Source organism: Shivajiella indica, from assembly GCF_042683085.1.
GTDB classification, from domain to species: domain Bacteria; phylum Bacteroidota; class Bacteroidia; order Cytophagales; family Cyclobacteriaceae; genus Shivajiella; species Shivajiella indica.
On the sequence record NZ_JBHUIV010000020.1, the window covers coordinates 57672 to 115342 of the forward strand.

At 39.4% G+C, this 57671-nt stretch carries 42 protein-coding genes (2 of these 42 cut by a window edge); 20 read left to right on the forward strand and 22 right to left on the reverse strand.

From position 1 onward, the window contains the following. The 3 genes in view from ACFSKV_RS14415 to ACFSKV_RS14425 are tightly spaced (at most 42 nt apart) and all read left to right on the forward strand, a layout consistent with a single transcriptional unit that may run on beyond the window. Positions 1-857: the 3' portion of an NAD(P)/FAD-dependent oxidoreductase gene (locus tag ACFSKV_RS14415; RefSeq protein ID WP_380804169.1), read on the forward strand. The gene continues 193 nt to the left of window position 1, outside the view; only the last 857 of its 1050 coding nucleotides appear in the window; its start codon lies beyond the left edge, outside the window; it ends in the stop codon at positions 855-857. A gap of 42 nt (positions 858-899) precedes the next feature. Beyond that, positions 900-4355 carry a biopolymer transporter Tol gene (locus ACFSKV_RS14420; RefSeq protein ID WP_380804171.1) on the forward strand — a complete coding sequence of 1152 codons (3456 nt, stop codon included), beginning with the start codon at positions 900-902 and terminating at the stop codon, positions 4353-4355. An 18-nt stretch (positions 4356-4373) separates the two neighbouring features. Then, entirely contained in the window at positions 4374-5252 is an 879-nt protein-coding gene (locus tag ACFSKV_RS14425) for a YicC/YloC family endoribonuclease (RefSeq protein WP_380804174.1), read from the forward strand. 30 nt (positions 5253-5282) lie between these two features. Here ACFSKV_RS14425 and cdaA read toward each other — a convergent pair whose 3' ends face one another. Both cdaA and folP read right to left on the reverse strand, forming a co-directional pair. Then, a complete protein-coding gene (gene cdaA, locus ACFSKV_RS14430; RefSeq protein ID WP_380804176.1) occupies positions 5283-6152 on the reverse strand; it encodes a diadenylate cyclase CdaA in 870 nt (289 codons plus the stop codon). Then, positions 6149-7033, reverse strand: a complete 885-nt coding sequence (gene folP, locus ACFSKV_RS14435) for a dihydropteroate synthase (protein ID WP_380804178.1) — start codon at positions 7031-7033, stop codon at positions 6149-6151. Before folP ends, cdaA begins: the two co-directional genes overlap by 4 nt. Positions 7034-7047: 14 nt before the next feature. On the opposite strand from folP, the gene ACFSKV_RS14440 reads away from it, so the two are divergent. The 3 genes from ACFSKV_RS14440 to ACFSKV_RS14450 are packed head-to-tail and all read left to right on the forward strand — an operon-like array spanning position 7048 to position 9213. Next, positions 7048-7593, forward strand: coding sequence for a DUF1599 domain-containing protein (locus ACFSKV_RS14440; protein ID WP_380804180.1), 546 nt, complete (start codon positions 7048-7050; stop codon positions 7591-7593). Beyond that, complete coding sequence (locus ACFSKV_RS14445; protein ID WP_380804183.1) at positions 7586-8683, forward strand: BT_3928 family protein; 1098 nt, start codon at positions 7586-7588, stop codon at positions 8681-8683. The genes ACFSKV_RS14440 and ACFSKV_RS14445 overlap by 8 nt, the downstream gene beginning before the upstream one ends. Continuing rightward, positions 8683-9213 carry a shikimate kinase gene (locus tag ACFSKV_RS14450; protein WP_380804185.1) on the forward strand — a complete coding sequence of 177 codons (531 nt, stop codon included), beginning with the start codon at positions 8683-8685 and terminating at the stop codon, positions 9211-9213. The genes ACFSKV_RS14445 and ACFSKV_RS14450 overlap by 1 nt, the downstream gene beginning before the upstream one ends. On the opposite strand, the gene ACFSKV_RS14455 is transcribed toward ACFSKV_RS14450, so the two are convergent. Further along, positions 9203-10723 carry an OmpP1/FadL family transporter gene (locus tag ACFSKV_RS14455; protein WP_380804188.1) on the reverse strand — a complete coding sequence of 507 codons (1521 nt, stop codon included), beginning with the start codon at positions 10721-10723 and terminating at the stop codon, positions 9203-9205. The genes ACFSKV_RS14450 and ACFSKV_RS14455 overlap by 11 nt on opposite strands. Positions 10724-10806: 83 nt before the next feature. Further along, positions 10807-12195 carry a hypothetical protein gene (locus ACFSKV_RS14460; protein ID WP_380804191.1) on the reverse strand — a complete coding sequence of 463 codons (1389 nt, stop codon included), beginning with the start codon at positions 12193-12195 and terminating at the stop codon, positions 10807-10809. A 125-nt stretch (positions 12196-12320) separates the two neighbouring features. Here ACFSKV_RS14460 and proS point away from each other — a divergent pair, with 125 nt between their 5' ends. The 3 genes from proS (at position 12321) to floA (ending at position 15495) form a co-directional block, all read left to right on the forward strand. Then, the gene (gene proS / locus ACFSKV_RS14465) at positions 12321-13802 is read left to right on the forward strand and encodes a proline--tRNA ligase (protein ID WP_380804194.1); all 1482 of its coding nucleotides are present in this window, start codon (positions 12321-12323) and stop codon (positions 13800-13802) included. 205 nt (positions 13803-14007) lie between these two features. Then, the gene (locus ACFSKV_RS14470; RefSeq protein ID WP_380804197.1) at positions 14008-14469 is read left to right on the forward strand and encodes an NfeD family protein; all 462 of its coding nucleotides are present in this window, start codon (positions 14008-14010) and stop codon (positions 14467-14469) included. A 3-nt stretch (positions 14470-14472) separates the two neighbouring features. Then, the gene (gene floA, locus ACFSKV_RS14475) at positions 14473-15495 is read left to right on the forward strand and encodes a flotillin-like protein FloA (RefSeq protein ID WP_380804199.1); all 1023 of its coding nucleotides are present in this window, start codon (positions 14473-14475) and stop codon (positions 15493-15495) included. Between the two features lie 154 nt (positions 15496-15649). On the opposite strand, the gene ACFSKV_RS14480 is transcribed toward floA, so the two are convergent. Then, positions 15650-16984, reverse strand: a complete 1335-nt coding sequence (locus tag ACFSKV_RS14480; RefSeq protein WP_380804202.1) for a TIGR00341 family protein — start codon at positions 16982-16984, stop codon at positions 15650-15652. Between the two features lie 531 nt (positions 16985-17515). On the opposite strand from ACFSKV_RS14480, the gene ACFSKV_RS14485 reads away from it, so the two are divergent. The 8 genes from ACFSKV_RS14485 (at position 17516) to ACFSKV_RS14520 (ending at position 27610) form a co-directional block, all read left to right on the forward strand. Next, complete coding sequence (locus ACFSKV_RS14485) at positions 17516-17884, forward strand: response regulator (protein WP_380804204.1); 369 nt, start codon at positions 17516-17518, stop codon at positions 17882-17884. A gap of 56 nt (positions 17885-17940) precedes the next feature. Further along, positions 17941-18726 (forward strand): MlaE family ABC transporter permease, encoded by a 786-nt coding sequence (locus ACFSKV_RS14490; RefSeq protein WP_380804206.1) that lies wholly within the window; start codon positions 17941-17943, stop codon positions 18724-18726. Between the two features lie 3 nt (positions 18727-18729). Beyond that, positions 18730-19479, forward strand: a complete 750-nt coding sequence (locus ACFSKV_RS14495; protein WP_380804209.1) for an ABC transporter ATP-binding protein — start codon at positions 18730-18732, stop codon at positions 19477-19479. After that, the gene (locus ACFSKV_RS14500) at positions 19479-20456 is read left to right on the forward strand and encodes an MlaD family protein (protein ID WP_380804212.1); all 978 of its coding nucleotides are present in this window, start codon (positions 19479-19481) and stop codon (positions 20454-20456) included. Before ACFSKV_RS14495 ends, ACFSKV_RS14500 begins: the two co-directional genes overlap by 1 nt. A gap of 442 nt (positions 20457-20898) precedes the next feature. Beyond that, complete coding sequence (gene acnA / locus ACFSKV_RS14505; RefSeq protein WP_380804215.1) at positions 20899-23673, forward strand: aconitate hydratase; 2775 nt, start codon at positions 20899-20901, stop codon at positions 23671-23673. Between the two features lie 206 nt (positions 23674-23879). Continuing rightward, on the forward strand, positions 23880-24269 hold the full coding sequence (locus tag ACFSKV_RS14510) for a DUF2116 family Zn-ribbon domain-containing protein (RefSeq protein WP_380804218.1): 390 nt from the start codon (positions 23880-23882) through the stop codon (positions 24267-24269). A gap of 69 nt (positions 24270-24338) precedes the next feature. Continuing rightward, positions 24339-25076: an EcsC family protein gene (locus ACFSKV_RS14515; protein WP_380804221.1), complete on the forward strand. Its 738-nt coding sequence runs from the start codon at positions 24339-24341 to the stop codon at positions 25074-25076. A 356-nt stretch (positions 25077-25432) separates the two neighbouring features. Further along, positions 25433-27610 carry a DUF5916 domain-containing protein gene (locus ACFSKV_RS14520; RefSeq protein WP_380804222.1) on the forward strand — a complete coding sequence of 726 codons (2178 nt, stop codon included), beginning with the start codon at positions 25433-25435 and terminating at the stop codon, positions 27608-27610. Positions 27611-27997: 387 nt separating this feature from the next. Here the strand turns inward: ACFSKV_RS14520 and ACFSKV_RS14525 are convergent, their stop codons facing one another. After that, on the reverse strand, positions 27998-28405 hold the full coding sequence (locus tag ACFSKV_RS14525) for a VOC family protein (protein WP_380804225.1): 408 nt from the start codon (positions 28403-28405) through the stop codon (positions 27998-28000). A gap of 378 nt (positions 28406-28783) precedes the next feature. On the opposite strand from ACFSKV_RS14525, the gene ACFSKV_RS14530 reads away from it, so the two are divergent. Together ACFSKV_RS14530 and ACFSKV_RS14535 are read left to right on the forward strand one after the other, a co-directional pair. Further along, on the forward strand, positions 28784-30898 hold the full coding sequence (locus tag ACFSKV_RS14530; protein WP_380804228.1) for a pyrroloquinoline quinone-dependent dehydrogenase: 2115 nt from the start codon (positions 28784-28786) through the stop codon (positions 30896-30898). Between the two features lie 352 nt (positions 30899-31250). Next, positions 31251-32306 (forward strand): TolB family protein, encoded by a 1056-nt coding sequence (locus ACFSKV_RS14535; RefSeq protein ID WP_380804231.1) that lies wholly within the window; start codon positions 31251-31253, stop codon positions 32304-32306. A gap of 227 nt (positions 32307-32533) precedes the next feature. Here ACFSKV_RS14535 and ACFSKV_RS14540 read toward each other — a convergent pair whose 3' ends face one another. The 5 genes from ACFSKV_RS14540 to ACFSKV_RS14560 all read right to left on the reverse strand — a co-directional run bounded on the left by ACFSKV_RS14540 (position 32534) and on the right by ACFSKV_RS14560 (position 39069). Further along, complete coding sequence (locus tag ACFSKV_RS14540) at positions 32534-33883, reverse strand: Gfo/Idh/MocA family protein (protein ID WP_380804233.1); 1350 nt, start codon at positions 33881-33883, stop codon at positions 32534-32536. A gap of 10 nt (positions 33884-33893) precedes the next feature. Next, positions 33894-34562 carry a 3-keto-disaccharide hydrolase gene (locus ACFSKV_RS14545; protein WP_380804236.1) on the reverse strand — a complete coding sequence of 223 codons (669 nt, stop codon included), beginning with the start codon at positions 34560-34562 and terminating at the stop codon, positions 33894-33896. A gap of 863 nt (positions 34563-35425) precedes the next feature. Next, positions 35426-35914, reverse strand: a complete 489-nt coding sequence (locus ACFSKV_RS14550; RefSeq protein WP_380804238.1) for a DUF2165 family protein — start codon at positions 35912-35914, stop codon at positions 35426-35428. Positions 35915-35979: 65 nt separating this feature from the next. Then, entirely contained in the window at positions 35980-37419 is a 1440-nt protein-coding gene (locus ACFSKV_RS14555; protein ID WP_380804241.1) for a protein adenylyltransferase SelO, read from the reverse strand. A gap of 513 nt (positions 37420-37932) precedes the next feature. Next, positions 37933-39069, reverse strand: a complete 1137-nt coding sequence (locus ACFSKV_RS14560) for a YncE family protein (RefSeq protein WP_380804244.1) — start codon at positions 39067-39069, stop codon at positions 37933-37935. A 315-nt stretch (positions 39070-39384) separates the two neighbouring features. Here ACFSKV_RS14560 and ACFSKV_RS14565 point away from each other — a divergent pair, with 315 nt between their 5' ends. Further along, entirely contained in the window at positions 39385-40491 is a 1107-nt protein-coding gene (locus ACFSKV_RS14565; RefSeq protein WP_417774592.1) for a Fic family protein, read from the forward strand. A gap of 306 nt (positions 40492-40797) precedes the next feature. Here ACFSKV_RS14565 and ACFSKV_RS14570 read toward each other — a convergent pair whose 3' ends face one another. The 11 genes from ACFSKV_RS14570 to ACFSKV_RS14620 form a co-directional block, all read right to left on the reverse strand. Beyond that, positions 40798-41448, reverse strand: a complete 651-nt coding sequence (locus tag ACFSKV_RS14570; RefSeq protein ID WP_380804248.1) for a hypothetical protein — start codon at positions 41446-41448, stop codon at positions 40798-40800. A gap of 282 nt (positions 41449-41730) precedes the next feature. Further along, positions 41731-43320, reverse strand: a complete 1590-nt coding sequence (locus tag ACFSKV_RS14575; RefSeq protein WP_380804250.1) for an ATP-binding protein — start codon at positions 43318-43320, stop codon at positions 41731-41733. A gap of 11 nt (positions 43321-43331) precedes the next feature. After that, positions 43332-45320, reverse strand: a complete 1989-nt coding sequence (locus tag ACFSKV_RS14580) for an AAA family ATPase (RefSeq protein ID WP_380804252.1) — start codon at positions 45318-45320, stop codon at positions 43332-43334. Between the two features lie 2 nt (positions 45321-45322). Then, positions 45323-45541 carry a DNA modification system-associated small protein gene (locus tag ACFSKV_RS14585; protein ID WP_380804254.1) on the reverse strand — a complete coding sequence of 73 codons (219 nt, stop codon included), beginning with the start codon at positions 45539-45541 and terminating at the stop codon, positions 45323-45325. Next, positions 45538-47841, reverse strand: a complete 2304-nt coding sequence (locus ACFSKV_RS14590) for a DEAD/DEAH box helicase (protein WP_380804257.1) — start codon at positions 47839-47841, stop codon at positions 45538-45540. Before ACFSKV_RS14590 ends, ACFSKV_RS14585 begins: the two co-directional genes overlap by 4 nt. Next, complete coding sequence (locus ACFSKV_RS14595; protein ID WP_380804259.1) at positions 47838-48737, reverse strand: Abi family protein; 900 nt, start codon at positions 48735-48737, stop codon at positions 47838-47840. Before ACFSKV_RS14595 ends, ACFSKV_RS14590 begins: the two co-directional genes overlap by 4 nt. A gap of 155 nt (positions 48738-48892) precedes the next feature. Next, complete coding sequence (locus ACFSKV_RS14600; RefSeq protein ID WP_380804262.1) at positions 48893-50809, reverse strand: site-specific DNA-methyltransferase; 1917 nt, start codon at positions 50807-50809, stop codon at positions 48893-48895. Positions 50810-50813: 4 nt separating this feature from the next. After that, positions 50814-52664: a DUF262 domain-containing protein gene (locus tag ACFSKV_RS14605; RefSeq protein WP_380804264.1), complete on the reverse strand. Its 1851-nt coding sequence runs from the start codon at positions 52662-52664 to the stop codon at positions 50814-50816. Between the two features lie 467 nt (positions 52665-53131). Next, the gene (locus ACFSKV_RS14610; protein WP_380804266.1) at positions 53132-54820 is read right to left on the reverse strand and encodes a vWA domain-containing protein; all 1689 of its coding nucleotides are present in this window, start codon (positions 54818-54820) and stop codon (positions 53132-53134) included. Then, a complete protein-coding gene (locus tag ACFSKV_RS14615) occupies positions 54810-56603 on the reverse strand; it encodes an AAA family ATPase (protein WP_380804269.1) in 1794 nt (597 codons plus the stop codon). Before ACFSKV_RS14615 ends, ACFSKV_RS14610 begins: the two co-directional genes overlap by 11 nt. Next, positions 56604-57671, reverse strand: the 3' portion of a protein-coding gene (locus ACFSKV_RS14620; RefSeq protein WP_380804271.1) for a hypothetical protein. It continues 474 nt past the right edge of the window; 1068 of the gene's 1542 nt are visible here — the last part of the coding sequence; the start codon falls outside the window, past its right edge — the gene reads right to left on this strand; its stop codon occupies positions 56604-56606.

Genomic DNA, 57671 nt, shown 5'->3' on the forward strand with positions numbered 1-57671 from the left:
TCCCTGAGATAGAACCTTTTTACGAGAAATTAGAAGAGTTTTTGGGTAAAAATTTTTTGATAAAGAAAAATATCTACAGGCCATTTTTGTCTGTTGAAGAACAAAATGAATGGATGGGCCATAGCAGTGATCCACTGTTACAACCTTATTTTGAAAAAATCCATACCCAAGCATTGTATAATGAGGTCAACAATCCCTATGGGGGGATCATGTTGAAAAATTCTGGTTATCTGGATATTAACACCTTGTTGGATGCCTATGCTTCCTATCTGATTGAAAAGGAGATGCTGATGCAGGAGGAATACCAGGAAGATTTCCTTGAAGTTACAGATCTTGGAATAAGATATAAAGAAATTAAAGCGAAAGGAATTATTTATTGTAACGGCCTTGGGGCAATGAACAGCAAGTATTTTTCAAATTTGCCATTTGCGCCTGTCAAAGGTGAAATCTTAGATATTCATCAGGATTTTTGTCCTAATGTAATTATCAATAGGGGTGTTTTCAGGATAAGTTTACCCAATGGATTACAAAGGGTAGGTTCCACTTACAGCTGGCACGATTTGGATACAGGACCCACAGAAAGGGGTAAAAGAGAGCTTTTGGAAAAATTGGAAAAATTGATTTTTATTGAAAATAAGAAAATAATCCATCATAAATCCGGAATTAGACCTGCAACAAAAGACAGAAGACCTTTTTTAGGTAAACATCCGGGCTTGGAAAGCGTTTATATTTTTAATGGGTTTGGGGCAAAGGGAGTATCTTTAGTGCCTTACTTTAGCAAAATCATGGTAGAATTCTTGTTAAATGGGATAGAAATACAAAAAGAAGTAAACATTAGTCGATGGAATCAAACATAAAATCTATTTTTAAGTATATTTAAGTCCTAGTGTAAAAGATAAATGAAAGTTAAAGTCTTAGGAATTTTCTTTTCTTTGTTCTTGCTGTTGGCAAACGTGGAGTCTTTTGCTCAGTTTGACAGGGAGAGATTTGGCAAGAATAGGGTTCAGCATAATTATATAGAATGGTACCATTATACCTCAAACAACTTTGAAGTTTATTATTATGATGGGGGTATGAATAATGCCCGAATGGCTATTGAATACCTCGAAGGTGAGTTTGACAGGTTGATTCAGCAAATCGGTTATGTTGCCTATACAAAGCCTAAAATTTTTATTTATAACTCCCCCGAAGAAAGACTACAGAGTAATCTTAATTTAAACAAGGATGTTTATGCTGTTGACGGCCAAAAGTTTTTTAGCCGTCTGATGGGAGAAGTAGCTTTTAATGGTACCTGGGAGCAATTTAAAAAAGATCTTGTATATACCACTGCAAAGGTGATTATTGAGGAAATGCTTTACGGCTCTACAATAGCCGATGCTTTTCAGGCCAATCTGATCAACAACTTTCCCGAATGGTATATTGAAGGAGCTGCAATGTATCTTGCTTATGGCTGGAGTAGGGAAATGGATGATTATGTAAGGCATTTTTTTAGGGAAAACAAGACAGTGAAGCTTCATAAATTCCAGGAAAAAGAAGCCCAATTGATCGGGCAGTCAGTTTGGAATTTTATCGTTGAGCGATATGGAAGAAGGTATATTTCCAGTATTTTGAACCTAAGCAGGATCAACAGGAATGAAGAAAACAGTATAGCCAACACCATTGGGCTTAACTTTGCCTCATTTTTGGAACAATGGAGGCAGTTCTATGAAGGAACCAACAAGCAGGTATTTGCAACTTTTAAAGATATAAAAACTGAAAATGAAATCAATTCCACTTCATCTTCACATGAAGGGATAATCAATGATATAAAGTTCAGCCCTGATGCCAAGCATTTGGCATATGTAGTCAATAACGGCGGCAGATATAAGGTCCAATTAAGAGAATTGTCATCTGGTAGAGAAAGAACCATTTACTCCGGAGGATCAGTTTCTAACGATTTGCCTGTCAATAAAACTTCTCCAATTATCGCTTGGAGAGATACGCTCAATCTTGCCATTGCCACTTTCAGAAGGGGGACTACCACGTTGAGAATGAGAGCGATAGATGGTTCTGCACAGGATAAAATCTTCCTTAGAAATATTACCCAAATTCTGAGTCTGGATTTTAACTCCACAGGTAGGAATATGGTGCTTTCTGCAATTTCAAATGGAAGAACAGACGTTTTTTCGTTAAATGCAAGGGGGGTAGGAAAGAGATTGACCAATGATGCTTTTGATAATATCACCCCGGTTTTTTTGAATGATTCTACGGTGATTTATTCCTCCAATTTTACAGAGATAGCTGATTCACTTTTAACCAGAACACCGGATGTCAAGTTGTTGCCGGAGTACTTCAACTTATACAAATATGATTTAAGGGATTCTTTGCCAACTGAAAAACTTACAAACCTCAACAATAGGAATTTCCAGCCAAGGGTCCTTAATTCCAACAATATTCTGATGATCAGTGACCAAAGCGGCATCAATAACCTGATGCGGTTGACCATTTCAAATGGAATTGCAAGTCAGGTTTCTGCGTTCAATAAGAGTATTGAGGCTTTTGATTATTCTTCCAGGATCAACAGAGTAGCCTATTCCTATCGGGATGGAAACCAAAGTAGAATTGTACTGGAATCATTTTCCAACATTGATCAGTTTACCCCAAGTACCCCTAGAGTCCAGCTTCTTCAGGCAAAATCCCTCACTGAAAGAATTTCGACTTCAAGAAGAACTGAAGAAACGCCTACGGTTGTTGCGCCAATAAACACCGAGCAAATCAGAGAAAGAAGGGCCATGGTTCAGGCGTCAGAGCGTCGGGCTTTGGATTCTGTTATGGTCAAAAGAGATACAACACTCAATATAAGACTTGAAGATTTGATGTTGGGTATTCCTCCAGCAGAAACTCCAAAACCTATAACCCAAACCGATACTACCCAACGGGTTCAGCCAATGGTTGCTGATACCATTCCTGCCCCAAAAAGCCTGACATCTTCTATAAGTCTTGATAGATTAAGATTTGAAAGAAAAGCCGGGATAGATACGGATAATTATGTCTTTGATACCATCCCTCAGCCCCAACAGGATATCAGAGATAGAATACAGACTGCTGTAGGAGGCCAAAGAAGTAATTTGTTGGAAAATTTCAGACGGCAAAGCGCCCAAAAGAGGGTCACAGGCCCTCAGAAAATGACACCGCAATTTATCACCAATAACCTTTCCACAGACTGGGTGGTAGATCCATTACGAGGGTTTGGAATAGGGCTTTCAGGAAAGATGACTGATTTATTGGATAATCATGTATTCCAGGGAGGGATTATGTTTCCTTTAGATTTCAGATCAGGTAGCGATATTTTCTTTGAATATGAATACCTGAAACAAAGAATAGATGCCAGGTTAAGGTTTGACCGCAAAGCCATACAGGTTTCGGAAGGGGAACTTACCTTCCAAAAATATGTCCTGAATCAGGTTGAATTAGGTTTTTCATACCCGTTCAATACCCATTCCAGGTTTACAGCCTCCCCTTTGATTGCTAAAACCCAATATTTCAATCTAAATCCCGACTCTATCATTTATGGTCAAATACCTGAACAAAACAGATTTGATGTTCAATATGCAGGGGGTAGGGCAGAATTTGTGATTGACAAAACTGAAACTCTCGGTCTATTCATGCAGCAGGGTTTTAAAGGTAAAGTTGGGATTATCCATTATCAGGGATTAAATCATGGAAGTCGTTCCTTCTCCAATTTCTATCTGGATTTCAGGAACTATCAAAAAATCCATAAAAATATTATCCTAGCAACGAGATTTTACACAGGATCCTTTTTTGGGAACAATCCCCAAAATTATTTACTCGGGGGTATGAATAACTGGCTTTTCAATGAATTTTATTCTCCGCCAACCAATAGACCTGAAGAATCACCGGTCAGGAATCCCGAGGGAGTTGAAAATTCAAACATATTATTTGCAGAGTTTGTTGACCTGAGAGGGTATCTGTTTGATGAAATCAGAGGGAGAAACATGATGACGATTACGAATGAACTTCGGATACCGCTGTTTTCTTATATGTCAAGAGGAAATATCACCTCCAATTTTGTAAAAAACTTCCAGATGGTAGCCTTTTATGATATTGGGTCGGCTTGGAACAATTCTGCTCCATGGGAAAGGGTAAATGATCAGAATACAGAAGTTATCACAACACCTGGGTCTCCTTTTAAAATCACCATCAATAATTTCAACAACCCTTGGTTGCAAAGTTATGGCGCAGGTATCAGGACAGTCCTTCTTAATTATTATTTCAAATTTGATTTAGCAAGGCCGGTTAGAAATTATCAAAGGGATGATTTAAGATTTTATGTTACCTTAGGGTATAATTTCTAATACATTTCAATTTTGTTTATGGTAAAATCAATGACAGGCTATGGTCTAGCCGGTATTGAAAATGATGCTTTTATTATCAGCGTTGAAGTCAAGACTTTGAATTCCAAGTTTTTGGATTTATCTATCAGGAGCCCAAAACAGTTTTCAGACAAGGAGCATGAAATAAGGAATCTGGTTTCCAAAATATTGGATAGAGGTAAAGTCAATCTGACCATTGAATTTAGCAATAAGGCAGGTACTGAAATACCCATTGGAATTAATGATGAATTGTTTCAATCTTATTTCAGGAAATATCGTGAACTGGCGCAATTTGTAGGATCCCAATCTGAAGATATCTTTAAATTGGCCTTACAGTCACCGGGAGTAATTTCAAATTTAGTGGAAAAGGCATCTGATTCTGAAGAATGGGAAGTTTTAAAACCTGTAATTGAAGAAGCGCTATTAAAATGTGACCAATTTAGAATTGATGAAGGAAATGTACTTCAGTCCAAATTTTTAGAAAACCTAAGTGTTATCAAAGAAGGATTGTCCCAAATAAAAATTTCAGACCCCATCAGAAAGGAAAGAATAAGACTTAGGATCCGAAGTAATTTCAAAGACTGGTTGGAAGAGAATGATTTTGACAAAAACAGATTTGAACAGGAATTGATCTATTATTTTGAAAAAATAGATATTACGGAAGAAATAGTAAGGTTGGAAACCCATTTGAATTATTTTGAAAAAAATCTGATAGAAGAAAATAATCAGGGTAAAAAATTAGGATTTATATCCCAGGAAATCGGAAGAGAGATCAATACCATAGGTTCAAAAGCGAATGACGCAGAAATACAGAAGTTTGTGGTGATTATGAAGGATGAACTTGAAAAAATCAAAGAACAGACCCTGAACATTCTTTAAAAGGGCTGTGGATTTTTGGCTTCAAAGAAATCAAACGTTGCTTGCAGTCGTCTTTTTGAAACGTTGGCGTTCAAATGAAGAAATAGGTTCAAACTTGTCATCAATGTCCACCCCTGTCAGGTAATCATTGATAAATTCCCTGACTTCCTGAAAAGACAGATTGTGCAGAATTTTCCCATTTTTTGCTAGGGATACCTGTCCTGTTTCTTCAGAAATTACCAAAATGAGGGTATCAGTGGCTTCAGACATTCCTATAGCTGCCCTATGGCGTAATCCAAATTGCGCCGGAACTTCTCTTTCGGTTACTGGAAGTATACATCTTGCAGCTTTTACCTTTCCATTGTAAATGATAGCCGCTCCATCGTGAAGAGGGCTGAATTTATTGAAGATGGATATCAACAATCTTTTGGACACCTGGGCATCAAGTATATCTCCGCTTTCGGCATAGAATTTAAGTTCAGAATTACTGGATATGACCATCAGGGCACCTGTGTTGGTGCCTGAAAGGCTTTTGGAAGCCTCAATGATGGGGTTGATATTAAAAGCCTGTGACTCTCTTTTTTTCCAAAAAAGGAGTTCCTGTAAGAAGTTCTCATTGGAAAGAAAGGAAGATCTTCCTATGATGAGTAAGAATTTCCGGATTTCAGGAGCAAATATGATAATGGCAGCAATCACACCCACTCCCATAAATTGGCCCAAAATGATGGAAAGCAATTCCATCCTCAGGGCATTGACTAATAAGTAGATTAGGTAAATAGAAAGGAATCCCAGGAAAATTTTGATAGCCACGCTTCCTCTCAATAGTTTGTACACTTGATAGATAAGAATACTTACCAAGGTGATATCTATGAGATTCACGATCGAAATTTCTAAAAAACCTATTTTGAAAAGTAAATTCAAGAGTATAGTTGGTTATATAATATTACGGTCTGTTTAGCTTCTTTAACATCATGTACCCTAAGTATATTTGCCCCATTGATAAGTGCAGCCATATGTAGGGCAGTGGTAGCATTCAGCGATTCCTCAGGGGTCAAGTCCAGTTTTTTGTAAATCATAGACTTTCTTGAAACCCCAACTAAAATTGGCGCTTGAATTATCTTAAAATAAGATAAATTTTTCAGAATCCAATAGTTTTGCTCTAATGTTTTTGCAAATCCAAACCCCGGATCTAATATCACATCTTTTATGCCAGCTTTATTAAAATCTTCCAGTTTTTTTGCAAAATATTTAGCGATTTCCAATAATATATCCCCATAGTCTGTCATTTGTTGCATATTCTTCGGAGTTCCTCTCATATGCATGGCTATATATGGAATTTCGAGCCCGGCTACAGTCCTGATCATGTCCTTATCAAGCTCTCCTGCGGATATATCATTGACCATATCTGCCCCTGCTGAAATGGCTTCTTCGGCTACCTTTGCCCTAAAGGTGTCAATTGAAATCAAAATTCCGGGATTGTTTTTTTTTATGGCTATTATAGCGGGAATAACTCTGGATAATTCCTCTTCTAAGCTGACTTCCTTAGCACCAGGTCTGGAACTGTAGCCACCAATATCCAACATGTCTGCGCCTTCAACTATCATTTTATCGGCTCTTTGTAAAAGGAATGCTTCATCTCCCAAGAACCTGCTTCCCGAATAGAAGGAATCAGGAGTTAGGTTCAGTATCCCCATTACCCAAGGTCTATCCAACAATAATAGCTTTCCTTTGATTCTAAGTGTTATTTTTGGAGGAAATAATTTATCTTCGAAATCCGAAGGAGAGGGGAATAATTTATCCATTAAACAAATCAGCTTTGAAAACGCAAACTGTCAGCGAATATAATCAAGTTATACACCTTTGTAAAGAACTATTCAAAAAGAAAACGAAAGATTATGGGACTGCTTGGAGGATTTTAAGACTTCCTTCCATCACAGATCAGATTTTTATTAAAGCCCAAAGAATCCGCTCTATACAGGAAAAAGGAAACCAAAAAGTGAATGATCCGATAGTAGATGAGTTTGTAGGTATCATCAATTATTGCTTGATTGCTTTGATGCAGATCAGTCTAAGGGAAGAGCCGGAAATGGAATTGACTTTTGAACAACTGGAACCAATTTACGATCAATGGGTCAACGATACCCGTGGCCTTTTGGAAAATAAAAACCATGATTACGGAGAAGCCTGGAGAGATATGCGCGTTTCCTCGATGACAGATATCATTTTGATGAAACTTTATAGAGTGAAACAGATTGAAGATAATCAGGGAGTTACTTTGGTATCAGAAGGTATAGAAGCCAATTACCAAGATATGATCAACTATGCAGTTTTCTGTCTCATTAAATTACAATACCATGTTTAAACAAATAAGTTTATTAATTATCCGTTTTATTGTTGGAGGCTTATTTATTTTCTCAGGGATGATTAAGGTCAATGATCCAGTAGGAACTGCGATCAAGCTTGAGGAATATTTTGATGTTTTTTCGAATGATATTGCCTCATTTTTTCATCTATTCAAAGACATTGCCTTGCCTTTGGCCGTTTTTTTGGTAGTGGCGGAAGTGGTTTTAGGGGTAATGCTCATACTTGGGGTCAGGCTTAGGTTTACAGTTTGGGCATTGTCGTTGATGATTTTGTTTTTCACTTTTCTGACATTTTATTCGGCATATTTCAATAAAGTGACAGATTGCGGCTGTTTTGGAGATGCCATCAAATTGACTCCATGGGAATCTTTTACCAAGGATGTCATTTTATTGGTATTGATCGCTGTGCTGTTCTTTTTTAGGAAGGATTTGTCAAATGATGGACCATCTTGGGCAAAGTGGTCGGTAAGAATAAGTTTGGTGCTTTCTGTATTTTTGGCGGTAACTGCCATCAGAAACCTTCCGTTCATTGATTTTAGAGCCTATAAAGAAGGGGTGAATATTCCACAGGCGATGCAGCCATCTGCTCCATTACAATATAATTATATAATGAGGAAGGGAGGGGATGAGTTTGTTTTTGACCAATATCCTGCTGACGATTCATATGAATTTGTGGAGATGAAACTGGTTAATGAAGAGGCTTTGCCCAAAATTTCAGATTTTGCTGTCTGGAATGAAGAGGGAGATTATACAGAGGAAATACTTCAAGGAAAAAAAGCCGTAGTCCTGATTACCAATATCTCAAAAATGAACCGGGATCATCTTGATAAAATCGATGAGCTACTGATTGGGATAAAAGGTTCTGAAGTCAAACCTGTTTTAGTCGCTGCTTCTTCGGAAGATGAAATTCAGGGGCTTTTGGAATCAAGGGGATGGGAGATGGAAGGTTTTCAGGGAGATGCTACTGTTATCAAAACTATTATGAGATCCAATCCGGGTCTGATGCTTTTAAACGATGGAGTGGTCATTAAAAAATATCATTTTAGAAATACTCCTCCTTCATCAGAAGTAATCAGCTTATTGAAGTGATGAGAGCTCCACTGAAAATTGTTCTGGTGGGCCTTCCCGGTTCCGGGAAATCAACCTTTGGAAAACAGGTAGCCTCCTTATTGAATTTTGTGTTCATTGATCTTGATCAATTGATTGAAGAGGGTACAGGTAAGAAAATCAGCAGAATTTTTTCAGAAGAAGGAGAGGGGAAATTCAGGGAACTGGAAAGCATTTATCTGAAAAAAGTACTGGATGGACTGGAAGGGTTCGTGCTATCCACCGGTGGTGGGACTCCCTGTTTTAATGACAACATGGAGTTGATCAACGAAAAGGCGGTTTCAGTTTATTTAGAAGTTTCTTTGGAAGAAATATTAAAAAGACTTTCAAAAGACAAATCCGGAAAAAGACCGATGTTTGCAGGTTTGGGTGAAGGTGAGATGATCTTAAAATTGAAAAATTTACTTGCCTCAAGAGAGTCTTATTATTTACAGTCAAAAATAAAACTCAGCGGAGATGATATTTCCGCTGAGTTGTTGTTTTCTGAGCTGATGGCATTTTTTAAAAGTTGAATCCAAAAGTCATCATGCCTGTGCTGATTCGGTTCCTGATCTGAATTACCGGGCCAATATTTACCCCATTTTCAATTAAAGTATAGGAACTATAAAGCTGGTCTGATAGGGTGTACATATAGGCAAAGTCCACATAGAACTTTTTAAGCCTTGCTCCAAACCCTCCAGTATATTGTTGCGCATTTCGATTGATCGCACTTGCTTGTTGGAAAGGGTCTCCATAATAGCCATATCCACCCCGAATTCTCCAAATATCAAACCTGTATTCCCCACCTATCCTATAATTGAAGGTTTGTCCGTAAAGTAACCTGATTTCCTGATTGTCTGCATTGGGATTAAAGTCCCTGGAATTGATCCTACTTTGGCTGTAATCCAGGTAATCAATATCTGCTGAGATAAAACCGTTTTTCCCAAGAAAGAAAGTTGCCCCTCCACTAAGCCTCAGAGGCGTATTTAAATTATAATTTCCCAAAACTATAGGAGTAGAAGCTTCTTCTCTTCCTAATACAATATCTTCAGGTTCAAAATAGAAATTATCAAAGAAATTGACCATGGTTGCACCATATTCCTCATTCATATTATACCAGGTAGGGGACTGGAAATTAAATCCGAGGTTGACCTGATCTACTGGTTTATAAATTACACCCAGGTTGATATTTGCTCCAAAACCTGAAATATACAACTCTTCCACTATCCTGGAATCTATCAAAGGTTCGTCAAAAAATTCTTCTCCATAGTTTTTGTTTGAGCTGTAAATCAATGAACTAAGTCCCAATCCTGCACCGACAAAAAGTTTATTGTCAAAATTAGCACCATAAGAGAAGGTGGTCTGACTGATCCTACCCTCCTGTATTACCCTTTCATCCTGAAAAGGAAATCCTAGTACGAAAGAGTCGTATTGAGTTGGATTGTTAATTGGGTTTCCCTGCTCATCCTGAGTTATAGGATTGATAAGGAAGGTTTGGTAAGCAAGGCCTGTCAAACCAAAGTTTTCAATCTGACTTTCAGGTATTCCATTAGCCTGATCGAGAAAATAATCAATAATGGAAGTATTACCCTGTATATCAGAAAAATAACCGAATCGGGTGTTGAAATGGCTCATTCTATTAAAACTGATACCGAAAGATCCCCCTCTAAATTTACCCGGACTCAATGGCCCTTTGGGTCTGCTTATGACCAAACTGAAATTGGGTAAACTAATATTGTTTGTTCTGTCCTCCTGGAATTGTCCTAAATAATTACTTTCTGTAGTCCAAGTACTGATAGAAGGCGAGAAGCTGAATTCCGATCTTCTAAAAAATCCCAACCCTGCCGGGTTAGTATGTATGTTTGAAATATCTCCACCCAATGACATCTGAGCCCCACCAATCCCCATTATCCTTGCTGAGCCGGTGGACTGAAACCTACTGAATCTTAGCGCATCTTCATAATATCCAAACTGGGCATTGGATATTCCCACAAAAACTACACTCAAAAGAGCGCCAAAGAATAATTTTTTCAATGAAACCATATAAAATCTGAATTGAAAATCCGATCAAATATAAATCAAATAATATGCCTTTCTCTTTATCCTGGGGTAAAAAAAAGGGGGAATTAATTCCCCCTTCCTCCTCTTGAACCTCCGGAGCTCATTCCTCCGCCACCACGGCTACCTCCACTCATTCCTCCTGAGCTGAATCCACCGCCACTGCTTCTGCTAGGTGCTCCAAATGAGCCCCCACTACTTCTGCTTGGTGTGGACATTCCGCCTCTTGAAGGAGTTGAGTAAGAATTCCTTGATGGTGCTGTTCTAGTATTGTTAAATGTTCCTCCGGTATTTCCTCTGTTGTAGGACGGACTGGAACCTCTTGTTGTTCCGGTGCTTCTATTGATGGTGCCAGGAGCAGTAGTTCCTCTTGAAGGAGCAGTTCCGTAAGCACTTCTTGTATTAGTACCGGTATTATAGCTAGGTCTTGTATTGGCTACTCCAGTCCTTGAACTTGGTCTTGTAGCAGCCGCTGAACCTGTATTTCTATAGCCTGGATTTGCAGAAGCTGAAGTATTGGCTACGCGGCTTCTTGCACTATTGTATTCATTTTGGGATGCGGAAAAGTCTCTACTGGAACCTCTTGTTCCTTCAGATATTCCTCTATTTCCAGAAGTAGCTTCTCTTCTTGCAGCTCTTGTAGTAGCCGCATAACTATCAGTTCCGCCTCTTGGTCCGCTAACTGCTGTACCTGCACCTCTTCCAGGTCTTCCACCTCTGACAATATCTCTACCACCTTCTCCACCTGGAGGAATAATTACAACTGGTGGTCCCCAGCCCCAGCCTGGTCTCATTCCCCATCCCCACATTCCTCCGCCCATCCAGGGATTCATCCAAGGGTTGCCCCACATAGGCATTCCCCAGCCCATACCAAAGCCAAAGCTCATGTTCCATCCCCACATAGAATTCCAGCCAAAGCCCATTCCCCATCCTGGACGCATTCCCCACATGGGCATACCCCAGAAAGGATCCCACATTCCCATTCCCCACATAGGCATGCCCCATCCCATACCCCACATTGGAGCACCGAAGCCAAAACCTAAACTTAAATTGAAATTACTTTGAGGAAAGCCATTGGGATTAACACTGGATCCATAGAAGTTATTATAGACATTGACATTTGGAGTACTTTCTTGGGTTGCATTATCGTCAAAATATACCGTACCAGTATCTTCTGTATTTGCCTGAGATTGGTATTTGGCGATATACTCCGGATTAACATTTCTTGCTGAAAAACTTTCCTGCTCAAATTCGTTTGGTCTTACAGAATTCAATGACTGGAAATTTTGAGGATTGTTGTTCTCTACAGCAAATTGAGTGGCAACTCTATTGTCAGAGGCCATAAAGTATAAATCGTCGGATTCACCGCTTTTCATTGCATTGTAGCTGGTGCTGCAGGAGGATAACATAAGTACCGCTCCAGCTCCAATTGTCAATATTTTGTTGAGGTTCATCATTGTGTTTGGTTTTTACTAATTACTTATACGTGAGTACATCAATAGGGTTATAAATTTTTGGATTATATTTGCCACCCACAGTATTGAGCGAAGATAAATAGATTTTTGAAATCAACAAAGACACTATGAGTAAAGGATTGCCAAAAAGAAGTGAAGACTACTCTTTGTGGTACAATGAATTAGTTAAAAGGGCTGACCTTGCAGAAAATTCCCCAGTAAGAGGATGTATGGTGATTAAGCCCTATGGGTATTCGATCTGGGAGAAAATGCAGGCCCAATTGGATAAAATGTTTAAAGATACAGGACATGTAAACGCCTATTTTCCCCTTTTTATTCCTAAATCTTACCTTTCGAAAGAAGCCAGCCATGTGGAGGGCTTTGCCAAAGAGTGTGCCGTAGTTACCCATTACAGGTTAAAGAATGCCGATGATGGCAGTGGGGTAATCGTGGATCCGGAGGCCAAACTGGAGGAAGAACTGATCGTCAGACCAACTTCAGAAACGGTTATTTGGAGCACCTATAAAAATTGGATCCAATCTTATAGAGATTTACCACTTTTGGTCAATCAATGGGCCAATGTGGTCAGGTGGGAAATGAGGACACGTCTATTTTTAAGAACATCCGAATTTTTGTGGCAGGAAGGACATACTGCCCATGCATCCAAACAAGAGGCCATCGATGAAACAGTGCTGATGATGAATGTGTATGCAGAGTTTGCAGAGACCTACATGGCAGTGCCTGTGGTGAGAGGGGTAAAGAGCGCCAATGAGAGATTTGCAGGTGCCGAGGATACTTACTGCATTGAAGCCATGATGCAGGATGGAAAAGCCCTGCAGGCAGGAACATCCCATTTCCTTGGACAAAATTTTGCAAAAGCTTTTGATGTGAAATTTGCTACCAAAGAAGGTGGTCTTGATTATGTTTGGGGGACGTCATGGGGAGTAAGTACCCGTTTGATGGGTGCTTTGATCATGGCACATTCAGATGACAATGGTCTGGTTTTACCACCAAAATTAGCCCCAATCCATGTGGTCATCGTGCCCATTTATAAGGGAGAGGAAGAATTGGCCAGGATTTCTGAAAAAGCCAATGAAATATTGTCCAAGCTCCGGGCAAAGGGACTTTCTGTGAAATATGACAATAGAGATACCCATAAGCCAGGTTGGAAATTTGCCGAATATGAATTGAAAGGTGTTCCGTTAAGGATTGCTATGGGACCTAGGGATCTTGAAAACAATACCGTTGAACTGGCCAGAAGGGATACCTTGACCAAGGAAACCGTCAACCTTGGTGAAGTAGCCATAGAAGACTATGTAAGTAATCTTCTTGATACCATTCAGGACACTATTTATCAAAAAGCTTTTGATTTCAGGGAGCAGATGACCACCGAAGTCAATACTTGGGAGGAGTTTGAAAGCGTGCTGGAAGAAAAAGGCGGGTTCCTTTCGGCCCATTGGGACGGAACTTCAGAAACTGAAGAAAAGATCAAAGAACTGAGCAAAGCTACCATCAGGTGCATTCCTTTAAACAGCAAGACAGAAGAAGGAAAATGTATCCTTACCGGAAAACCATCTAGACAGAGAGTGCTTTTTGCCAGAGCTTACTAATCTGAAAAATGCCTGCCATTGAGGGAAGAATGATTCTCTTACCAATAAAGAGGAGATAAATGACCCAACTTGGTTAAGTTAAAAATCTGATGGGAACCTTTTTGTATTCAATGTTATCAAAGCCTCCAATTAATTTGGAGGCTTTTATTTTGATCAGGGTTTTTAAGAATGTAGAAAAAAGGCTAATTTCAGGAAAAAAACTTTTATGACCTGGTTTATCCTTGTATCATTGCTTCTGATAGGGCTCGTTTTGGTACTGACCGAAATCCTATTTGTTCCGGGAACCACACTGGTGGGTCTATTGGGATTAATCGTGACTTTAGGAGGAATTTATTATGCTTTTATCAAATTCGATAATAACCTGGCGTGGATTATAGTGGGGGCAGCATTGTTGTTGAATTTTTCCGCTTTGGTTTATGGCTTTAGATCCGGTGTATGGAATAAATTTGCCTTAAAAGAAGCCATCACCAGCAGGTCATTTGATGATAGGTTGGCTGGATTGGAGATAGGAATGGAAGGAAAGGCCATATCAGATATTAAACCCATTGGCAAAGCAGAGTTTGGGGAAAGGATTTATGAGGTAAAATCTGATTCCGGATTTATTATGGTAGGTACTAAGGTGTTTATTGCGAGATTAGAAGACAACAAAATAATTATTAAATCATAAACTATGGAAATTACTGATTCGGCGTTCATTTTATTTGCGGCTTTTGCCGGCCTGATTTTACTCTTTATTTTCTTGTATTTTGTTCCTGTCAATTTATGGATTACAGCCATTTTTGCCAATGTAAGGGTTAGCATAGGGGAATTGATCGGAATGCGTATCCGGAAAGTACCCCCCAGCGTCATTGTCAATTCACTGATTACAGCAACCAAAGCAGGTTTGGACCTTACCACCAATGAGCTCGAAACCCATTATCTGGCAGGCGGAAATGTCCCCAATGTTATCCGTGCTTTGATTTCAGCGGATAAGGCCAATATTAAACTTAGTTTCAAGCAAGCCACAGCGATTGACCTGGCTGGCAGGGATGTATTTGAAGCAGTCCAGATTTCAGTAAATCCCAAAGTGATCAATACCCCTAATGTGGCTGCAGTGGCAGCTGATGGGATTCAGCTGATCGCAAAAGCACGGGTGACTGTCCGTGCAAACATTGCCCAATTGGTAGGTGGAGCTGGAGAAGACACTATTTTAGCAAGGGTAGGGGAAGGTATCGTCACATCTATTGGTTCCGCACAGAACCATAAAAGTGTTCTTGAAAATCCGGACAAGATATCCAAACTGGTTTTGGAAAGAGGATTGGATGCAGGAACAGCTTTCGAGATTCTTTCAATTGATATAGCGGATATTGATGTAGGAACCAATATTGGCGCTAAACTCCAGATTGACCAAGCATCCGCAGACTTGAAAGTGGCTGAGGCCAAAGCAGAAGAGAGAAGGGCGATGGCAGTTGCTTTGGAACAGGAAATGAAGGCCAAAGCTGTTGAAATGCGGGCAAAAGTAATAGAGGCTGAAGCGGAAGTGCCCAAAGCAATTTCTGATGCATTTAGAGCTGGGAAATTGGGAGTGATGGATTACTACCGTATGGAAAACATCAAATCTGATACCGACATGCGCTCATCCATTGCAGGAACTGATACCGGAAGTAGTAGCACTGAAAGTGGAAAATCCACCAAGGGAGGGGAGAAGAAGTAAAATTTTAAATTACCAATTACCAATTACCAATTACCAATTATCAATTATCAATTATCAATTACCAAATTCCAAAATCTAAGGTCAATTGGTAAAAAAAGAACCTTTGAGAAGAAATTCATCAAAGGTTCTTTTTTTATGATCAGGATTCCTTTTGTTAATTGATGATGACGGCCAATGAATCTGCTTTGGTTCTTATTTTCAGCCAGTTTTCAAATCTCTTTCTTTCATTTTGGTTGGGGTTTTGTCTGAATTTGGCATAAGCTATCAATAAAGTATCTTGTCTATTTTGTTGCAGGTTTGCAACTATACCCCGATTAAGAGAAAAATTCTGAAGGTTGGGATGATTGATTTTGGCTTCGGAAGCAATATCCATTACCTGACTGTATGTTTGCCCATATTCCGCAAGCTCCCTTTCCAACAGGGCAATTTTTTGGTCTTTATTCTTAATAAGTAATTCGTTTCTCTCGTAAAGATCTTTAAGGATGTCCGATCTTAATAAATTCATATCTGTTCCCGAATCTCCACTTTGTTTTACATTTAGATAGGTGTTTTTAAGGTTGAATACCGGCAATTTTCTTGAAATGATTTCCAGGTTCTCTTCATTGATCCTTTCTCCGATTAGGGTGACTTCTATGGTGCTGCTGTCGGGATTATAATGAAAGGTGCTGTTGATGATCTGCGTTCTTGGAAACTGCATTTCAGTAGTGATAAAGTTATTCGCTGACTTTTCCCACAAAGTTCGTTTTACAATATTATAAGCCAGATAAATACTAGGTACAATGGTGAGTATGGTGAAAATCGTAATATAGGTTTTGACAGTTTTTTCTCTTTTGGGGTCAAGAAATTCTTTTTTGGGGAAATTCATAAATCTGACGATGAGGTAAGTCGATAGACTGATGAAAACAGAATTGATAAAAAACAAATAAAATGCCCCAAAGAAATAAAATAGGTTAGCGGTGGCAAGACCATATCCTGCTGTACATAAGGGAGGCATTAAAGCAGTGGCGATGGCAACACCTGGAATAGCGTTACTTTTTTCTTTTCTTGATCCGGCGACTATTCCGGCAAGTCCCCCGAAAAGCGCAATAAGTACATCCCAAATGGTAGGTTCTGTCCTTGCCAATAACTCTGACTGAGCGTCATTCAAAGGCGTAAAAGAAAAATAAATGGTACTGGTTAAAATCGAAATCAGGACGGCAATTCCAAGATTTTTTAAGGATTTCTTGATCAGTTCGAAGTCATTGATTCCGGCAGCAAGACCAATGCCCATGATGGGGCCCATAAGGGGAGAGATCAGCATGGCACCGATAATCACCGCCGTTGAATTTACATTCAGTCCAACTGATGCCACAAATATGGCAAAGATCAAGATCCAAAGATTTGCGCCTTTAAATTCTACGTTTTTTTTGATATAATCTATGGTTTCCAATTCATCCTCTTTCCCCTCATGTAAATCAAATCTGTCTCTAAAAAAAAGGAGTAATTCCATGATTTTTTTCCTGAGGCCGAGTGCGTTATTACTTTGCTCCATAGTTTTGTTTATATTAGGACTGTATCAGCAAGCTAATAAATTAATAATTAGCCTTTCCTGAGTAACAAGAAAAAAATAATTTTAGGAGGTTAAAAAGAAGTTGAATAAAGTATTTGTTTGAAAATATTTGGAAAATGGAAATCAGGTTTTTTTGATTCCATATTCCTTGCCTATTTTTTTTGTGATAAAAAATGTTAAAATGAACATATTACTTGGCTCTGATTTAAAGGTATAAATTACTTTACCTTATAATTGTTATCCCATTGATTATTAATTTTTTATATAATAAAATTAATTTATTTTTAGTTAAGACTAAAAAAATTAGAATTGCCATATTATTTTTTTAGATCTATTATTATTGTTTTGGCCTATGGATATGTTTTTATATTTGTGCAAAGGATATATTTTTTATTTTCCTGAAAGGCGCCATCTTAGGTAAGGGAAAAATAATATTTCAAAATATATGCTCTGATAAGCGGATAAAGACCAATGAAGAAACCTATCAATAGAATTATTTTTGTGGATGATGATACAATTCAGCATATGATCAACCGTAAAAATCTGCAAAGGCTTAAACCTGATATTGAACTTTTCTTTTTTGAGAATCCCTTTAAAGCTTTGGAGTGGATAGAAGAAAATGAAGCAGATCTTCTCATATTGGATGTAAATATGCCTGAGATGAACGGTTGGAATTTTCTGGATTTGCTTAAGGAAAAGGGTAAGGAAATTGAAGTCAAAATGCTCACGTCTTCCATGGATCCTTCTGACATTGAAATGAGTTTAAATTATGGCATGGTTTCCGGTTTTTTGATAAAGCCTTTAAAAAATGAAATTATGGCAGAGATCTTGGGAGTTTAGCCATAAGAATTTTTATTTTGTGTATTTTAGCAGCCTAGAAATATTTCTCAAAAAACATGGATGATAAAAAACCTGTTATCAGTAAGAAAATAGATAATTTTTTTAGGGGATTGGCAGATGCTTATGCTTTTGTTAAGAGGTTTTTTATTGAAGTTTGGCTTCCTCCTTACGAATTCAAAGAAATTCTTAGACAATGTTATGAAATCGGTTACAGGTCTTTACCATTGATTTCTTTGACAGGGTTTATCATAGGAATTGTTTTCACCAACCAATCCCGCCCTTCATTGGCTGAGTTTGGGGCCACTTCCTGGTTGCCGGCATTGATATCCATTGCAGTGGTAAGGGCATTGGGGCCATTGGTCACTGCATTGATTGCAGCAGGAAAAGTAGGTTCCAGTATAGGTGCTGAGATAGGGTCCATGAAGGTAACTGAACAGATAGATGCAATGGAAGTATCCGCGATCAATCCCTTTAAATATCTTGTCATTACCAGGACTATGGCTACTACCTTAATGATTCCAGTTTTGGTGATGTACACAGATTTTGTAGCATTGATGGGATCATTTATCAATGTGAACCAAAATGAAATGGTGAGTTTGTCCACCTTTTTTGTTCAGGTTTTCGAATCTATTTCATTTTTGGATATTTTCTCTTCCGTAATCAAATCCCTTGTATTTGGGTTTACGATTGGAATAGTGGGGTGTTACAAAGGATACAGGTCCAATCAGGGAACAGAAGGAGTAGGAAAAGCAGCCAATGCTTCAGTGGTTATGTCCATGTTTTTGATATTTATTGAGGAACTTTTGGCGCTTCAGATTGTGAATGCCATACGAAATGCATAGGTTATGAGGGAATCGGTAATTGAAATAAGGGGACTTTATAAATCATTTGGTGACAACGATGTGCTACAGGGCGTAGACCTTGATCTTTATAAGGGAGAAAATCTTGTAGTACTTGGAAAATCGGGAAGTGGCAAATCCGTATTGATCAAGATATTGGTTAAGCTACTTACACAAGATGAAGGATCTGTTAAAATATTGGGGCAGGATACCGCAAAACTCAATCTCAGAGATTTGAATAAATTAAGATTGAAGATAGGTTTTGCCTTTCAGGCAGCAGCCTTATATGATAGTATGACTGTAAGGGAAAACCTCGAATTTCCTTTGACCAGAAATATCAAAGGGCTTAGCCGTAAAGAAATCAATTACAGGGTGGAAGAATTGTTGGACTCAGTAGGATTGCCCAATACCATTAACCAAATGCCGGCTGAATTATCAGGAGGACAAAAGAAAAGAATCGGTGTAGCCCGGACTTTAATCCTGAATCCTGAGATCATGTTGTATGACGAACCGACAGCAGGCTTGGACCCCACTACTTGCATTGATATCAATAATCTTATCAATCAGGTCAGAGAACAATACAAAACGTCTTCCATTGTCATCACCCATGATCTCACCTGTGCAAAGCAGACAGGAGATAGGATGGCGGTCCTTATTGAGGGACAATTCAAAGCCACAGGCTCTTTTGAGGAAGTTTTTGCGGACGCAAAAGATCCAAGGATTAAATCATTCTATGACTATAATTTCATTACATAATGAGAAATGATAATAAAAAATCAGTGATTGTTGGCATTTTCGTCTTTATAGCAATTGCCATCTTTGTCACCGGGGTTCTTACCTTGGGTGGTCAGCAGAAAAAATTTGTAAAAAGTTTTCGCCTTACTGCGGTATTTGACGATGTGGCAGGATTGCAGACCGGGAATAATGTGTGGTTTTCAGGGGTGAAAATCGGCACAGTACGCAGGATTAATTTTTATGGGGATTCCCAGGTGGAAATTGTCATGAATGTGGAGGAAAAAGTAAAAGATTATATCCGGAAAGATTCCAAAGCAACGATCAGTTCAGATGGACTTATAGGTAATAAAATCATTTTGATCTACGGGGGTACAACACAGGCCCCGCCGGTCGAGGACGGCGACAGGCTGGTGTCTGTCATGGCCTTAGATACCGATAAAATGATGGAAACCCTACAGGAAAACAATAAAAACCTGGTTACCATTACAGAGAATTTAAAAGTCCTTACCGGAAAGATTGCCCAGGGACAAGGAATCGTCGGGGCGGTCATGACGGATAGCTTACTTGCCGAAAATTTCAAAAGCATCCTGGAGAACCTTGACCGGGCTTCAGTCAACAGTAACAGGACTTTGATGGAGTTGAACAAGTTTGCTTCCGGAATGAATCAGGAAGGATCCCTGTTCTATGACCTTACCCATGACAAAGAAATTTATAAAAGCCTTCAGACTTCTGTAAATGAATTGCAGGCCACTGCCGAGAATGCCAAAAACCTGACAGATAACCTCAATGAAACGGCCAATAAGCTGAATGATAAAAACAACACGGCCGGGATGATATTGAATGATGAAGAATTTGCACAGAGAATCAAGCATACCATGATCTACGTGGACAGTTCATCCATGAACCTCAACAAAGGACTCGAAGCATTGGAATATACCTGGCCATTTAAAAAAGGATTCAAAAGAATGGAAAAGGCGAAGGCAAAAGAGGGAGCGTAAATTACAAATTACAAATTACAAAATCTGAGTATCCGTAAGCATACACGTAGTAGAATTTAATTTGGTTAAAGAACCCCTCGGCAAGCTCGGGGAACGGAATTTAGGTTTGGAAAATCGGGGGGAGGGAAGAAATGCGGCAAAGCCGCATTTCTTCCCTCCCCCCGGTATTTAATTCAAGTTCCTGTGGCCGAGCTTGCCGAGGCCCTCCAATTGATACGTGCATGATTCCGAAGAGTCTGATTACAAAAATTTTAAAATCCAAAATCCAAGCATAAAAAACCAAAATTCAAAACCTAAAACTTAGATCTACAATCCTAAATCCTAAACCATAAATTCAAAAAACCATTGAATCAATCTGAATATTAGGAATTATTTATCTCGGCAATTGGTTAAATTAGTGTACTTTTTATTTTGAATCTTTTCACTAAACCAAATAATTGCCATGTCTTTAGATCCTTTTCATTCCAAAAAAATCCTTAAATCCGGCAAAAATGAATTGACCTATTGGGATCTTTCATCCTTGCAGTCTGCTGGATATAAAATTGATACTTTGCCTTTTTCCATTCGGATTTTGTTGGAAAATGCACTCAGGAATTTTGATGATTTTGGGATTACCAAAGAGCATATTGAAACATTGGCGTCTTGGTCGCCTGAACCCTCAGACAAAGATATTCCTTTTAAGCCTGCCAGGGTGCTGATGCAGGATTTCACCGGAGTTCCTGCTGTGGTGGATATTGCTTCTTTAAGGGCAGAAGCAGTCAGGAAAGGTAAAGACCCTCAAAAGATCAATCCCCTGATTCCTGTGGATTTGGTAATAGACCATTCTGTACAGGTGGATTATTTTGGAACAAGCTATTCCTATCAAAGAAATGTGGAAGTGGAATATGAAAGGAACGGTGAGCGTTATCAGTTTTTAAAATGGGCTCAGAAAGCATTTGATAATTTTTCTGTAGTTCCCCCTGGAATGGGCATTTGTCATCAGGTGAACCTGGAATACCTGGCAAAGGGTGTCATCGACAGGGACGGAAAAGTTTTCCCTGATACTTTGGTAGGAACAGATTCCCATACCCCTATGGTGAACGGAATTGGAGTAGTTGCTTGGGGAGTCGGTGGAATAGAGGCGGAGGCTGCGATTTTGGGACAGCCCATATATTTCATTATGCCTGAGGTAGTGGGCTTAAAATTGACCGGAAAGCTTCCTTTGGGAACCACCGCAACGGACATGGTTCTGACCATCACCCAGTTGCTGAGGAGTCACGGTGTCGTAGGGAAATTTGTAGAGGTTTTCGGACCAGGGCTGGATAGCCTGACTGTTCCTGACCGTGCCACCATTTCCAATATGTCACCTGAGTTTGGTTGTACAGTAACTTATTTCCCGATAGACAACCGTACCTTGGACTACATGGCCAAAACCAATCGTTCTAAAAACCAGATACAGCTGGTAGAAGATTATTGTAAAGCCAATAGGCTATGGAGGGAAGGGGAGGAAAAAATCAAATATAGTTCTGTTGTTGAACTTGATCTAAGTTCCGTAGAGCCTACGGTTTCAGGTCCTAAAAGACCTCAGGATAAAATTCTTGTCCGGGAGTTCAAGGCCAAGTTCGGGCAATTATTGGAAAAGGAGCATGGTAGAGCATATATTCCGATTGATAAGAGGGAAGAAGGTAGATGGTATGGGGAAGGAGGAAGTCAACCTTCTGGGGCAGGAGGAGGAAATGCCACCGATATAGAATACGAAACAAAAGTGAAAAACGGATTGAAAACCGTGGTGGTGAAGATGAACAATGAGAAGTTTGCTCTTCATGATGGTTCAATCGTCATTGCCGCCATTACTTCCTGCACCAATACCTCCAATCCCTCTGTGATGCTGGGGGCGGGATTGGTAGCAAAGAAAGCACGTGAAAGAGGGTTAGATGTAAAACCTTGGGTAAAAACTTCCCTTGCCCCCGGTTCAAAAGTAGTAACAGATTATCTTCAAAAAGCCAATCTGATGGATGACCTGGAGGCTTTACGATTCCATGTGGTAGGATATGGCTGTACCTCCTGTATCGGGAATTCAGGACCTCTTCCCAAGCATATAGCCAAAGCAGTGGAGGAGAATGATCTTGTAGTAAGTTCTGTGCTATCGGGAAACAGGAATTTTGAAGCCAGGGTGCATCCACAGGTTAAGATGAATTTTCTTATGTCGCCTATGTTAGTAGTTGCTTATGCCTTGGCGGGAAGAGTAGATGTGGATTTGATGAATGAACCAATAGGTTACGATCCCAACCTTGAAGCGGTGTATCTCAGGGATATATGGCCTTCTAACGAAGAAATTTTTGAAGTGATGTCCAGGGTTCTTTCGCCCAAGGATTTTGAAAAGAGTTATGGGGAGATTTTTGAGGGAAATGATATCTGGAAAGAACTTCAGGCGCCAAAGGATAAGATTTACCAATGGTCTGAAGCGAGTACATATATAAAAGAGGTTCCCTTTTTCAATGGAATTTCTGAGGAGGTTTCTCCTTTAGTAGATATAGAAGGAGCAAGGGTTTTGCTCAAATTGGGTGATTCTATCACCACAGATCATATCTCTCCAGCAGGTTCATTTTCTGAATCCAGTCCTGCAGGAAGGTATCTTTTGGAAAGAGGGGTGGAGAAAAAGGATTTCAATTCCTATGGGTCGAGGAGGGGAAATGATGAGGTAATGGTAAGAGGCACCTTTGCCAATGTTAGGATAAAAAACCATTTGGTACAAAATGAGGGAGGCTTCACCCTTCATATCCCAAGTAATCAGGAAATGACAGTTTTTGAGGCATCAAGGAAATACATGGCAGAGAAGACGCCGCTTTTAGTTCTTGCCGGTAAAGAATATGGAAGCGGTTCCAGTAGGGATTGGGCAGCAAAAGGGACCAATCTTTTGGGTGTTAAAGCAATTCTTGCTGAAAGTTACGAAAGGATACACCGAAGCAATTTGGTAGGCATGGGGGTATTGCCGCTTCAATATAAAACCGGAGAAAATGCGGAAAGTTTGGGACTTACAGGAAAAGAGAAATTCAATATCTATGGCATCAGTGAAAGATTATCCCCCTTAAAGATTTTAGGGATAAAAGTGGAAAAAGAAGATGGAAGCCATCAGGAATTTGAAGTCATCTGTCGCTTAGATTCTGCCATTGAAATAGCGTACTATAAACATGGTGGAATTTTGCATTATGTATTAAGGGAATTCCTTAAAAAATAAAGAGAACCCATCATTCAAGGAATTTTGATATTTATAAAAAAGACAGTTTTATATTAACTATAAATATTTTTTATAATTTAAGTGATATAATTTACTGGTTTTGTGATAAAAATACCTAATATTGGTTATTGTGTTATACTTTTGCCTAGGGTAAATTGTATCAAAATCGAGTACAGGTCTTATTTCTAAACTTAAACCAATTTTTTATGTACACAGTCAGAAAGCATTGCCATTACTGTGGGTCAGTGATTCATGGTAGGGCGGATAAGAAGTTTTGTAATGATAATTGTAGGAGTAGTCACAACAATGGCAGAAGGGAAGTTTATGGGGATGTGATCAGGATTACCAACAGCCTGTTGAACAGGAACCGTAGGATCCTTTCAAAGGTTTTAGAAGATGGATTAGAGACCGTGAAAATCCCAAAAGACAGGATGTCCTTGATGGGATTTAATTTCAATTACCATTCCCACCATTTACCGGATTCCTTGGGACGAAATTATTGGTTTTGCTATGATTATGGTTATTTGGATATGGGAAATGGATGGGTGATGGTTATAAGGGATGTGGGGGAAAATTATTTAAAAAAACTAGGATAAGAATTTCAGCCCTTTTTCAAGGAATGCCGTATATTTCCATATACTAAACTCCTTGAAAAAGGCTGCTCCTTGGAAACGCGTACCGAATTTTATGATCAGATCGCTTTAGCAGAATTGAGTGCCTGGCTGTTGGAAAATAAGAAAAGGCCTTCCCTGTTAAATTTGATCACTAAAGGAACTCAAAGTACCATTAATCACCTGATACCTGAAAAAGTCCATCAGGTAATCACTTTTGCCATAGAGAATATGGTCAAAGGAGTACTTTTTGGGACAAAATTTATTACTCCCAAGCCATTTTTTGCCCAAAATCTTAAGGAAAGAGAAGATAAGGTCAGGAAAATCATAAAGATTTATAAAAATACTGCCTCAGCTGAAGGTGCAATTACCGGCGCAGGAGGAATATTATTGGGTTTGGCTGATTTTCCGGCATTTCTTACTATAAAGATGAAAATGCTTTTCGAAATAGCAGCAGCCTATGGTTATGACGTGAAGGATTTTAAAGAGCGCTTGTTTATGTTATATATTTTTAAATTGACTTTTGCCAGTCAGGAAATGAGAAATGCTACCATTGGAATCATTGAAAATTGGGATAATTATGCAGACCAACTTCCTAAAGAAGTGGAAGCTTTTGACTGGAAGGAGTTTCAGTTGGAATATAGGGATTATATGGACCTGGCAAAATTGGCACAACTCATACCTATTATTGGAGCAGGTGTAGGTGCAGTGGCCAATTACCAACTGACTGCCAAATTGGGAGATATGGCCATGCAGTGTTATAGAAGTAGGTATTTTGATTGGAAAGTGTAGAATGAAGAAGGATGAAGAATTAGAATGAAGCCTGTTGAGTGGGCATGAATAAAAAATAAGGGGGAAAAAGTTTAGAACCCGCCCTAATAAGTATTACATCAAAAACCGTGAAAAAAATAACCTTCAGATTCTGACTAAAGTTACTTATTCCAATCTTAGAAAAAATCCCCATTAATAGGGGTTTTTTATTTAAACACTGTTTAAAAATATAAATTTGATTAATACTTTTTTATTTATTTCATACCTAAAATCCTCCATTCCTACCTTCATGATCATAATTTGAAAAATAATTTGAGGTAAAGCTTATTTCCTGTATATTTTTACCTAAGCCCGGACCTTTTATTTACCCAGACCTAATGAAAAGAGCCATTATATTGGTTTTAGTATTACTGAGTATTACTTCGACAGTCTATGCCCAAAAAATCAATTCTTCCTATAGATTAAATATACATAAAACCGAAGAGCCTATTGAAATAGATGGGCTGATGAATGAAGAGGCCTGGCGGGTTGCGGATGTTGCCAGTGAATTTTTTATGATAACTCCCATGGATACCAGTTATTCCCAGGTGAAGACGGATGTGAGAATGGCTTATGATGATAAAAATCTGTACATCATCGTCATCAATCACCATGCGGTGGAAGGTCCCTATATGGTAGAATCTTTGCGTAGGGATTTCAATTTTGGAAAGAATGACAACTTTCTCCTGTTTATGGACCCCTTTGATGACCAGTTGAACGGGTTTTCCTTCGGGGCCAACGCTGCAGGTGCCCAATGGGACGGTATCATGTATGATGGAGGAAGAGTCGACCTGAGCTGGGACAATAAATGGGTTTCGAAAGTCAAAAATTACGAGGATAAGTGGATTTTTGAAGCTGCGATTCCATTCAAATCCATCAGGTATAAAATTGGAATCACGGAATGGGGAATCAATTTTAGCCGGATGGATCTGAAGACCACCGAAAAGTCCGGTTGGGCACCAGTTCCTAGACAATTTCCTTCCGCTTCTTTGGCCTATACAGGAATTCTTGTCTGGGACAATCCTCCTCCGGTGGCAGGACCCAATATTTCCATTATACCCTATGCAGTCGGAGGAAGGACCCGTGATGTGCAGGCAGGTGAAAATGCAGTTTACCGAAGGGATTTTGGAATGGATGCAAAAATAGGTTTGAGTTCCTCGATCAATCTTGACCTGACTGTAAATCCTGATTTTTCTCAGGTGGAGGTCGACAAACAAATCACCAACCTGGACAGGTTTGAATTGTTCTTCCCGGAAAGGAGACAGTTTTTTCTTGAAAATGCGGACCTCTTTGGAAATTTTGGTTATGAGTCCATTCGGCCTTTTTTTTCCAGAAGGATAGGGCTGAACGCACCGATACAGGCAGGGGCAAGATTAAGTGGCAGAATCAATAAAGACTGGCGTATAGGTGCCATGACCATGCAGACCGCAGCGGTGGAAGAAAAGGAAATAGATGCACAGAATTATTCGGTCATTTCTTTACAGAGACGTGTTTTCTCCCGATCCAACATAGGGGCCATTTTTGTCAATAGACAAGCAGGCCTGTTTAACGCTCCCATTGATTTCGATAAACCTGGATACGCAGCCTATGATCGGAATATTGGTTTGGAATATAATCTTGCTTCTTCCAATAATCTTTGGACCGGCAAGGCATTTGTGCTAAAATCTTTAAATCAAAATGTAAACAATGGCGGCCTGGCTTATGCTGCCAATCTTCGGTACACCAGTGGAAATCTGTACTGGAACCTTCAGGCTGAACATGTTTCTGAAAATTTTACAGCGGAAGTTGGTTATGTCCCAAGGGTAGGTTTTTATAAAGCCCATCCTGTTGTTGGCTATCTGTTTTTTCCAAAGAGTAAAAAAATCCTCAGCCATGGACCGGAATTGAATGCCAAGTGGTTTTTTGATACCAAATGGGACAAAACGGACAATGAAAGCTATGCCTTGTATAAAATCCGCTTTAGGAGCCAAAGCAACCTGGCTACCTGGTTTGCCCATGACTATGTGAAACTACTTCAGCCTTTTGATCCTACGAATGTTACTGGAGATACCCTGGCCAGGGGTACGGAACACCGTTGGCTTTCCTGGGGAGCAGAATATACCTCTAAGCCACAGTCCGTTTTTACATATGCTTTTTCCACCCGGTTGGGGGGCTATTATGCCAATGGGGAAAGATACAATGTAGTGGGAGAAATGGGATACCGGTTTCAGCCTTATTTCAGTATTACCATGACAGCCAATTATAATGAAATCCACCTGCCTGAACCTTGGAATGTCACCAGATTTTGGTTGGTAGGACCCAGGTTGGACCTGACCCTAACCAATACTTTTTTTATCACCTCATTTGTTCAGTATAACGAACAGATTGAGAATATCAATATCAATACCCGTCTGCAATGGCGCTTCAAACCGGCATCCGATATTTTCCTTGTCTTTACTGACAACTACCTTCCTGCGCCTTTCAATGTCAAAGACCGGTCGGTGGCGCTGAAATTTACCTATTGGTGGAACATTTAATAATGTAGAATGAGGAGTGATGAATTAAGAATGAGGGGGAAAAATGTAGAATGTAGAATTATGAATTAAGAATGGGGGAGCTTTGTGAATTGGGGAGATCGGTTTTGTAAGAAGTTATTTAAGATCCAAGGCAAAAGGCAAAAGTAAAAAGGAAGGAGCTTAGGTAAGTTTGGGGGATCGGTTCTGAAGAAGAAAGATTATTTTTTAATTACACCGAGGACCGCTGAGTAGGAACCGAGATCCACGGAGAATGGATGGGATCGCCGGCGAAACGGAACGAAGGTTGTTGGATTTCGGATTTCGAAAGGCGGATTTCGGAGATTTTGAACAATTAAGGAAAGAAAAAAGGCCAGAAAAATCCGGCCTTTATTGGGTGATATATTCTGATTATTGTTCTATTCTACTCGAAATATCCAATAAGAGCCCATTGGGATCTTCCAAAAGCATCCTTCTTTGTCCATAAAACTCATCTTCCGGTTCCTGGATAATAGGGACATTCATATTTCGCGCTCTTTCATATACTTCGTCCAGGTCGTTTACCACAAAGGAAAGGTTCACCCCAGAAGGGGATTGCACATAGTTTTGGGGTATCAGATCGGTGTTTTTCGGAAAAAGACCAATCTCTATCTGACTGTTCCTTGATTTTAGGTTGATATACCAATTACTTTCAAATTCAGTTTTAAAGTCCAGGATATTCTCATAAAAATTCTTACTGACCTGGATATTATCGGAAAACAAATTGGCAATTAATCTACTGGTAAGGATAGTTGGTAATTTAGTTTTTATACTGGGCATATCATTCTTAATTTTAAACGGTCTATTAACTTTGGTAAAGATAGCTTAAATATTACAACATATAAAATAAATTATTTATTATTATTGAATAATACAATTAAATTCAAAAATTCATACTTGTAATACAATATTAATGTTTTGAAAACAATATTTTTTCAACACCTCTAAAAATCAAATCTGACTTCTATTGCATTTAACGAAAAGGTCGTGCCAAGTGTATTTAGATATCGGAAAAATTTACATTTATTTTTAGGTCAAAGAACCCAAATATAAATGATTATACTGGCTAGAATATTTATTTTTACTAAAGTGGGCGGTTTTCTCAAAAAATATCCGAGTTGACTGTCTGCTTAAAAACCATCATATGTTAGGATTAGCTTGAAAAATCATAAATTAAAATTCCTCCAATATGTAGGGATATGTATCCTATTGTTTTCCTGTAAAGAGGAATACAATCAGGATTTTACCCAATGGGATACTTATCGGGGATCAAAAGATGCGGCACAGTTTTCCGGACTAAAACAGATTAACCGGGAAAATGTAAATCTATTGCAACCTGCTTGGGAATTTCATACCGGTGACAATGGTCCCAGAACCCCAATGGAATGTAATCCCATTGTCATAGGCAACACCATGTATGTAACCTCACCACAACTGGACCTCATTGCCCTGGATGCTGCCACAGGAGTGCAGACTTGGAGATTTACCTCTTCTTCCTTTAATGAAGGCTCAGGCATAAACCGTGGGGTGACTTACTTTGATGATGGGGCAGAAGGCAGGATTTTTATGCCCGCTGGACCTTACCTTTTTGCAGTGAATGCCAAATCCGGTGAGTTGATCAGTGACTTTGGTGTAGAAGGTAAAATCGATTTACGCCAGGATCTTGGAAAAGATCCTTCCAGACTTTCCATTGCTCTTTCCACCCCAGGGATTATTTATGGAGACCTTATTATCGTCGGTTCGGCTACAGGAGAAGGTTATGATGCTTCCCCAGGTCATGTTAGGGCTTATAATGCCCGATCAGGAAACTTGGAATGGATATTTCATACCATTCCCCAGCCCGGAGAATATGGTCATGATACCTGGGAATGGGTGGAAGGTGAAAATTATGGTGGTACCAACAATTGGGGCGGAATGAGCCTGGACGAGGAAAAAGGGTGGGTGTTTGTGGCTACGGGCTCTCCTACCTATGATTTTTATGGGGGTAACCGGCTTGGGGAAAACCTGTATGGGAACTGTGTGATTGCTTTGGATGCCCGGACAGGAGAAAGAAAATGGCATTATCAAGCGGTTACTCACGATATTTGGGATTATGACCTGCCCTGTGCGCCTACTCTTGCGAACATCCCCATAGAGGGAAAGCTGATAAAAGCTTTGGTACAACCAACCAAGATGGGAGAACTTATCCTGCTGGACCGGTACACTGGACAACCCCTACTTCCTGAGGATAAAAGGCCTGTCCCACCTTCCTATGTACCAGGAGAAAGGGCACATCCCAGCCAGAAATTCAATCAGGGGATTGTTTTGGTTCCTCAAGGCCTTGATAGCACTTACCTGACAGATATTTCTCATGAGGCGAATGCCTTTGCAAGAAAGGAATTTAAGAAATATAGGAATGAAGGGTTATATACTCCGCCGAGCATTGAAGGTACTCTGACCATGCCTGCCACAAGAGGAGGTTCCCTTTGGGGTGGAGTTTCTTATGACCCGGTTAACAATAAACTTTATGCCAATGTCAATGAACTGGCCATGATCCTGCAGCTCCGACAAGTTCAGCCAGCAGGAGTAGGGGAGAAGGCCAAGGTTTCAGGCTATCATTCCTATATGCTGAACTGTTCAAACTGCCATGGAGCAGATAGAAAGGGTTTGGCAAATGTCTATCCTTCCCTGATTGGTTTGGGTGAAAGAATGAATAAAGAGGAAATCAAGGGCCTAATCCGTGGAGGTAAAGGACTGATGCCTTCTTTTACCCAATTTGAAGATAAGCAGTTGGACGCCTTGGTTTCTTTTGTTTTGGATGGAAAGGTGCCAGAGGACATAGGAGAACAAAAAGAAGGACAAATGGACAAGTACATTATGACAGGATTTAGGCTTTTTGTGGATGAAGAAGGTTTTCCGGCCTCAAAACCTCCATGGGGGACCTTAAATGCGATAGACCTGAATACATTGACCATCCAATGGAAGGTGCCCTTAGGGGATTATCCAACCTTGACTGAAAGAGGGATTTCCGGAAAAGGCACCCAGAATTTTGGGGGATGTGTGGCTACTGCCGGAGGCCTTGTTTTTATGGGGGGATCAGCAGATGAAATGTTCCGTGCATTTGATGCCGAAACGGGGGAGGTGTTGTGGAGTTATAAATTACCGGCAGGAGGGTATGCAGTACCTGCAGTATATGAGGTAGAGGGTAAGCAATATGTGGTCATCGCCGCCGGAGGAGCCAACCGTATCGGTACACCCAGTGGGGACAGTTTTATTGCCTTTTCCTTGCCTTGATTTGTCTTTTTTTTCCCGCGGTGGAACTATGAGGCCATTGGAGCTTACCGTCATTGCGAGGCGCTAGGGTTCGAGTAAGTAGGAAAGGATCATTCAAAGTTTTCAACGAAAATATAGTTTGTAAGCGCCGTGGCAATCTCGGTTAAATGATGTTGCTATTTCCTTTGCTATTATGATTGACAAAGAAACGAAGGGACCAAGATAAAGAGTATTCAAACCTAAGCTTACTCCTAAAAACACCTAAGTAAATATGATGAAAATCAGCGTTCCTATTGTCTCCAAATCAGTGTTTTTAAAGGAATTAAAAAGGAAATTAAGGTATGTTATGAGGGATTAAACCAAACAATTAATCATGAAAACTTACCGGTATTACCTGAAAATCATCCTGGCGATGCTCTTGTTGGTGAACATCGGCTGCCAAGAAAATGAAGAACCAAATGGCGGAAACCCACCCGTTCCACCTATTGATAATGGAGGAGGGGATTTCCCTTTTTCCTATCTTGGTTCAGGTACAATCTTGTTCGAAAGGATAACTTCAGATGGAAATAAATCCAATCTTTATATGATTGATTTGGATCAAAAGAAAACATGGGGATTTTCGGAAGAAATATTTGAAGGAATCGTCAGTGATTTTAAGATTTCTCCCGACGGCCAAACCATTTTATTGACGCTTGGAAATGGATTCCCCATAAATTATCAAGTTCATACCTGTGACCTGCAGGGGAAAAACATCAAAAAATTGGTTTCTTTGGAGGATCAGACCTTCTATCCCTCTTGGTCACCAGATGGGGGGACAGTATATTTTTGGAATGTGGAATTTGGGGACTATGACAATTATGTATTGCATGCGGTTGGCAAAGATGGATTAAGCCTGAGACCCATTTTGGATTTCAATCAACTTAAGCCAGGCACCGTCACCGTTTCTTCCAAAAACAAGATTTCTTTTGCAACCAATCAGGGCGGTATTTTTGGAGGAACAGCAGGTATTTATATTTGTAATTCTGATGGAAATGAATTGGTTAACACTATTCCCCTGATTGACGAAGGGGTACACTTCAACTCTCCGGTTTTTTCTCCGGATGGGAATACCTTGGCCTATTTGAAAGTTTGGAGGTCATGGATGGATGGAAGTTACCAGAAAATGGAGGTGAGGGCTTTAAACATGAATACGATGGAAGAGGGGCTGATAATTTCAGTGCCAGCAGGCGGGATTATGGAGTGGAACTTTCCTGAAATAGGTAATTTGGTTTATTTGTCCTGGTCTCCGGATGGAAAGAAATTGATCTTCAATGTTCCCCAGGCCGACTATGTCTCTTACCTCTATGTGGTTGATGCCGATGGCAGTAATCTAACAAAAGTGACTACTGAAACTGCCGTTTCCGACCGATATGGGTCTTGGGGAAGGTGATCTGCGACCTGACTAAGAGACGGAGGAACTTAGGGATTTAGAGACTTTTAGACTAAGGGAAAAAGTGACTGAGTGTGGTTAGAGCTTTCCGTCATCGGTAGTCGTTACGGTGCAGGTAAATTCAAAATGGATCTACCAATATCCTTTAGGGAAAAAAAGCAAAAGTAGTCCTGCAATCTCTCTGGAAAGTAAACCCTTTTGCCTTTTTACTTTTGCCTTTCTTACTTTTAGAACTTCCTATACTTCCCTCCCAAATACTTATTCGCCTTTTTCTCAGCAAAGCGGGCTTTTTTGCTGTCCCAATGGAGGGTTTCATTCGGGAACCTTCCTGCAATCACCCCGAGTAGGATGGTTTCGGTAAGCCGGGCGGAGTATTCAAAAGGAGCAGAGCATTCTCCTTTTCCCAGACAGGCATCCACAAACTGATGGTAATGCTTTTTGCTTTCTCCATCATAATCCTTTACCGGAGCTCCTAGATTAAAAGGCTTCACATCAAACTCCTTGTATTTTCCATCCACAATCCATCGTGGAAGTTCCTGGAAATGCGGTAATAGCAATCTTCCTTTTTCACCCAAAAACATAGCGCCTTGTTCCGGTAATTTATCCCCATTGGGAAGATGAAGATCCTCATGGTCTGCCGGTGCACCTACACCATCATACCATACCCATTTGAGGGTTTCTGCTGTGTAAGGGGTTTTTGGAAATTCGTAGGTCACAGTATTATTTTCAGGGAATCCAAATCCCGTAGGTTGACGGCATTCAGTACGGATGGTACGGGGAACATCCAGTTGCAGGGCATTGTAGGGTGTATCGAAAATGTGCACGCCCATATCGCCCAGGGTACCACAACCGAAATCCATAATTTTTCTCCAGTTGCCCGGGTGATAAACGCCTTCTTTGTAAGCCCGCTTCGGTGCTGTGCCCAGCCAGAGGTTCCAGTCCAGATTTTCCGGTACGGGATCGCTTCCTGTAGGCTCGGGGCCATCATAGCCCCAGTTTTTGGGAGACCAGGCCCTTACAGTATGTACTTTACCGATAATTCCTGATTGGATCAGGAGGGTAGCCAGTTTGTAGTCGTAGAAGGAATGCACCTGAATGCCCATCTGGGTAACCAGCTTTTTTTCTTCGGCCATTTTTTTCATGGCCCGGGCTTCGGTCACATGATGGGTGAGCGGTTTTTGGCAATAGACAGGCTTATTCATTTCCATCGCCATCAAGGAGGCAGGGGCATGGGTATGGTCGGGAGTTGAGACGACCACTGCGTCAAACTCATTTTTCATGTCCTTCAGCATCACCCTATAGTCAGGATAGCTTTTGGCATTGGGATAAAGGGCTTTGGCTCTAGCAAGCATCTTGCTGTCCACATCGCAAAGCCCCACAACTTCCACCTCGGGATGTGAAGAAATGGCAGCCAGGTCTTCCATGCCCATTCCCCCCAATCCAATATGGACCGTTCTCAATTTGCCTGCGGCTTTGGCCTGTGCCAGGATATGGGGAGCCAATGCCAAACCTGCGGCACCTAAAGCGGACTTTACCAAAAAGTCTCTGCGGTTGATCACCTGAAAATTTTTCTTCATCGGGTTATTGTTAATTGTTTGTTGCCGGTAACTCTTTGATTCTGATATTGCGGAAGTGGACCACATCTCCATGTCCCAAAAAGCCAATATGGCCAATGCTGCGCTTTAGACCTGGATGCTCCTTTTGGTCCAAGGTCCCATTTTTGCTGGATTCCAGGTAATCCCCTTCCAGGATGGTGGTTCCGTTCAGAATCACTTTAATTTTGGGATGTTGGACAATGACCTCCTGTTGGTTCCATTCTCCCGGAGCTTTCAGATGACCCCGCTTGGCAGCCATGACCCCATAGACTGAACCGTGAAATTGGTAGTCGTGAAGGTCCGCATATTTCTCTGCCTCATTGTCCAGGATCTGGATTTCCTTGCCCACATAGGCGGCATCTCCTTCCAATGGGGCATGGATACCAAGGCCATTGTTGGCCCCTGGGGTCAAAAGGAACTCAAATTTCAAAATAAAATTCCCATATTCTTTTTCAGTGAAAAGATTTCCTCCCCCGCCACCTTTAGGATCTATGACGATCATGCCGTTTTCTGCCCGGTAAGCAGTTTTATTACCTATCCATCCATCGAGATTTTTACCGTTGAAAAGGGGGGTAAATTCACTTTCGGGGATTTCCTGGGCTATGACGGTGCCCAAACCAAAAAGTTGAAAGACAGCGAGGCAAAACAAGATTTTCTTCATAATGAGGTGCTTGAGTTTGATTGAATGGGAAATCCCGGGTTTATTCAACCTGTAATTTTTTGTGTCATTCAATTTATAAAAAAATAATCTAAATCGTAAAACTTGTTGAAAAAATTAAGAAAAGGTAATTAGGGATAAAAAGTTGTCATGGTTGTCATGGTTGTCGGGTTGTCGTGGTTGGAGCTTTGAAGGTAGGGGGGATGGGTACTGAAGGCGTCATGCTGAATGCAATGAAAGCCTGTCCCGCAGCATTGCGGGGCATCTCACCAATTTATGGAAGATAATTTTTTGAACCCTTCCTTCGGAAGGCAGGGATGAATGAGGATGAACACGGATAAAGCTTTGCTTTTATAGTCCACGAATTTCACATATGAACACAAATTGTTTAGGTTAGAGAAGAATGGAACGCCCCCGGCTGATTGGACGGGCAGGGATAACGCGGATTTGACGGATGTTCGCGGAAGGAATTTAACCACAGATGAATGATGATGAACGCTGATAAAAGGACCACGAATTTTGCGCCTGTCTCTGCAGGCAGGAATTAGCACAAATTTTGAATTTTTTGTTGGGCATCTGGGTGGATTTGGGCGATGATGGGAATTTGAAGGGGAAAAGGAAAAGGGATTAGGCGCGAAGCTTCCGGATTAGCACGAACCCTAGTTGTAGACTTGAGTGTGAAATTGAACGGAACAGCCCTGTGAGGGCAATAGATATAGTAACTTGGGGTTTTAACCTCGGGCTGATGACCAATATGCAGCTGCTTTGATATCAATGATCCAATCATTCCATGGTGCAGCTTCATATAAAGCTGGATTATTTAAAAAAGGATCTTTATGTTCCTCCTTGTCTTAGCGGAAAACAAATCATACCTCCTCCGGTACCAGATGGTGGAATAGGAGCAGTCCCAGGGTAATCATGGTCATCGAGAAAGCGGTGGACTGGGCATTCCAGGTTTCGGATTGCCACATCAGAAACCATTCCCCTGCCAGCGTCACAAAAAATACAAACCACTGCACAAAACTCATGAGATAGCCCATACTTACCATTTCCTTTGCCTGTTTAAACTTTTCGGAGTCATTTCCTGCTTTGAACATGGCCACTGCACCCCTTCCAAGGATGATGGCAGTTGCAGATTCCCAAATAATGATCATTCCATAAAATACCGGAACAGCCCAAGGCCAGTGAATAGCCCGCCATTGATTTGCCGGATTGGAAAACACATCTTCCATGTTCAGGACTCCTTTGACAAAAGCCAGGTTGGAAGCGTAATCGCTGATATTGTTGAATGCAATGAATATGAAATATAAAGCAAAGGAAGCCGCGAGAATGCTTTTTATGGTTCGGGAATTCATAAGGCAGGGTTTTTCCCTTAATATTACCCAATTTTTTCAAAACTTCCTGCTCAAAAAGGGAAGTATCAGGTTCCGCAGAAAGTTTGGTAACCAGCATCCACCTCTCCTGGCACTTCCTGGTATTTGTCCATTCCTGGCCTGTCCTCATAAGGATTTTGTAGGACCTCCAGCAATTCCTGGAAAGGTTTCAAATCTCCATGTATACTCGCTGCATCCAGGGCTTCCTCTACCAGATGGTTGCGAGGTATGATGGCAGGATTGTTTGCATCCATCAAATGTTGTGCTTTTTCCCTATTATTGGAAATCCTATCCCTCCAAAGCAGCAACCAACCTTTGAATTCTGGCTTTTCGTAGATACTGTCCTTGGGGAATTCATTTCTCCTCAGGTATAAAAAGGTATTGGTATAATCGGCCTTGTTGTTTTTCATCCAATGGAGCAGGTCATCAATCAAGGCTTTGTCGGATGGTTTGGTTGTTTCAATCCCCAGTTTGCGGCCCATCATTTCCAACCATTTGGATTCATAGTCCTTGGGAAACCTGCTGATGGATTCACGGGCTATTTTTAGGGCATCTTCCGTAACAGGGGCAATTTCGGGCAATAGGGCAGAGGCCAGGCATCCCAGATTCCAATGGGCAATAAAGGGTTGGTTGCCATAGGCATACCTTCCCTGCGTATCGATGGAACTGAATACCGTCATGGGATCATAGCTGTTCATAAAGGCACAGGGCCCATAATCTATAGTCTCTCCGGGAATGCTCATATTGTCCGTGTTCATTACCCCATGGATAAAGCCCACCCGCATCCAATCGGTAATCAGGTCAAGCTGCTTGTCCATCACTGCCTCAAAGAATGCCAAGGCCTTATTTTCAGTCTCATCCAGTTCCGGATAATGTCTTGCTATACTATATTGGAGCAGGTCTTTGAGGTATTGGCCATTATGGAAATTCCGGGCATATTCGAAAGTTCCTACCCGTATATGGCTTTCCGCAACACGGGTAAGGATAGCACCTGCACGGATAACTTCACGGTAAACGGGTTCACCGGTTACCACCACCGCCAAAGACCTGGAAGTAGGGATTCCCAGATAGTGCATGGCTTCTGAGATGAGGTATTCCCGCAGCATAGCGCTCAGGTGGGCCCTTCCGTCTCCATTGCGGGAGTAGGGGGTTCTGCCTGAACCTTTCAGTTGAATGTCAAAACGCTTTCCCTCAGGTGTGACCTGCTCTCCCAATAATATGGCCCTTCCATCTCCCAACATGGTGAACTGTCCAAATTGATGGCCGGCGTAAGCCTGGGCCATGGGCTTTGCGTCCGTTGGAAGCTGGTTACCTGAAAAAACAGCACTTAGGGTAGCAGTATCGTATTTTTCAAGATCTAGACCCAGTTCCTTGGCCAAACTATGGTTTAGGACAATCAATTGCGGAGATTTTACCGGAGTAGGGTGGATTGTGCTGAAAAGTGCTTCGGGAAGTTGCTGATAAGTGTTTTCGAGGTTCCAGGTCATTTCCATGGCTAGGGTTTTGCTTGCTTGTTGAAGGAACAAATCTGGGTAAAATTAAATTTCATTGTCTTGGATTTTTTGCAAGGTCTATGATTTAAAAAAGCTGTAAACCTTAGTGATTCTTTGAGGCTTGGTGGGATAAATATTTCCCACAAAGTCACCAAGGGGCACAAAGGAAAATCAATCCTTTTGTGTTGAATAAATAAGAAAAAATAAGGGAAAGAGCGGGGGTAATCGGTCTCGAACCTACGGCCTTCAGCTTGGGATCCGCCATGGCGGACTACCAACTGAGCTACACCCGCTTATTGTCAGAAATATAATATTACAAAGGAAAGAAGAATTGTCAATGAAAAGAAAAAGCAAATTCCTGTCTTACTTTTAAAACCATAAAACCCTCCGATTGATCCTGATTCCTTTTGTTGAAGGGACCATGTTGAAAATTTGATTGAACCGGAATAGGTCAGTTGTTTAACAATTATTAAAGAACATACATCTATCTTCCGGAATCAAAGCCCATTACTTTGCTCTTCCGATCCCGAACTGATCTCCGGCTTTGCTTACCTTATGATTGCTGAAATGCACCTCCACCATTTTTTCACTGGCCACATAATTATGGAATTCATCTTTGAGCAGGTATAAAATTTCTCTGGTTTCCACATCGATTACTTCCCCGCTGGACGGATAGGCATATTTTCCGTCCATGCTGAAAGTAATCCATCCGGGCATATCCTGAAGGGGTATGGTCGTCAGTTGCTGATAGGGTGGGGTGGCACTGAATACATGCATGCGCATATTGTGGCCATCGCTGATCCATAATTCTTTTTCATCGGGTGTGAGACCGACGCCATGACTGGGATTCCCATGTCTCCGTACCGGGCCTTTTTCACAACCTTCCACGACTATACTCTGCAACACTTCCCCTGTCTTCAGGTCACCCACTTCAAAACCCAATAGATCATCCACATTGGCAAAAACCAAGGTTTCCTGGCTGTTGATGGTAAAAGGTCTGACCCCATTACTAAAAGGACCAACTTTTTTGATGATGGTATGGTCCTTGGTATCTGTCACATGTAAATAAGGAGATGCAATGTCTGCCAGGTAGGCGTGTTTTCCAGAAGGCCCATAAAGGGTATTGTGTGCGCGCTGATACACCTCAATTTTCTTAATGATATCCCCTGTTTCGCAATCCACCACATTCCAAAAACTTTTTTCCAGAGAAGGGAGATACATGGTTTTCCCGTCAGGGGAAATCGCCATGCGGTCTGGTCCACCCTCATAGGTCTTCTCCCAGATTATCTTTTCCGAACTCAGGTCGATGCGTTGCAGGGTATGGAGGGTGCTGACGAAAATACTGTTGAGCGCCACACTTACTGCCACTCCTTTGACATTGGAAGGTTTGCCGTTGGGAAGATAACCCTGGGTTGGAATTCTTTTGACAAACTGATGGTCATTGTCCATGTCAAACACCAAAATCCCATGACCTCCGTAGCCCAAATAATTCCGGATTCCCGGTACAGCCACATACAGATACCTTCCTGACTCCGGGGATTGGACTTCAGGATCTGCAACTTCATTCTGATAGGGTATCCATGCCACGGAGAATAAGATTAAAATGACGGCGCTGACAATAACTTTGATTTTTTTGGGCTTCATGGTTTTTTCATTTTGGAACAAGTGGAAGAGGAAGTCTATGAAATAAAGATAGACAATAGGGATCAAATGAAAAATTAAACCGCAAAGAACGCAAGGGTTCACTAAGGGCTTTTCATTGCGTTTTCTTGGTGCCATTTGCGGTTAGAATAGTTGATTTGTTGATTTCATGATTTTTTTGTTTTGAAGAAATGGTTGTGGAACCAAAATTTAATAGTAATAAATTTCAACATCATATTTTTTGCGGTGAAAAATGAAATTAATAACCGCATTTTTGCGGCGAATAATTTGTATATTTACCGCAGATCAATTAGAGCAATGGCAAAATACATCTACGAACATCAAAACTGGACGGACTTTTCCTGGGATGATAGGGCGATAAACAACTTGTTTGGGGAAGTTCGCTTAATGCAGGGTAAAATCATCGGACAGATGAATGCTCTGGGTTTTTCTACCAAGGAAGAAGCTACCCTTACTGCCTTAACCTTAGACGTGGTTAAATCATCTGAAATTGAAGGTGAATTGCTCAATTTCGATCAAGTTCGTTCCTCAATAGCAAGACGCTTGGGCATTAACACTGCTGGACTTGTACCCAGTAGCCGGCATATAGAAGGGGTGGTGGAAATGATGCTTGATGCCACCCAAAGGTATGACTTACCTTTAACCGAAAAACGCTTGTTTGGTTGGCATGCAGCGCTATTCCCAACAGGGTACAGCGGACCTTACCCAATAGAAGTAGGACAATTCCGAACAGGGGAAATGCAAGTGGTTTCCGGAGCTTTGGGAAAAGAGAAAATTCACTATGAAGCAGTGAAGCCTCATTTGGTACAAGCAGAAATGAAAAAGTTTTTGGAATGGTTCAATAACGACCACACCCTTGACACGGTTTTAAAAGCAGCTATAGCCCACTTTTGGTTTATCATCATTCACCCTTTTGATGATGGGAATGGCAGGATTGGAAGAGCGATCACCGATATGCTGCTTGCACGTGCAGAAGGCAGCGGACAGCGTTTTTATAGTATGTCCAGCCAAATATTAATAGAACGTAAGCGCTATTATGAAGTATTACAAAGTGTACAACACAGTTCAAAAGATATAACCGAATGGTTGGACTGGTTTTTGAATTGTCTTAAAAATGCGATGCTCGCCACCGAAAATACCACACAAAGCATATTGCGCAAATCCGGATTTTGGAAATTACATGAAAATACACCCATAAACGAACGTCAACGCTTCATGCTCAACAATCTTTTTGACGGTTTCGAAGGTAAACTGCAAACCTCAAAATGGGCGAAAATGACCAAGGTCTCAACCGATACCGCGTTGCGTGACATCAAAGACTTAATGGAAAAAGACATCTTGAAGCAAGTAAATGAAAAGGGACGTAACGCAAACTATGAGTTGACCGACTTTGAATGGGGATAACAAAAAAATTAAACCGCAAAGCACCCAAAGGGTCACTAAGACTTTTTGATTACTTTTTCTTAGCGACTTTGGCGGTTAAGAAATCTCAGCTTTTTTGTAATTTATTTTCAGCCCCATCACCCCCTTCCAACAATCCCCAAAAAGTGAAAAATACCCTGTTTAGGTTGTTTTTGTTGAATAAAGTATTATTAGGGTTAAAGTATTGAATCCTGAAGCAGAAACTATTTGTGGTGACTCCTTCCAACAGCTTTTGGAAAGACAGATTTAAATGGCTCTAGTAAACAGGGAAAATTGGAATTTGGAGTTTTAAGACAATTCAAACACCTTACTTTCCTTTAAGTTGCACTTTTTAAAAATGGCAAAGGCCAAGGGCAGTAAATCCGGTTCGGTGACCTGATCCAAAACTTCCAGGCAGGATTCAAAATCCCCCAGATTTCGGTGGAGTTCTGCCATTAACAAGAGATCCTTTTGGGAGTTATCTTCCAAAACCTTAATCAGATTGCTGGCATTTTCCAGATAAAGCGTTGAGTTTACTGTCTCCAGAATTCCATAGCTTACCAAAAAAAGGTCATTCAAACACCACAGCAGTTTTTTTCTCAGGTAAACTTCTTCTTTCGGGTTTCGGTACACCTTTTCCTGAATGGCCTTTACCCAGCCCTCTTTATCCAGTTCCTCTGCCCAGATTCCATACTCCTGATAATGAGCACTTTTTCGGGCATCTTCCTCCCTGAAATCATCATCCTCAAATTCATCCACTATACTCTCCCTGTCCAACCAAAAAATGGTCCCGCAATCCCCACATCGGGTGATCCTTAGCGTCTCCGGGAAATAAGGTGCCTTCACCCGCCCATCCGAAAAGTACTTCGCACCGATCCCATTGGCCGAAGCCAAAGTCCATTGGAGAATGGATTTGGAGCAGTTTGGGCAGAGGTAGACATTGGTGGATCCGGGAAGCAATTCAATTATTATTTTATGTTGATTGAATCCTTAAAAAAATAATTGAGACAATTACCCGTATTATTTTTTTAAACAATTGTTTTACAAACAATTTTATAGATTTCATAATAAAATCCCCGATTTTTTAATATCTATATTCACTAAGTTCAAAATATATATTTTTGTAATACTCTTCGAAATAGTATTATTTGAAGTTATAATCATTTTTTAAAATGATTTTATACTAAAAGGGAATATAGCCATGTTTGAAAGAGAAATTGATTTTCTCAAATTTTTTAATGTTTAAATCAAATGTCTTACTTTTATCTTCTTAAACTTCTTTCCGAGCCCCAAAGCAGCAGCTGTAGGGTTTTTAATCAATAATTCTCCTTTTTGAAGTCCGGAAATTGATTCTTTGATTTCATGAAACTCTGAACCGGAAACTCCAAATAGATCTTTTATCACCCCATCATTAATGGATTGCTGCTTCATCAAGAGTGGATACTGGGCATTGGCATAGAAATCAAAATAATTACTCTTGTATGAATCCATATTTTGAGTGGCAAGTATGATGGATAAACCTTTATTTCTTCCAATAGCTATCAAATCTCTGAGTGGCTTATTGTCAAAACCCAGCATGTAATGTGCCTCATCTATAATGGTGAAATGCCTTAATTCTACATGGGTATCATCTATAGCTTGTTTCTCAAGCCGTTCATAAATGATGTTTAATTTAGAAACGATGAAGTAAACTATGGCCTTTGCTAAGGGGCCATCTTTGGGAAAGGAATCCATTTTCACAATAAAACTTTCTTCAATCAAGTTGACTTTATCCTGAGTATCAAAAAGATTATTTCGGATCAATTGCTTCAATACAGACTTTACACTATCGTCCTTATCCTGATCTCGTTCCGGTTGAAGGTCTGTGTACTCCTCCAGTATATTTTCAAAAGTTATCGGTGCACCCATAGTCGCCGAATAGGCATTGATGATGGCCTCAGAAAGCCGGTTACTCATATTGGCACTGATCTTGGCAGCATCGATCGCACAAAGCGCATTGGCCATTTCAGAACTGTAGAGATTAATCTCATTCTGAGCTCTTCCGACAAAATTCTTAAATGGAGTAAATGGTAGCGGCTGTCTGATTGGATCTAAGATACAACTTCGATCCACTTCAAATAGACTCAGCCAACTATTATTCGCAGGATCCGAAAACTCCCCTTTGTAATCAAACAAAAGGAAATTTACAGGATAAGGGCTTTCGATGGAAAGTGTCCTGATTTCATTTAATAAAACAGCTAACAAATTAGACTTTCCTGAGCCCGTAGTTCCGGCAATTAAAATCTGGGTATTGGAAATGTCCTTGGTGTTCAAATCAAGCAATGCCGGAATATCATCCTCATAAGACCCGATATTTAAGCTCAATGCCGGAATACTTCCTCTTTTCCCTATTCCACCACTGGCATTGGCAAACATCAACCATTCTTCAAGCACTCCATCTTTTAACAATACATCAGCTCCCCTTTTGATTTCTCCATTGATTACCTTGCTCGCTTCTCTATCAGTACTCCATTCTACTTCTACATTTTTATAACGTAACTTTAATAGCGCAAGAATTGGATTCAATAGATTATGATGGGTGAATAAGGTTTCAAAAATCCTGTTGGATCCAATCTGGATATTTTCAAAGTCTTTTCTACTTCGGGGCTCATTGGAAGAAAGGCCAGCTAACAAACAGATTCGATGAAGCTTACTCTGATTTAAAACCAATGGCTTATTACCTTCGGAATACCTTTTTAAATTTAATCTGGATTCAATCAGATTTCTGATTGGGGCAAGGTCATCCTGAATATTTTCCCCAAGTCGTATATTTTGTAAATTAATGAAGCTCATAGATCAAATGATTATTTGGTAAAATACCCAGAGACAATTTCAGTAAGCTGACGTTCACGGTCTCTTTTGAGTGTAAATGCTTTGGATACAAAAGGCTCAATTTTATCCCAATCTGCCCCTTTCCTTATTTCAGCATCTGAGCTCAATAAAATCGTCTGATGGGAAAGTTCTGGGAAATAATATTCCAAAACTCGGGTCCTACTCTCTTCACTTAATACCCCCATAACCGTATCGATCATCACCGGTGGATCATAATCTCCAAATTCATGTAAAGCCTTTAAAAGAACTTGTACAACTACCTGCTTGGAAGCTGTATTCAATTGATTCAGGTAGATTTCGTTGCCATGATTATGAAACACCTTAAATGTGAGGTTGGAAAGATTTTCTGACAACTCCACCCGATTGATTTGATTTTCATAGACTGGAATCAATCGATTCAAATCCTGCTTCATTTTCAGCTCCAATTGTTGCTTTTTAACCTTCAAAAGCTGATTGGCCACATCTTCGAAGAATCCTTTCAGCTTACCCAAAGTCTCATATCTTGGATCTGGTTCTTGACTGATTTGAATGTCAAATTGATGAAGTTTTTTATCAACCTTTTTGATTTCGCCTTTCAAATCCTCAATGTCAGCCTGCAGCCTTTTTATTTTGGACTCATTATCCTCGTAAGATTTCAACAGGTTATAATCCCTGCCACTGATCTGGGCTTTTAAGGTTTCAATTTGATTTTCCCAGACAGGAACCTGATCTAATGCAATATTCAATTCCAATTGCTGCTGATGCAATCTTGGGAAAACATTTGCTGACTTGATTTCCATTAATTGTTCCAAGGCCTTCACATCTGAAAAATCCAAAAAGGCATAAGGATCTTCTTTCCCATCTACCGAACCTTCAGCCATGACCGCATTGACCAATTCCTCCAAACTGATATCTTTTAAAATCAAGTGATTGCTTTTAAGATAATCTAATATGGAGGCACTGATTGCTTCAACCTGCTCAGGATTGATGTTGATATGGTCTTGTTTGAGTTGCTCTTCTTTGGCTTTTAAAATTAAGTTTACTTCAGATTTAATGGCTTCCAATAACTTTGGAACTACCACATTCAATTCTATCTCCTTTACAAAACTTTCGATTTCAGTTTTGTACAAACTCTCTTTTTTTAATGTATTCTCGATTTGCCCTTGAGTCTGCTCTATTTTACTTTTAATAGTAGTTTCTTGATTCAGACCGGACTTTAGATTATCATACAATTCCTTATTGGCTACTGAATATTGCAGTGCATTTTGCAAATCAAATTCAATGTTTTCCAACTGGGCTTCCATTGAACGTTTGCTCTCAAGAAGTTGAAGGTATTCCTGTCGTTCGTTTTCAACTTGGAGGCGTTGGGCAGTATATTGATTATGTAAAGCCTCAGAAGCCTTTGCCATTTGCAAATACTTGTTGAAACCCATGACATTTTCAATGTTCTCTTTAATTACACGGTTCAGCTGATCTTCTTTCAATAGATTTCCAGCCTCCATGGCATCAAACAAAAAGTATCTGGATAATTCCTGAGGAAGATTGGCTTTAATGATTTTATTGACCTGGGCTTCTTGCTCAATTCTCTGATTAGTGGGAGTAGCTGTACCATAAGTAAAAATGGTCCCATTCATATTGAGCCTGACACTTTCCACTGGCTGGTTATTGGGATTGAGGATGTATGTACGAGTCAGTACATAATCCTGCTCCTGATTCAATACTTTACCACTGAATTTTAACTCCAAAACAATTTTTTGTTCCTGATCTGGGCCTGCACCCGCATTTAGCAATTCTCTAAATTGTCTTTCTGAGTTGATTTTCAATCCGTACAATGCTCCATAAATGGCTTCAAAAAATGTGGTTTTACCACCACCACTTTCACCACCTATCAAAATAATGGGTTTCTCAGGATCAACCGAAATATCCAAGTCCAGGTTGAGATAAGTCTTAAAATTCTTCGCTTTAATATTTTTGATCAGCATGGCTATTGAATTTTTTGAAGTGCTTTTTCTATGATCTTTTCAATCGTTCTGATATCCAGTTCCTGATTGCTGATTTTCTTTTCGTGAAACTGCTTCAACAAATCATCTTTCACCCAGTCAAAATCCAGGTCATGCTGCCCACAAAGGGTTTCTATAAATTCCATGTCTTCTTTTCGGATCCCAAAATGAAGAAAGGTGGTATCTAATCCTTTTCTACTCATGGTTTTTGAGGTTTTTCGGTGGATGGCTCAAAGGATACCCAACCTGTGGTATCTGTGGCACTACTGATTTTGTTTCTGCAATATTTCCAAACCTGTGCATCTCCTGCCCCTTTTGGAACAATGATCCCTCCAATCATGGGTTTTTCATTGCTGGAATTATCCAGTATATATTGATGAAGCGCATTGTGCTTTGCTACAAAATTTTTATCTGAATCAAGGGTTTTCGTGTCAAATAAGCACAACAGACCATTTTTAAGCTTGATCACAAAGTCAACATAAAAGCCTCTGGTAATTCTCTCATGATCTACATAAGTCACCGCAAAATCTTCCTTGTTTTTATCTCCGTTTTTGTACCACCAAGCTATGTATGCATCATTCTTTTCGAGGAAGTTCACAAACTGACGTTCAGGAGTACTAGCACTTTTATATTCATAGAAAGGCTCCATGACGTGGTTATCAGAAGGTCGTTCGTTATAGTGCTCATTATACAACTTTTCTTTTGGCACATCCCAGGAAACGGTTTCTACCTTTTTAGATGCCATTGCCGCCTTTTGCTTCAACAACTGTTCATGCTTTTCCAATGCCACATCAATTAGCTCTACAAACTTGCCCTGATTTTGTGGATACAAGATTACTTTGATGGCCGCAAACTCATCCATCAAAAGATAATCCTCAAACAACATCTTTAAAGCCAATTCCATTACAGGTGTAGAGTCCGCTTTGGCATAGGCTCCCACATGGTTCCTACAGAACTGCCTGAATAAAATATCCAACTCCCCAGTCGTCTTTGCAAATCGCTCCATTTGAGTAACCTGAGTGGCCCCTTCTACAATAACCAGTTCTAAATCTTTGGGAATAGGAATTTCTATGGAAGCAACATCTAGCTCAATTACATTTTCAGCAAGTCGTTTGCGGTTATAGGCATCAATAACTTCTCCTTTGGTATCTTCTAAATTTCTGGTCAATCCAAACTTCTGCTCCGCCGCCTCATACATGCATTTTCTAAACTTGGAGCTGAGACGATTTCTCGTTAGACGGGTATTGATAAAGTAAGAGTTCAGGGTCAGCTGTTCATACATGGCTTTTCGGACTGCCTTATTCTGAACGATGTAGTCCATATCTTCCTGCACAATCTTGACGATATCCCTGCTTAAGTTGGTATACACATAACCATTGTTCAGAATAGGATTGGTATAATGCTTTTGCTCGGGCATTCTAAGGATACGGCCGACAGTCTGTATACCAAAATGCTCTTGCTGTATTTCCCTGAAAATCAATAAAACCCCTGCCCGAGGACAGTCCCAACCCAAAGAAATAGCCTGCTTAAAGAGTAAAACCTCAGCAAAGCCATCATTGGCTTCCAATCCATCCAGATTGGTTTTTTCATTGCTTAGCCAAATGGCTAACTTCCCATTAGAGGTAGTCAGTCCCTTCACTTCCAAATAGGTCTTTACCTCATCAATGATCTCTTTATCAAGTACACTTTCCGTTTTGGTCTCATTAGGAAGCTGGATCAGAAGCAATGGATTGATTTTTACTCCCAAAGCCTCATACGCCTCCGCCAATTCCTTGCGCTTGGCAAGCGCCTCGTCCATCAGGATCTGGTTGAGTGGCCGGCCTTCCTGCTTGTGATGATCCAAGGCGGGGTTCAAGACCACGTTTTTCTTGATCATTCCTTCTTCGATTACATCTTGTCGTCTAATCACATGACCATAACCCGTATATCCAGGGGAAAGCGGGGTCGCAGAAACGTCAATCTCTATCTTAGCATGGATCTTCTGTAGCAGTTCTTTGGCCTTCTTTCCATCTGCATGATAATGTGCTTCATCTAGAATACAGATGATCTCAATATCCTTCAGCATGGAATTGTGGACAAATCGCACCAAGTCTTTCCCTTGCTCATTTTCCTTGATGTAGAGGTTGCTTTCCTTGTTGACTGATTGCCAATTGACGAATAGTATTTCATTTGGCTTGAGTTGTCCATCTGTAATGTCTTCAAACTGTATGGGTTTGATGGACCTCAGTTCGCTGAAGTAATCTTTCAGGGAAAGGTAGGATTGCAGATGCAGCTGATTGGGCGCAAACCAAATATAGGCTACCTTCCTTTTGGGTAAATCCAATTTGTCTGGAAGCTCCTCGGACAGCTGATTGAGGTATTCTGCCATGATGATGGTTTTTCCAGCGCCTGTTGGTGCTTTTAGGACCATCTTCAATCTGGCTCCCGGCAATTTCATCAGGGAGTAAGTATCATTGACTAAAGCAGCTACGGCTGCTTCCTGGTATTTTCTTAGTACAATCATATTTGCCAAAACTTTTCATCTTGCCAATCTTCCGGAAAGCCCATATCCCCCATTAATTCGGGAGAGACTGTTCCAAAAAGTTTCACAAGACGGTTTTTGAATAAACTTTCTTCATTGATCATATCCAGCAGATAGGCCATGGCGCATAAAGCCGGATACAGCTTATTAGGATATACATCCTTATTTTCGATAAATGGAATTTCTGTTTTCTTCGGAAGGTTGATCTGCGTGGTCAATCTCCTGTTCCATAAGCGACCGTGATGGGCACAAATGTTTCTTATGTCTGTAAAACTACGCATCCAATTTTCTAAAAGCTCCACATCATATAGGCCAAAATGCCTCACAACTTGCTTCTTCTCCGGGCTTCGCTTCAGGTTAAAAAACATCAGTGACAATAAGCCAAAACTGCTTACCTCCAATGCCATCCAGGCTGGAGGTGTAAGTGGATCATCGTACTTTTCCTGGTAGTGTTTGATAAAGGTCTCATGGCTTCGCTCGATTTCCTTATGCAGCGAAGTGATGTTCTGCCCAAAGTAAAAATCGTTTCGGTAGAGTGCTGCTTTGGTATGCCAATGACTACCATGACTTATTGCCCACTGGTAGATGATCTGCGTGCGAAGCGCTATTTCTATCTTCTCAATGGCATCAAAGACCAAAAGCCTCAACTTACGATCAAAGGTGTAAATCTCCATGATTTCCTCCATAGAGATTTCTTGGATAAAAGGATGCTTCGGATCATCGTTATCCTGAAAAGGATAGGTATAAGCCCTTAATCGGTAGTAACTGATATTGCTGAGATAGCTCAAAGCTTTCGAACTATCAGAGATGCTTAATCCCCGCTCCATCAGTTTTTGTAACTGCGCTTCAAACGATATGGGCTGCTTGCTGTACTTCATTTGTTAAAAAAAACCAGCCAATGATAACCCCTAAAAATCGAAGACCCGGCCATTTGAGCATTGTGAAGAGGCTTGCCGGGTACAATTAATGCAAAAGTACCAAATATTTGGTAGCGAACAAATGCCTTATGGATAAAAATATTTTTCATGACCGATCAGTTAGCTGCTTGATCTTCAGAAAGCTCATCTTCCAACTCAGGAATATTCTCCCTATTCTCCTTGGGCAATACCTGCGCAAGTGCCTTATAGATAGCATCCGGCAAGGCCGCCAACTCCACCTTTTCCGCCAAGGACTCAAATTCCTCCGTGTAGGCATACTGCCCATTGGAAAAGACATAAACTTTTACTTTTTCTTCGGGCTGATGCTCAGAGATAAACTCCTCCAAAAGTTCCACAGCATCATCAATATACAGGTCATCATATACGATATACACATACTTCCCTTTCCCATCGGTAAATAGCTTATGCCAATCCGCCTTTTCCAACAGAGAAGTCACTTCTTTATACGTATCCTCCTTGATGCACAATAACTCAGTTGCTAAAGTTGTCAGTTTTCGCTTATTGGATAAGGTTGGCTTGCGGTCAACAAAATCACACTGGTAATAGCGAAGGTTGTTGTTTTCCAAACCCTCAACAGGGGTGCCCTTGGAGTTGGTATAGCCTTGGATGATCCTCTTATTCCGTTCGTATGTTACTTCGTCGCAAATGTTGTTCTCGTTATTAGTAACTAAAATACAATGTCTATTTCCCCCATCTTCAGTATTGAGGGCCATTGTGGCATGTAATGTGGTGCCTGAACCAGCGAAGAAATCTAATATCAAAATGTTATTGTTGGAATATAAACCTAAAAGATACTTTAACATTTCAAGATTTTTAGGATTATTAAATTTCCCAAACTCACCTAAAACCTCATTTAATGTTTCGGTTCCATCATTGGTGGAATAGTCAATAATACTTCTCGAATTACTCTCGGCATTTGAGCTGTAAAATAATTTGTTATCAATTTCGAAAACATCACTTTTGGCAACGAACGTTCTTTTCTTTATTGCATAGGATCCTTTTTTACCAGTTACAATTAAATTATTTTTCTCATTATTAATCTTTTCCAATGACCAAGTCCAACAGCCTAACTTCCCTCTAACTTTTGGTGGACGAATTGCCACATAACCCTTTGAGATAAGAGTTTCATCAGTAGTATAAATTTCATCAAAATCATTGGAGGTTTTAGCGAGTTCAATATCATAATCACATACTGCTATTATATCTTTATTCTCAGGGTTATAATAAATAGAATGTCCCAAATTCTGTCGCTTATTCAATATTCCCCCTTCTCCACGAGTAGTAATTGAATCATTGATATAATAATACATTCCATCTTCCTCAAAAACAGGCTTGTTTTTAGAATCCACATTTGTTAAGGACGGAATAACTTTATTTTTTTCATTGTATAATATAGCTTTTCTGTATATTATGATAAATTCGTGGTTCTTTTGGACATTAATGGTGTCATTTTTTGAGTTTTGTTTGTTCTGAATTATCGGACCGATTGAATTTATTTCACCAAAAATTGAATCGCACAATAATTTCAGCTGGGCTTGTTCATTATCATCAATTGAAATAAATATCACGCCTTTATCACTTAAAAGTCTCTTAGCAATTCGTAATCTTTTATCTATAAATGATAGCCACTTGCTATGTCTGTAGCTGTCTTCCTTATCTACAAAACTGTCATTGTATTTAAAGTCTTTATTCCCCGTATTGTATGGAGGATCAATGTAAATCACATCAATTTTACCTTCATGGGTAAAGGTGAGTGCGTTTAGGGCATGAAGGTTATCCCCTTCAATCAAAATATGATTGGGATGCTCATCTCCGTTAATAATGGCTTTTTCTTTGACTTCGCGCAGGACAGGTAATTTGGTCCGGAGTTCTTCTTCCACATCTTCGGGCTTATCTTCCCATACCAGTCCGTACTTCTTTTTGGTATTGACGAGGTTAAGCAGATAGGCCTTTTCATCGCTATTGAGACCTTCCAGTTGTTTGATTTTATCGAGTAGTTCTTTTTTATTCATGGGTTTACTTCCAGATTATTTCCACCATTTTGGCGAGTAATTTATGTCGCTCTTCGAGTTCTTCAGGACCAAATTGCGTTAGCGCCCTGAGTCCTAAGCCAAACTTTTGGTTGAATAGATTTAAGTCTAAGTTGCTATGGTAAGTAGCGGGTATTAAGGTTTCATTCCAAATCAAGGTACCTGAATATGTATCTAGCTTATCTGAATACTTTTCTTTACCACTTGATTGATTGGCATTGCCTCTAAGCAGAAGTAATCCTCCCAGCCTATTTCTTTCCCGTTCGAAGACATCTTCATCGTTATTGAATAAAGCAAGATTATCCTCGTTCCAGCTAAGAATATGTTCGATGTGATAGCCGTTAACCGGTCCGGTATTTCTTACCAGGTTATCAAAACTCACTTCAAAAGGAACTTGAAGGCCTTTGGTCATGAAATGCTCTATACGAGAAAGGAAATAACGGTTGAAGCGGGTAGGTAAATCCGCATATCCTACGTCCTTGAAATAGTTGTATGAAAAAGCCTGTTCCACTGTTTGATTTTTCTTATCTGTAAGCGTATGGATCAGATGCGTTTCAAATATCGCAGGAATTTCATCACAGCTTTTTTCCCGTATATCCTGACTGATCGCATAGATCAGGTCTGCCATTACGTTATTGACATAGGCCTTCTGAAGGTGAAGTAGCGTATAAATCCTGTCGTAGTGGTAACCTATCAGCTTGATTTTTTCATCTTCGTCGGGATCATTGAGTTTGCAAGCACTTAGAATCATTACAAAATGGCCATTGAGATCATTTAGCTGATTGAAATATAGGTGCTCAAAGCCTGAATGAAACGCTGCCCTTAGTCTTCTGATTTTCGCGTAGAGGTTGGTAAAGTAGATAAATTCATTTTTAAGAAATACCTTGGTCCTCGCAGGATTTCGATTGAGTTTAAAATACTCCTCTACTTCTTCCGTGAAAAGAATCCTATGGTAATTTTTACTGGTATACTTTTCACTAATTCCTCTCGTTCCTACGATTTTGGAACGGATAAAAATCTCAAAAAACTGGTCAATTTCATCCTGTCCAAATTCCTCAAGAGCATCCACTTGCTTATCCCAAATCTCATTAATCCCTAAGGAATTTAATTCGTCCTTATCGATTTGTCCTAAGAGTTTGCCTTTAAGTATTTCATGCGGTTTCAAACTTACACCACGGTCATTTATCACTTCAAAAACCATTGGTACATCATCCTGTACTACGTCCAGATTTAGGATTTCTATTCTCGTTAGCAAATAATAAACAAATGTATCGTATCGATGAATCGTGGTCAATTCCCGTTCCAGCCATTGTCTGATGATCCTGGAATTTGTCACCATATTGGCAGCGGTTTTTCCAGAAGATGTATTGATTTCTTTGAAGGGTTTATTCTCAAATAAGGACTTCATGCATTCCAAATGCTTGACATGATTGAGATAAAAAATCTTCTTTGGACCAGAAGTACCATAGATTCTCTCCTTAACCCATTCCACCAATTCACTCTTAAATTCCTCTCTATTTCCCAAATGAAAAAGTTGGATAAAAATAAGAGTTAGCGTAGTGAATCGTTGCTGACCATCTACTAAGTAAACATTACCATTTACCTCATTGGTCACATAGGTATTGAGAAAATATTGGCTTATTTTCTTACTGGCATTTTCGGGATCCAAAGACTCTCCGATTTTGACATAATCGATATTAAATTTATAAAACAGATCATCCAACAATCTTTCTACAGGGTCTTTGGACCATTTGTATTGCCTCTGGTAAAAATCAATCTGGTATTTAGTGGCATTGAATGCCTGCTCCAGATTTTTAGGTATTGGTTTTATTGCCATTATTTAGTCTTCATTTTCGTCTTCAAGAATTTCATCAGGTCCAATTTCTGGAAGAATCAGCCTACTGGCATCCTCTTAGGCATGTTTCTGAAGCATTATGATTCAAAATTCCAATTAAAGGGAATTTGGTATAGCTGATACCTTAGAAGACCCTGTCACAATCACTTTATAGTTTAGCAGAAATCTTCCAAAAGACTTAATATTTGGACGACTTTCACATAAATTTCCATTAATTCTGGAAATTTAAATTCAAAATCTAAGAAATTTTAAGTTTGAATATAATTGTTTTTGACCATTTTTTTAGTATTATTCTATTTTCTCAAATTTCAAATTCAGTAAATTTTATCGTTTTTTTCTTAAGATTTGAATCTATGAATTATTTTTACTTTAAATTATCCTGGTGCAGAGTGAGCATACAAATCAACTATTTAGCAAATTCAAAATTTAAAGATTAACCCATTTAAGTTCTATAAGAAATCATTTATAACCGCGTCTCTCATTTCATTTGCGGTTAATGTTTTTAAAACCTTGGCTCCATAATTAATAAGCGTTTTATAGTGTTCAATTGTCGATTTTCTGTCTTGCAAAAAGATGAAAAGTTTATTACCATTAGTTAAATATTCTTTGAAGTAATTAACTGTCTGCGATGCGTTTTGTAATTCACCATCAGTAATAATTACTGTCACTAACGGATTTTTTGAACTGTCAATGATTTCTTGAATTCTTATAATTGGGAAGCTTGTCCCTCCACTGCCATTTAAAAGCAACTCTTCTCTTACATAGTCATAGTCTTTTGTCCAGCCAATATTTACAGAAATTCTATCAGAAAATCCGATTAGTGCAATTTGATTCTTTCTACTTTCAAAATATTTTATAATACCATAAGCGGATAATACTGCTTGGTGTAGATTCGATTTGGGATCTGTAATTGCTCCCATACTACCAGAGGTATCTATTATTAATAAAAGGTCTGTATCTTTTTTTTCAGATCCTGCACTATATACAGGATTTTGCACCCATTTTTTTGTTGTTACACCGGGAATAATCACAGGAGAAGTTGAGAAAGAAAGCATTATATCCATTTCTTCTAAAGGGTCTCCCAATTTCCAAGATGTAGGATAGTAGTAATTGTCATTTGAGCCTTTAGGAGATTGTTCAATAATTGGAATTATATCAGTGTTTTGAGCATCAAACCAAATTTTCTGTTTTTCTTTCTCTGTTAAGGATGAAAGGCCTGCTGCAGACAATATTTGACCAAATTGTTCTAATGATGCTTCATGTGCAAATTGAATAAGTGCTTCTTTAATTTTGTCTGGTGACTGGAAAACAAATTGACTCCCATTTTCTTGAGAATCTTTAGTTGGAGTTATTTTAGGTTGTTCATTTTGCTGTTCATTTGATTTACCTGAATCAGTGGATGATTCCGCTTGCTGTTTTTCTTCCTTTTTATCCTGTTCAAATAACTTAAAAAACGAATGGGTGTAATCAATGGTCTTTGAAATGAATAAACCTTTATTATCAATTCCCTCTTCTTCAAATTTTTCTGCTAGAGAATTTACTTCGTTTATTAGTTCATCATCATCTTCAAAAAGCTCTAAACTTTCTTTCCAAATAGCCTCCTTGGTAAGAAACATTAACTTAGAATGCCTCGGCAAGTCTTTAAACGATTCATAGCCTCCTTTTTTAATCCAGGCTATCTCGCTTTTAAGTGTTGCAGATTTATGACGATAAAAGTTCTTTGTATCAATGATTATGTCTGCTGCCTGGTTAGCAAGACTTCTTGATAAGGGAATAATATCAATTAAGTGGCGTGAGTAATTTTGATTATAGGTGTCAATAATTGCTTTCAACATTCGAAAATGAGTTAACACATCAAAAGGGCAGCACATAAAGTGTTCTACCTCGTGTCTTGTGAGAACTCGCACTTCTTCTTGAAAATCTTTATAGCTCTTTGGTAACAGACCAAAGTTTAAATGAATTTGCCAGGTTTCGCCAATACGTATAGAGTATTCACCTGATTTGTAATTGCTAGAATCTGGAAGAATAAATTCAATCTTTGGCAGGGGAATGCCAAGAGATCGATTGTATTCGTTTAAGAAAACTTGTTTACAAGCCTCAATGGCTTTTCCTCGATATATTTCATAATTATCCGACATTGTGTTTTTTTAGAAAAATAAATATCGGATGATCTTCTTTGCCTTGAAAAACAAACCTTAAACTACTTTCACCTGATCCTTCATTTAACCTCTCCATAGAAAGATTAAACTCTCCTTCACCCAAGTCCGATAACACTTCTGTTTTATTATATGTAGGATTAAAATTGCTATTAAATTTCGATTTAATAATTTGTTCAAGTTCAAAGCACTCCTTTGCTACTATTAGATTAAGGTCTTTAAAAGAAAGTTTAAATACGTGTGGAGGTAACGATTGAGAACCGATTTTTCTTCTCTTTTTTTCTATGATATCAGCCAAAAATTGACGGTTAGGAATATCATATCTATCTGTAAGTTCATATTTGATTTTATTTAATTCTTGGATATCATTAGTGCGCTCAATTCTGTTATTAAATGTGGTGATTTCGTTGTAGACTGGCAAATAAGATTGTTCCAAGATTGGAATTATTTCTTTTTTTGTAACCAAAAAATTATTTCTATCATCTTTTATCCTTTGGGTAAATTCCTTGAATTCTGCGGTTGTTAATTTGCCCATTTTTACTTTTTCGAAGGTTTGAAGAAGCGGAAATAACCCTTCGAATTCAGAACAAATCATTTCAATTATTTCCCTAGTTGATTCAAGTTCAATATTTAATGAGAATACACCTGCATCAAAACGACTTTCGCTAATCTCCTTTTTAAAAATTTTACTTAAAGACGAACGATGCCAAATCATAAAAGGTGCTAAAGCTTTTATGTGTTTTAATTCTACCTCGCTGTCGCCTAAGAACCAAGCTAATGCTTTCCCATAACGGTAAAGATCTTCCTTTACCCTTACACTTAAAGGGTTGATTATTTTGTTACACACTTTATTTACTTGATAATAGTGGCACTCAGAAGGCTTAGTGCAAAGTCCATTTTCAACTGTTATTTTATCATTTGACTCTTTTGAAATTCTATCACAAATTCTATATGACGAGATAATGATATTAATTAGTAGTTCTGCTTCTTCCGAATACTTTAACTCTCGAACTTCTTCTTGTGCCTTACGTAAATCAAAATTATCAAGGTATGATGCAAGATTATCAAGTTTATTAGACTTGTCTTTTTCTCTTCCAATCGTACTTAGGCTTTCATAATCAGGCATTGTAATGGGAAGAGCTACAGCAAACCTATCTTTGAAAGGCAATGACATATCCCAATTTGAATTAGTATCATCTTTTGGGTTCATTGTAGCAAACAAAGTAAAATTTCCTAATCTCTTAGGCTCATTATGATACTTAACAGAGCTTTCTGCTAAAAGTGAAAGTAAAATATTTTGGGCATAAGGAGACAGACGATTGATTTCATCAATTATCTTCCATTGTGAATCGACAAAATCATTCCATATAACATCCACTTTCTTTTCGCCACTTGCATTTTCAGACAATTCCTTAGCTCCAGTTAATTGGGCAATATCTAAGCTACCGAGAATCTTTTCTTCTGTCAATTGAGGATGACCTCTTAGTATGCAATTTTCAATTGAGTCCTTAGATAACTGATGAAAGACTTGACCCAGATATTTTGCTAATGTTGTTTTTCCTCCTCCGTGGCCTCCATATAAAAGCATAGTACCTCTATCGACTAAAGCATTTATGGAAGCCAAAGTTTCTACTAAATAAACTTTTCTTGTTTTTAAACTTTCAGAAGAAAAATTTATATCCGGTAATTCATCATTATGGACATATAGATTTCCCAGTCTTATCTTATCTAAGGCCTTAATCAGCTCTATGTTGTTTGTTGGCATCTAGTATTTCTTTTTAATTTCGATCTTAATAAGGTCTTGCTCTAATAACTTCTTAATTAATATTACATCGTTCAAATCATCAGTTGTAATAACTCCCTCACTTGAATTGTTACATTTCTTTTCTACCCATTCTAAGTGCTTTTCCATTCCAGATTTTTGTAAAAACACTTCAAATTCTGAGCGAATTTCATTAAAACAATTAAAAGTGGATGTGAAATAATCTCTTAGAAAAAGAATGATATTATTATTCTCGTTAAGTTTTAAAATACCTCCTTTAAGACCTTCAATGTTTGACTCTATACCTTGCTTTATTTTTAATAATTCCTGGTTGTTTGATGATAGACTTTGAAGTAATTGTATCTTACTCTTAGCTTCGAATTCCTTTACTCTTTCATTGAATTCTACCTCAATTTCATCTTTTAAATTCGTTTGCTGTTCAAGGTATTTTTCAATAGATTTCGCTTTAGCTTTTAATATTTTTTTGGTAACATCACTTGACTTGTTGGAATTGGTAGTCAAAACATTTTCACCTATGATTTTGGTATATTCATCAATTATTGAGATTACTCCACCTTTTTTGGAGAAACTATTCCAATTCGGATTAAAATTTATTGAGATTGATTGGTTGAAAAAGTTCTTTATTTTGTTGTAATGATCTTCTACTTCAGCCCAAGTCTCATCAATAAATTGATTTAAAGCATTTAAAACTCCCTTTTCATAGTTTACTTCTTTGTCGAGCTTTAGGAAGATACTCTTTAAGGTTTCGTCTTGAGATAACGCTACTTTTGAATCGTGTAATAAAGAAATACCTTTCTTAATTTCCTTAACTCTATTTTCTACCTTTATAATGATTGATTGAGTTTTCTCAGTCTCATTTTGGGGCTTTAAACTTTGCCCCCTGTCTATGATTGATTTTAAATAATCGTTGTAGAAATCTATATGGCTAGCCTTTTGATTATCGGTGTAAAGCTGATCATTTTTAGAATATTGTAGTTCTTGTATAGACTCTAAGCCATCTAAAGTGGTAGTAAGCGTTTCAAAGTAATCATCAATATTATTCTCAAATTG

What these genes read in the sequence shown, in the direction of transcription:
- ACFSKV_RS14420 (WP_380804171.1), top strand. Translation starts at nt 900, where the DNA reads ATGAAAGTTAAAGTCTTAGGAATTTTCTTTTCTTTGTTCTTGCTGTTG.
- ACFSKV_RS14425 (WP_380804174.1), top strand. Translation starts at nt 4,374, where the DNA reads ATGGTAAAATCAATGACAGGCTATGGTCTAGCCGGTATTGAAAATGAT.
- folP (WP_380804178.1), bottom strand. Translation starts at nt 7,033, where the DNA reads ATGGATAAATTATTCCCCTCTCCTTCGGATTTCGAAGATAAATTATTT.
- ACFSKV_RS14445 (WP_380804183.1), top strand. Translation starts at nt 7,586, where the DNA reads ATGTTTAAACAAATAAGTTTATTAATTATCCGTTTTATTGTTGGAGGC.
- ACFSKV_RS14450 (WP_380804185.1), top strand. Translation starts at nt 8,683, where the DNA reads ATGAGAGCTCCACTGAAAATTGTTCTGGTGGGCCTTCCCGGTTCCGGG.
- ACFSKV_RS14455 (WP_380804188.1), bottom strand. Translation starts at nt 10,723, where the DNA reads ATGGTTTCATTGAAAAAATTATTCTTTGGCGCTCTTTTGAGTGTAGTT.
- ACFSKV_RS14460 (WP_380804191.1), bottom strand. Translation starts at nt 12,195, where the DNA reads ATGATGAACCTCAACAAAATATTGACAATTGGAGCTGGAGCGGTACTT.
- proS (WP_380804194.1), top strand. Translation starts at nt 12,321, where the DNA reads ATGAGTAAAGGATTGCCAAAAAGAAGTGAAGACTACTCTTTGTGGTAC.
- ACFSKV_RS14470 (WP_380804197.1), top strand. Translation starts at nt 14,008, where the DNA reads ATGACCTGGTTTATCCTTGTATCATTGCTTCTGATAGGGCTCGTTTTG.
- floA (WP_380804199.1), top strand. Translation starts at nt 14,473, where the DNA reads ATGGAAATTACTGATTCGGCGTTCATTTTATTTGCGGCTTTTGCCGGC.
- ACFSKV_RS14480 (WP_380804202.1), bottom strand. Translation starts at nt 16,984, where the DNA reads ATGGAATTACTCCTTTTTTTTAGAGACAGATTTGATTTACATGAGGGG.
- ACFSKV_RS14485 (WP_380804204.1), top strand. Translation starts at nt 17,516, where the DNA reads ATGAAGAAACCTATCAATAGAATTATTTTTGTGGATGATGATACAATT.
- ACFSKV_RS14490 (WP_380804206.1), top strand. Translation starts at nt 17,941, where the DNA reads ATGGATGATAAAAAACCTGTTATCAGTAAGAAAATAGATAATTTTTTT.
- ACFSKV_RS14495 (WP_380804209.1), top strand. Translation starts at nt 18,730, where the DNA reads ATGAGGGAATCGGTAATTGAAATAAGGGGACTTTATAAATCATTTGGT.
- ACFSKV_RS14500 (WP_380804212.1), top strand. Translation starts at nt 19,479, where the DNA reads ATGAGAAATGATAATAAAAAATCAGTGATTGTTGGCATTTTCGTCTTT.
- acnA (WP_380804215.1), top strand. Translation starts at nt 20,899, where the DNA reads ATGTCTTTAGATCCTTTTCATTCCAAAAAAATCCTTAAATCCGGCAAA.
- ACFSKV_RS14510 (WP_380804218.1), top strand. Translation starts at nt 23,880, where the DNA reads ATGTACACAGTCAGAAAGCATTGCCATTACTGTGGGTCAGTGATTCAT.
- ACFSKV_RS14520 (WP_380804222.1), top strand. Translation starts at nt 25,433, where the DNA reads ATGAAAAGAGCCATTATATTGGTTTTAGTATTACTGAGTATTACTTCG.
- ACFSKV_RS14525 (WP_380804225.1), bottom strand. Translation starts at nt 28,405, where the DNA reads ATGCCCAGTATAAAAACTAAATTACCAACTATCCTTACCAGTAGATTA.
- ACFSKV_RS14535 (WP_380804231.1), top strand. Translation starts at nt 31,251, where the DNA reads ATGAAAACTTACCGGTATTACCTGAAAATCATCCTGGCGATGCTCTTG.
- ACFSKV_RS14540 (WP_380804233.1), bottom strand. Translation starts at nt 33,883, where the DNA reads ATGAAGAAAAATTTTCAGGTGATCAACCGCAGAGACTTTTTGGTAAAG.
- ACFSKV_RS14545 (WP_380804236.1), bottom strand. Translation starts at nt 34,562, where the DNA reads ATGAAGAAAATCTTGTTTTGCCTCGCTGTCTTTCAACTTTTTGGTTTG.
- ACFSKV_RS14550 (WP_380804238.1), bottom strand. Translation starts at nt 35,914, where the DNA reads ATGAATTCCCGAACCATAAAAAGCATTCTCGCGGCTTCCTTTGCTTTA.
- ACFSKV_RS14555 (WP_380804241.1), bottom strand. Translation starts at nt 37,419, where the DNA reads ATGACCTGGAACCTCGAAAACACTTATCAGCAACTTCCCGAAGCACTT.
- ACFSKV_RS14560 (WP_380804244.1), bottom strand. Translation starts at nt 39,069, where the DNA reads ATGAAGCCCAAAAAAATCAAAGTTATTGTCAGCGCCGTCATTTTAATC.
- ACFSKV_RS14565 (WP_417774592.1), top strand. Translation starts at nt 39,385, where the DNA reads ATGGCAAAATACATCTACGAACATCAAAACTGGACGGACTTTTCCTGG.
- ACFSKV_RS14575 (WP_380804250.1), bottom strand. Translation starts at nt 43,320, where the DNA reads ATGAGCTTCATTAATTTACAAAATATACGACTTGGGGAAAATATTCAG.
- ACFSKV_RS14580 (WP_380804252.1), bottom strand. Translation starts at nt 45,320, where the DNA reads ATGCTGATCAAAAATATTAAAGCGAAGAATTTTAAGACTTATCTCAAC.
- ACFSKV_RS14585 (WP_380804254.1), bottom strand. Translation starts at nt 45,541, where the DNA reads ATGAGTAGAAAAGGATTAGATACCACCTTTCTTCATTTTGGGATCCGA.
- ACFSKV_RS14590 (WP_380804257.1), bottom strand. Translation starts at nt 47,841, where the DNA reads ATGATTGTACTAAGAAAATACCAGGAAGCAGCCGTAGCTGCTTTAGTC.
- ACFSKV_RS14595 (WP_380804259.1), bottom strand. Translation starts at nt 48,737, where the DNA reads ATGAAGTACAGCAAGCAGCCCATATCGTTTGAAGCGCAGTTACAAAAA.
- ACFSKV_RS14600 (WP_380804262.1), bottom strand. Translation starts at nt 50,809, where the DNA reads ATGAATAAAAAAGAACTACTCGATAAAATCAAACAACTGGAAGGTCTC.
- ACFSKV_RS14605 (WP_380804264.1), bottom strand. Translation starts at nt 52,664, where the DNA reads ATGGCAATAAAACCAATACCTAAAAATCTGGAGCAGGCATTCAATGCC.
- ACFSKV_RS14610 (WP_380804266.1), bottom strand. Translation starts at nt 54,820, where the DNA reads ATGTCGGATAATTATGAAATATATCGAGGAAAAGCCATTGAGGCTTGT.
- ACFSKV_RS14615 (WP_380804269.1), bottom strand. Translation starts at nt 56,603, where the DNA reads ATGCCAACAAACAACATAGAGCTGATTAAGGCCTTAGATAAGATAAGA.